44 protein-coding genes, 1 tRNA gene and 1 other RNA gene (2 of these 46 running past the window's edge) are annotated in these 57,671 nt (G+C 40.6%); 24 read left to right on the top strand and 22 right to left on the bottom strand.

The genetic code is table 11. From position 1 onward, the window contains the following. Nucleotides 1-21, top strand: partial view of a type I restriction enzyme HsdR N-terminal domain-containing protein gene (locus T7867_RS19305; RefSeq protein ID WP_068220355.1) — the 3' end only. The gene continues 435 nt to the left of window position 1, outside the view; only the last 21 of its 456 coding nucleotides appear in the window; the start codon falls outside the window, past its left edge; it ends in the stop codon at nucleotides 19-21. A 48-nt stretch (nucleotides 22-69) separates the two neighbouring features. Here the strand turns inward: T7867_RS19305 and T7867_RS19300 are convergent, their stop codons facing one another. From T7867_RS19300 to ald, 14 genes are all read right to left on the bottom strand, one after another. Then, on the bottom strand, nucleotides 70-675 hold the full coding sequence (locus tag T7867_RS19300) for a dioxygenase family protein (RefSeq protein WP_068220358.1): 606 nt from the start codon (nucleotides 673-675) through the stop codon (nucleotides 70-72). Nucleotides 676-880: 205 nt separating this feature from the next. After that, the gene (locus T7867_RS19295; protein WP_273272422.1) at nucleotides 881-1,417 is read right to left on the bottom strand and encodes an AAA family ATPase; all 537 of its coding nucleotides are present in this window, start codon (nucleotides 1,415-1,417) and stop codon (nucleotides 881-883) included. A 380-nt stretch (nucleotides 1,418-1,797) separates the two neighbouring features. Continuing rightward, nucleotides 1,798-2,550, bottom strand: a complete 753-nt coding sequence (locus T7867_RS19290) for a sulfite exporter TauE/SafE family protein (protein WP_322299678.1) — start codon at nucleotides 2,548-2,550, stop codon at nucleotides 1,798-1,800. An 8-nt stretch (nucleotides 2,551-2,558) separates the two neighbouring features. Next, the gene (locus T7867_RS19285; RefSeq protein WP_322299677.1) at nucleotides 2,559-4,076 is read right to left on the bottom strand and encodes a sulfatase family protein; all 1,518 of its coding nucleotides are present in this window, start codon (nucleotides 4,074-4,076) and stop codon (nucleotides 2,559-2,561) included. Between the two features lie 218 nt (nucleotides 4,077-4,294). Beyond that, on the bottom strand, nucleotides 4,295-6,565 hold the full coding sequence (locus tag T7867_RS19280; protein ID WP_322299676.1) for a glycoside hydrolase family 3 N-terminal domain-containing protein: 2,271 nt from the start codon (nucleotides 6,563-6,565) through the stop codon (nucleotides 4,295-4,297). Between the two features lie 9 nt (nucleotides 6,566-6,574). Beyond that, the gene (locus tag T7867_RS19275) at nucleotides 6,575-7,369 is read right to left on the bottom strand and encodes a carboxylesterase family protein (RefSeq protein WP_322299675.1); all 795 of its coding nucleotides are present in this window, start codon (nucleotides 7,367-7,369) and stop codon (nucleotides 6,575-6,577) included. After that, on the bottom strand, nucleotides 7,362-8,714 hold the full coding sequence (locus tag T7867_RS19270) for a glucoamylase family protein (RefSeq protein ID WP_288341818.1): 1,353 nt from the start codon (nucleotides 8,712-8,714) through the stop codon (nucleotides 7,362-7,364). Before T7867_RS19270 ends, T7867_RS19275 begins: the two co-directional genes overlap by 8 nt. 31 nt (nucleotides 8,715-8,745) lie before the next feature. After that, on the bottom strand, nucleotides 8,746-10,701 hold the full coding sequence (locus T7867_RS19265) for a glucoamylase family protein (RefSeq protein WP_322299674.1): 1,956 nt from the start codon (nucleotides 10,699-10,701) through the stop codon (nucleotides 8,746-8,748). A gap of 83 nt (nucleotides 10,702-10,784) precedes the next feature. After that, nucleotides 10,785-12,581: a LamG-like jellyroll fold domain-containing protein gene (locus T7867_RS19260; RefSeq protein WP_273272430.1), complete on the bottom strand. Its 1,797-nt coding sequence runs from the start codon at nucleotides 12,579-12,581 to the stop codon at nucleotides 10,785-10,787. 11 nt (nucleotides 12,582-12,592) lie between these two features. Continuing rightward, nucleotides 12,593-14,134, bottom strand: a complete 1,542-nt coding sequence (locus T7867_RS19255) for a RagB/SusD family nutrient uptake outer membrane protein (RefSeq protein ID WP_322299673.1) — start codon at nucleotides 14,132-14,134, stop codon at nucleotides 12,593-12,595. A 17-nt stretch (nucleotides 14,135-14,151) separates the two neighbouring features. After that, the gene (locus tag T7867_RS19250; protein WP_068220384.1) at nucleotides 14,152-17,205 is read right to left on the bottom strand and encodes a SusC/RagA family TonB-linked outer membrane protein; all 3,054 of its coding nucleotides are present in this window, start codon (nucleotides 17,203-17,205) and stop codon (nucleotides 14,152-14,154) included. A 250-nt stretch (nucleotides 17,206-17,455) separates the two neighbouring features. Beyond that, the gene (locus tag T7867_RS19245) at nucleotides 17,456-19,312 is read right to left on the bottom strand and encodes a 7TM diverse intracellular signaling domain-containing protein (RefSeq protein ID WP_084375651.1); all 1,857 of its coding nucleotides are present in this window, start codon (nucleotides 19,310-19,312) and stop codon (nucleotides 17,456-17,458) included. An 87-nt stretch (nucleotides 19,313-19,399) separates the two neighbouring features. Next, a complete protein-coding gene (locus T7867_RS19240) occupies nucleotides 19,400-20,230 on the bottom strand; it encodes an SDR family NAD(P)-dependent oxidoreductase (protein ID WP_273272433.1) in 831 nt (276 codons plus the stop codon). A 68-nt stretch (nucleotides 20,231-20,298) separates the two neighbouring features. Beyond that, on the bottom strand, nucleotides 20,299-21,414 hold the full coding sequence (gene ald, locus T7867_RS19235; protein ID WP_068220391.1) for an alanine dehydrogenase: 1,116 nt from the start codon (nucleotides 21,412-21,414) through the stop codon (nucleotides 20,299-20,301). A gap of 328 nt (nucleotides 21,415-21,742) precedes the next feature. Here ald and T7867_RS19230 point away from each other — a divergent pair, with 328 nt between their 5' ends. Further along, entirely contained in the window at nucleotides 21,743-24,154 is a 2,412-nt protein-coding gene (locus T7867_RS19230) for an alpha-ketoacid dehydrogenase subunit alpha/beta (RefSeq protein WP_322299672.1), read from the top strand. Nucleotides 24,155-24,166: 12 nt separating this feature from the next. Here the strand turns inward: T7867_RS19230 and T7867_RS19225 are convergent, their stop codons facing one another. Continuing rightward, nucleotides 24,167-24,928: a hypothetical protein gene (locus tag T7867_RS19225; RefSeq protein WP_322299671.1), complete on the bottom strand. Its 762-nt coding sequence runs from the start codon at nucleotides 24,926-24,928 to the stop codon at nucleotides 24,167-24,169. 73 nt (nucleotides 24,929-25,001) lie between these two features. Between T7867_RS19225 and T7867_RS19220 the strand changes: the two genes are divergently transcribed. Further along, nucleotides 25,002-25,991, top strand: coding sequence for a LuxE/PaaK family acyltransferase (locus T7867_RS19220; RefSeq protein WP_322299670.1), 990 nt, complete (start codon nucleotides 25,002-25,004; stop codon nucleotides 25,989-25,991). Between the two features lie 97 nt (nucleotides 25,992-26,088). Then, entirely contained in the window at nucleotides 26,089-26,229 is a 141-nt protein-coding gene (locus tag T7867_RS19215; protein ID WP_157717607.1) for a hypothetical protein, read from the top strand. Here T7867_RS19215 and T7867_RS19210 read toward each other — a convergent pair whose 3' ends face one another. The 6 genes from T7867_RS19210 to T7867_RS19185 all read right to left on the bottom strand — a co-directional run bounded on the left by T7867_RS19210 (nucleotide 26,230) and on the right by T7867_RS19185 (nucleotide 35,533). Beyond that, a complete protein-coding gene (locus T7867_RS19210; RefSeq protein ID WP_322299669.1) occupies nucleotides 26,230-27,384 on the bottom strand; it encodes a sigma-54-dependent transcriptional regulator in 1,155 nt (384 codons plus the stop codon). It lies immediately after the preceding gene. A 149-nt stretch (nucleotides 27,385-27,533) separates the two neighbouring features. After that, nucleotides 27,534-27,853, bottom strand: an RNA gene (gene rnpB / locus T7867_RS19205) — RNase P RNA component class A. Nucleotides 27,854-27,880: 27 nt separating this feature from the next. Next, the gene (locus T7867_RS19200) at nucleotides 27,881-28,759 is read right to left on the bottom strand and encodes a hypothetical protein (protein WP_322299668.1); all 879 of its coding nucleotides are present in this window, start codon (nucleotides 28,757-28,759) and stop codon (nucleotides 27,881-27,883) included. Between the two features lie 52 nt (nucleotides 28,760-28,811). Then, the gene (locus tag T7867_RS19195) at nucleotides 28,812-29,705 is read right to left on the bottom strand and encodes a DUF2279 domain-containing protein (protein WP_322299667.1); all 894 of its coding nucleotides are present in this window, start codon (nucleotides 29,703-29,705) and stop codon (nucleotides 28,812-28,814) included. 17 nt (nucleotides 29,706-29,722) lie between these two features. Then, nucleotides 29,723-31,024 (bottom strand): cryptochrome/photolyase family protein, encoded by a 1,302-nt coding sequence (locus tag T7867_RS19190; RefSeq protein ID WP_322299666.1) that lies wholly within the window; start codon nucleotides 31,022-31,024, stop codon nucleotides 29,723-29,725. Between the two features lie 39 nt (nucleotides 31,025-31,063). Further along, on the bottom strand, nucleotides 31,064-35,533 hold the full coding sequence (locus tag T7867_RS19185) for a translocation/assembly module TamB domain-containing protein (RefSeq protein ID WP_322299665.1): 4,470 nt from the start codon (nucleotides 35,531-35,533) through the stop codon (nucleotides 31,064-31,066). A gap of 86 nt (nucleotides 35,534-35,619) precedes the next feature. Between T7867_RS19185 and tsaD the strand changes: the two genes are divergently transcribed. From tsaD to T7867_RS19145, 8 genes are all read left to right on the top strand, one after another. Continuing rightward, on the top strand, nucleotides 35,620-36,633 hold the full coding sequence (gene tsaD / locus T7867_RS19180) for a tRNA (adenosine(37)-N6)-threonylcarbamoyltransferase complex transferase subunit TsaD (protein ID WP_273272441.1): 1,014 nt from the start codon (nucleotides 35,620-35,622) through the stop codon (nucleotides 36,631-36,633). Nucleotides 36,634-36,667: 34 nt separating this feature from the next. Then, on the top strand, nucleotides 36,668-37,072 hold the full coding sequence (locus T7867_RS19175; protein WP_273272442.1) for a thioesterase family protein: 405 nt from the start codon (nucleotides 36,668-36,670) through the stop codon (nucleotides 37,070-37,072). Next, entirely contained in the window at nucleotides 37,062-37,532 is a 471-nt protein-coding gene (smpB, locus tag T7867_RS19170) for an SsrA-binding protein SmpB (protein ID WP_068220424.1), read from the top strand. The genes T7867_RS19175 and smpB overlap by 11 nt, the downstream gene beginning before the upstream one ends. After that, nucleotides 37,532-38,317 (top strand): C40 family peptidase, encoded by a 786-nt coding sequence (locus T7867_RS19165; RefSeq protein WP_273272443.1) that lies wholly within the window; start codon nucleotides 37,532-37,534, stop codon nucleotides 38,315-38,317. Before smpB ends, T7867_RS19165 begins: the two co-directional genes overlap by 1 nt. A gap of 3 nt (nucleotides 38,318-38,320) precedes the next feature. Then, the gene (locus tag T7867_RS19160) at nucleotides 38,321-38,818 is read left to right on the top strand and encodes an HNH endonuclease (protein WP_273272444.1); all 498 of its coding nucleotides are present in this window, start codon (nucleotides 38,321-38,323) and stop codon (nucleotides 38,816-38,818) included. A gap of 29 nt (nucleotides 38,819-38,847) precedes the next feature. Then, on the top strand, nucleotides 38,848-39,297 hold the full coding sequence (locus T7867_RS19155) for a hypothetical protein (protein ID WP_273272445.1): 450 nt from the start codon (nucleotides 38,848-38,850) through the stop codon (nucleotides 39,295-39,297). Between the two features lie 398 nt (nucleotides 39,298-39,695). Further along, a complete protein-coding gene (locus tag T7867_RS19150) occupies nucleotides 39,696-40,346 on the top strand; it encodes a hypothetical protein (protein WP_273512602.1) in 651 nt (216 codons plus the stop codon). A 119-nt stretch (nucleotides 40,347-40,465) separates the two neighbouring features. Beyond that, complete coding sequence (locus T7867_RS19145; protein ID WP_273272447.1) at nucleotides 40,466-40,951, top strand: hypothetical protein; 486 nt, start codon at nucleotides 40,466-40,468, stop codon at nucleotides 40,949-40,951. 110 nt (nucleotides 40,952-41,061) lie between these two features. Here T7867_RS19145 and T7867_RS19140 read toward each other — a convergent pair whose 3' ends face one another. Further along, nucleotides 41,062-41,397 (bottom strand): zinc ribbon domain-containing protein YjdM, encoded by a 336-nt coding sequence (locus tag T7867_RS19140; protein WP_273272448.1) that lies wholly within the window; start codon nucleotides 41,395-41,397, stop codon nucleotides 41,062-41,064. 652 nt (nucleotides 41,398-42,049) lie between these two features. Here T7867_RS19140 and rpsA point away from each other — a divergent pair. The 12 genes from rpsA to cyoE form a co-directional block, all read left to right on the top strand. Further along, nucleotides 42,050-43,999, top strand: a complete 1,950-nt coding sequence (gene rpsA / locus T7867_RS19135) for a 30S ribosomal protein S1 (RefSeq protein ID WP_068220438.1) — start codon at nucleotides 42,050-42,052, stop codon at nucleotides 43,997-43,999. A 114-nt stretch (nucleotides 44,000-44,113) separates the two neighbouring features. After that, nucleotides 44,114-44,184 (top strand) — tRNA-Cys (locus T7867_RS19130). 994 nt (nucleotides 44,185-45,178) lie between these two features. Next, a complete protein-coding gene (locus T7867_RS19125) occupies nucleotides 45,179-46,423 on the top strand; it encodes a cytochrome c3 family protein (protein WP_068220830.1) in 1,245 nt (414 codons plus the stop codon). Nucleotides 46,424-46,456: 33 nt separating this feature from the next. Then, entirely contained in the window at nucleotides 46,457-49,579 is a 3,123-nt protein-coding gene (locus T7867_RS19120; RefSeq protein ID WP_322299664.1) for a TAT-variant-translocated molybdopterin oxidoreductase, read from the top strand. Between the two features lie 16 nt (nucleotides 49,580-49,595). Further along, complete coding sequence (gene nrfD / locus T7867_RS19115) at nucleotides 49,596-50,960, top strand: NrfD/PsrC family molybdoenzyme membrane anchor subunit (protein ID WP_068220444.1); 1,365 nt, start codon at nucleotides 49,596-49,598, stop codon at nucleotides 50,958-50,960. A gap of 2 nt (nucleotides 50,961-50,962) precedes the next feature. Further along, nucleotides 50,963-51,496 (top strand): DUF3341 domain-containing protein, encoded by a 534-nt coding sequence (locus T7867_RS19110; protein ID WP_068220447.1) that lies wholly within the window; start codon nucleotides 50,963-50,965, stop codon nucleotides 51,494-51,496. Further along, a complete protein-coding gene (locus tag T7867_RS19105) occupies nucleotides 51,489-52,127 on the top strand; it encodes a c-type cytochrome (RefSeq protein WP_245660227.1) in 639 nt (212 codons plus the stop codon). Before T7867_RS19110 ends, T7867_RS19105 begins: the two co-directional genes overlap by 8 nt. Before the next feature lie 18 nt (nucleotides 52,128-52,145). Then, entirely contained in the window at nucleotides 52,146-53,531 is a 1,386-nt protein-coding gene (locus T7867_RS19100) for a quinol:cytochrome C oxidoreductase (protein ID WP_068220451.1), read from the top strand. Nucleotides 53,532-53,550: 19 nt separating this feature from the next. After that, a complete protein-coding gene (locus tag T7867_RS19095; RefSeq protein ID WP_068220454.1) occupies nucleotides 53,551-54,585 on the top strand; it encodes a cytochrome c oxidase subunit II in 1,035 nt (344 codons plus the stop codon). A 19-nt stretch (nucleotides 54,586-54,604) separates the two neighbouring features. Next, nucleotides 54,605-56,485, top strand: coding sequence for a cytochrome c oxidase subunit I (locus T7867_RS19090; RefSeq protein ID WP_068220457.1), 1,881 nt, complete (start codon nucleotides 54,605-54,607; stop codon nucleotides 56,483-56,485). Then, entirely contained in the window at nucleotides 56,469-57,515 is a 1,047-nt protein-coding gene (locus T7867_RS19085) for a COX15/CtaA family protein (RefSeq protein ID WP_068220839.1), read from the top strand. The genes T7867_RS19090 and T7867_RS19085 overlap by 17 nt, the downstream gene beginning before the upstream one ends. Before the next feature lie 35 nt (nucleotides 57,516-57,550). Further along, nucleotides 57,551-57,671: the start of a heme o synthase gene (gene cyoE, locus T7867_RS19080; RefSeq protein ID WP_068220836.1), read on the top strand. 746 nt of this gene lie beyond the right edge of the window; only the first 121 of its 867 coding nucleotides appear in the window; its start codon is at nucleotides 57,551-57,553; its stop codon lies beyond the right edge, outside the window.

Genomic DNA, 57,671 nt, shown 5'->3' with positions numbered 1-57,671 from the left:
CAACAGTTAAAGGAGATGTAGGGAAGCTAATTCTTTGAATATGTTTTATCGCCCTTTAGACTTATTGCCTCAGTGGTAGTTTTGTATATTCATTCCCAAAATAATATCCCTTTCAGCTAGTAGAAAGGATCCCTTCTCTTTTAGTTTGACGATTCCAGAACCACCTCTGTTCCCCATTTTTTCTCTAACCTTCTTCGTCAGTAATTCGTCTTCTTCAAACTGAATAGAGTCTATCCAGTACTCTTGCTTACCAGGTTCTTTGACTGTTAAGTGAACGTGTGCTGGCTCGGTTCTGCTGGGGTAGGTGGCTGGCTGAAAGGTGTAGAAGGTATACTGCCCATTTTCATCTGTCTTTGTCCAACCCCGAATATACCCGTGTCTTCTGGCCCAGCCTTTCTCATCACCTTTAGTTGGGTAAATACCTGAACGGTCAGTGTGATAGGCGTAGATAATTACTCCACTGGCAGGCGTTTTTCCATCCAGTTTATAGACCGTACCAGTAACTATCATTTTGGGTTCGTTTATAGAGTAATCTGGTAAGGTGTCTATAGAGCTGAGTTGCCTGTTACCATACTCTAGAAGAGCTTCGCAACCTTCGCAAGGTCCACCAAGAGTTTGGGAAAAGACTGGAACTGATGAAATACTGAGTACAGAGATTAAGAAGAGCTTTTTCATATCTCAGCTAACGCAAAGAATGGGTATTAAATAAGCTACATCGACCAAAGTGTAGGTTAAATAGATGAAAACCTGAGTGCATAGAACAAATGGAGTCTAAGAATTATTACTAAACCATTGCACTATAGCTGGCATATCTCTTTCGATTCCATCAAGGTTGATAAAGTGGATGTGGTCAGTTTTCTAACCTAGCCATATACGGAGTTCATTTAGGGTCAATTACGGATATGACTATATCAATGCGTTGCTCATTGGTTAGATCGCCAATTTCAACACATTTACAGGCTAATGATTCTGCCCATTTTTTATGTTTCGCTATATTTCTGCCAGAAAATAAGGGATTATCATACTCTCTCGCCCAATCTAGAAAAGCCTTAGATTGAGCTTTTAAATCTGGATCGGAGAAAAGTCGATCTCCATACCTTTCCAATTCACGATGTTTAAGCCTTTCCATTCTTGTTTCTCTGGGAAGAGTCAAAAATATGGCGAGGTCGAAGGCATCGCAAAAGTAATCACCCCAACTTATCAAAGAACCACTTACCACTGCATTGTCGCAAGCCTCCATGGCATTTCGAAGGTTAGCAACCCGTTGGCTTCTGGCAATTTTTATCTGGAAGGGTACGGCTGTTTGCACCCAATAGAAATCATCTACATCTAAATGGCGAAAGCTCAACCGCTCGGCTAATGATTTAGCTAGGGTTGTAGTACCTGAACCGGAAGCACCAAAGACAATAATCTTCAAATCACTAATGGGTTTATTTGTAAGCCCAAGTTGAACTCAACATGAGAATTGACTTAAACAGTCTGTATTGCAGTATCCATCTAACTTGTAGGCTCTACACTTGAGCTGACTCTTGTGCTTGAAAAAATAGAGCCTACGTCTTAAAATTAGGTATTTAGATACTAGAATTTAGGTGTTAGGTATATTCTACGAATTTTTGCAGACGATCGTTTTAATAATTGATGTAACAAAAATAATCTAAGGGGTAAAAGCCTAATTATGAGTAATCTTATGAAGCTTGTAATATTTACTTTGTGTACAGTACTTCACTCCTTTTAGAAATTCCATTTTCATCGAATTTCCGCTTTTTTGATTATTACTTTTAGTATTTAACACTAGAATCAATAAAACCACACCTTTATTAGTGTGGCTATAATCATTAAAATTGATATTGTTTTAGCCCATAAATGAGCCTTGTTATTCTTACTTATAAATCGAGCTGCGCCAAAGGCACCAATAACTTGCCCTACAGTTAAAAGTATGGCTGGCCGCCATAGAATATTATCTGTGAAGCTGAAGTATAGCGTTGTGGGCACCGTATAGATTAAAATGATAATGAGTTTGTAGGTGTTAGATTCGTTGTACGGCATTTTGTAAGCGCTTGAAAGAATGGCCAGAATTAAAATGCCTACTCCAATTTGAATGAAGCCACCATAGAAGCCACCAAGGAATAAGCAGGGCGCTAAAAGCACTCCAGACTTAGGGAATGATATTTTCAGTTTGCTAAATAGGCGTGCGGGAAAAATGTAGGTAGACAAAAGGCCAAGCATAACCACAGAGGCCACTAGGTTGAACGAGGCATTAGAAACTACAGTAGCACACCAAGCACCTGCCATAGCGCCTAAAACAGTTGCTATAACTGGAGCCAATTGGATGGTTTTAGTGTTGAAGTTGTTAAACCTTCTTAGTACTAGAATTCCTGTAAGATTCTGGAAAAATACACCTGGTCGTGTGGTGGTGTTGGCCATTACCAGCGGAATACCGGTAAGTGTCATCACTCCCATGCTAAAGAGTGTTCCGCTTCCCGAAATAGTGTTTACTATGCCGGCCAAAAGGCCTCCTATAATCAGCAATATATCATTAGACCATTCCACGGTACAATTTAGTAGGAGCCTCTGTACTTATGGTCGAACCTAGACCCTGACCCATCGGTTTTTAGTGGAATCTGCATACCGTTGGTTTCATCGAGCCATTGAAAGAGGTCTTCACGGAGTTGTTTTGAAATATCAGCATACTCTGGGTTTCGAATTAGGTTATTCATTTCCCAAGGATCGTTTTCAATGTCGTAAAGCTCATTAATGTCCCAAATACCATAGTAACGAATGAATTTGTACTTGTCGGTTCTTACTGCATGAACTGTCGGGGTTTGAGGAAATGGCCTTTCCCAGAAGTATTCATAATAGATGCGCTCCCTCCAATCAGCTGGATTTTCCCCTTTCAGAATAGGTAAAAAGCTTTCGCCATCCATATTCTCGGGAGTCTCCAGACCTGCCATTGCCAGAATGGTTGGGCCAATATCTATATTTTGAATCATCTGCTTTACCGTGTTCTGCTTGATTACATCTTTGCCGCCATAAACTAGAAGTGGTACTCTTATAGATTCTTCATAAGCTTGTCGCTTATCAATAAGGCCATGCTCACCAAATGAAAAACCATTATCGCCCATGTAGAAAACAATAGTGTTTTCTATTTGACCGCTTTCTTCCAAAAAGTCCAATACCTTTCCAATGCTCTCATCTACTGAAAGTAATGTTTCATTATAAAGCTGATAGAACTCATCGAAGTTAATTTGGCCGTGGTACATATAGTCTACACCATGCCAGCTGTAGCGCTGTTTTTTCACCCAATCCGGAACATCTTCATAGTTGTAATCAGGGTTTTTTTCAGGGAACATGGTAGGAGGGTAGCTAGGTTGCCCATTAGCATATACCCCCTGATGACGTTTGGCTGGCTTAAAATCGGCATGAACTCCTTTATGAGACAGGTATAAGAAATAAGGTTTTTCGCCCTTTCTTTCACCTAACCAACGCAGCGCTTCTTCTGTCAGAAGGTCGGTTATATAGGTGCTGTCTCCAAATACTTTTTCTTCACCATTAACATTAATCAATGGGTTGTAATAGTTGCCTTGCCCTTTTAGGCTGAACCAATGATCGAAACCTTTCCGAGGGTCTGCATGATGTTCTCCCATGTGCCATTTTCCCATAAAGGCTGTTTCATAACCTGCTGCCTGAAGGTATTGAGGGAAGAAGCGCACGCTGTCTGCTATGAGAGACTGATTGTCTACCACTTGGTGGTGATGAGAAAACTGACCTGTTAGAATGGAGGCCCTGCTTGGAGAACAAAGTGAAGTAGTAACAAACGCATTCTCAATGTGCGAGCCTTCTTTGGCCATTTTGTCCATAGCTGGAGTTTCCAAGAAGGGAACCTTACCAGTGAAACCCATAAAGTCATACCTATGATCATCGCTCAAAATGTAAATAACATTCAACGGTTCGGTACCTTCAATTTGATCGAGCTTTAATACGTCTGCTTCTGAGTTGGTATCTGGAGTTGTACAAGAAGCTGCAGTAAAAAAGAGGCCAATAAGAAAGAAGAAAAAAATGCTTTTTTGACTGGTCATGAGGTTGATGGTTTAGAAATTCAAATAATCATAATGGGAATGTCAATGGCTTCCTGCGCGTTGGAATTGCCATCGACTATTCCCAAAAGATGTCCCTAGTGTATTTCGCCTATTATTCTTTGATATATCTTTCTTGTCATGCCCATCGACAAAAAAGAGCACAAGTAAACTTAACAAGGGTCAAATGATTGCACGACCTGAAATACGGGACATTCTCTTTATTTAAGTACAAAGTCTGCCTCTAGCGTTTCCACAGAGTTGGTTCCTACAAAAACCTTGAAATCACCTGGTTCTGACTTAAAAGTCATATCACGCGTATAGAATTCTAGGTCCTTGTTAGTAATAGTAAAACTCACTTGCTTAGACTCACCTGGAGCTAAGCTTATTTTTTCAAAACCCTTCAATTCCTTCACAGGTCTTGTAACACTACCCACTAGGTCTCGGATGTAAAGCTGTACCACTTCTTTACCTTGATACTTGCCAGTGTTTTTCACCGTAACATTGACAGTAATTGAGCCTTCGGCTGAAAGTTCATTACTGCTTAAGTTGAGGTTAGAATATTCGAATGTGGTGTAGCTTAAACCATAACCAAATGGATAAAGTGGCTCGTTCGATACATCTAAGTATTTACTTGTGTACTTGTTATTAGCATCGAAAGGACGGCCCGTATTCTTCATGTTGTAGTAAACAGGAATTTGACCTACGTTTTTCGGAAAAGTGATGGTCAGCTTTCCTCCTGGGTTATGGTCACCAAAGAGTGTTTCTGCTATGGCTCTACCAGACATGGTACCTAAATGCCAAGCATTCATTACTGCAGGAATGTTCTCATCAATCCAGTTAATTGTTAACGGACGGCCAGCCATAACAACAGCAACTACTGGCTTGCCAAGCGCATGTATTGCCTCAATTAATTCTTGCTGAGGCCCAGGCAAGCCAATTTCAGTTCTACTGGCTGCTTCGCCACTTTGGGTGTAGTCTTCACCAATGGCCATAACTACAACATCAGATCTTCTGGCTGCTGCAATGGCTTCAGCAAAACCTGATTTGTCGTTTCCATTGAAACCTGCTCCTCTGGCATAATTGATTCTTACATTAGGAGCAGTTTGCTTAATTCCCTCCAATAGAGTCACTACTTTGCTTTCGTCTCCAGCAACATGCCATGTGCCTAACATATCTTTCTGATTGTCGGCCAATGGTCCGATAAGAGCTACCGACCTTGTGTTCTTTGAAAGTGGAAGAAGGTTCTCTGAATTTTTACCAGCAGGCTCATTTTTGAGCAATACTATTGACTCTTTTCCAGCCAAAAGTGAATGATCCATTAGCTCCTGAGCGTAAAGCGTAGATTGCTCTCTCTCTTTATTCAGGTATCTGTAAGGGTCTTCGAAGAGGCCTAGCTTATACTTCATTTCCAACACTTGGCGCACATAGTCATTTAGGTCTGACTCTTTGATTTTTCCTTCCTCAATTAATTCAGGAATATACTGGCTATAAACCCCACCCTGCATGTCCATTTGAACACCAGCATTAAAGGCTAACTCTGCAGCTTCTTTCAAATTAGCCACTGCACCATGCGGCACCATTTCATTGATAGAAGTATAGTCGGTGACAACAAAGCCATCAAACCCCCACTCATTGCGAAGAATTTCAGTCATTAAGTACTTGTTTCCCGATGCTGGTACACCATCTACTTCATTGAATGAAGTCATAACAGTAGTGGCTCCAGCATCTAAGGCCGCCTTGTAAGGAGGAAGGTAGTTCTGTCTCAATTCTCTGTCAGACATATCTACCGTATGGTAGTCTCTGCCCGCTTGAGAAGCTCCATAGGCTGCAAAGTGTTTTACACAGGCAAGAATAGTAGTAGGGTCGCTTAAGTCGGTACCCTGAATGCCTCGCACTTTGGCTGCTCCTATAAGTCCGCCTAAGTAAGGATCTTCACCGCTGCCTTCGGCAATTCGTCCCCAGCGAGGGTCTCTGGCAATATCTACCATAGGGTTGTATGTCCAGTTAACTCCAGCAGATGCGGCTTCTTTTGCTGCCAAATGCGCAGATTTTTCAATGATATCCATGTCCCAACTAGCGGCTTCGGCCAGAGGAATTGGGAAAGTGGTTTTGTAACCATGGATTACATCTAGTCCAAAGAGTAGGGGAATACCCAACCTGGTCTCTTCTACGGCAATTCGTTGAAGATTTGAAGCGTAATCTACAGTGTGGGCATTGAATAAATTACCAGCTCTGCCAGCCCTTAATTCATCCATGTAATCATCGCGCAACACAGGGCCTGTAACATCCCAGCCACTGGTGTATAGGGTGAGTTGCCCTGCTTTTTCTTCTACAGTCATTTCGTTCATCAAAGAATCTATGAATGCATCCATTTCGGAATTGCCACTGCTGCTAGAAGAAGAGTTGCAGGCAGTGAATGAAACTGCTGCTAGTGCAAGAATTAGCGCTAGGTTAGTAATTGATTTTATCTGAATTCTAAGTCTTTTCATTATAGCTTTCTATTGCTTTGTTTTAGAGAATAGCCATGGTAGAAGCTCTGGTTCTGCAAATGCAGGGTCCCAACTGTTGTGGTTAGCATTTGGATATAAAGTAAGCTTTACTTTACCACCCTTGGCCTCTATGGCTTTGGCCATGTCTTGAGAAAAATGTGGAGGAACCACATCGTCTTTTAGTCCGTGGAAAATCCAGAACGGAACCTTTTTTGCGTATTTTTTGGCACTCTTAGGGTTGTCTCCACCACAAATAGGTGCTGCCGCAGCAAAGGTTTTAGGCATTCTGCTTACTAGCTCAAATGTGCCCATACCACCCATTGAAAGTCCCATTACATACATTCTTTCAGTATCTATGTGCGATACGCTACTCAAAGAATCTACCATAGACATTAATCCTTTCATAGATTGATGAGGCTTTTTACTTGTTTTGAAAAAGGTGAAATGTCTTTTACCATTTTCATCTAAAGGTCTATGAACATTGGCCCAATAGTCATCTGGTGGGCATTGAGGAAAAATGACTACCGCAGGAAAGTCCTTTCTGTTCTGAGCATCCAGAAAAAGTTTGCTTCCATGAATCAGTTGTTTTTCATTGTTCTCGCCTCTTTCTCCAGCCCCATGAAGAAATAGCACTAAAGGATACTCCTTAGAAGGATCGAACCCTTCAGGATACAGCACACGATAGTTCAGGCTGCCTTCTTTAAATTCATGTTGCCCATGTTCAAAAGCGTCTTTTGGATTTTGCCCATGGGTGGTGTTGATAGCACAGATTAGTGCTATCAATACTAGAGATACCTTATTCATAAGTAAAGCCTAATTTGTCTAGTCCAACTTTGATTTCTGGAGCAGACATAAATAGCTCCCAGATTAAGCCAGACCTGTAGTTTTCAATCATTACAGGAATTGGACCTTGGTCAATAGCCAAGTATCTAGGTAAGTGCCAGTCTTCTTGTAAGCTGAACGCATCGTAAGGACCGAACTCTCCAACCAAAGTATCTAAGTCGGTATATAAGTGCTTAAGCATAGCCATGCTTTCTTCAGGTGTATATGGGAAAGAAGAAAGCGCAGCGGTAGGAGAGATTACTCCTAAGTCTCTGTCTGGTCTGTGGCCTGCGTAGCCTCTCATAGAGTAGCTAGAGGTAAAACCCCAAAGGTTTGGTCCATAACCTTCGAACTCGTTAGGATTGTCTACAGCATATTTGTAATGGATCATTGCATGGTTCTGGTTAAGCTTCCAGTAATCAGCATATTGATCTTTAAGTCCTTTAGGGTTTAGGCCTAGGTATGAATAGTGAGCCCAGAAAAGAGGGCCAACAGGCGAATCGTTGGTCTCGTAGTGGTTTAACTCGGTTTCAAGGCCATAAAAAACGGTATCGTTGGCAATTTCTCCATTCATTGCCCAACCTTCATGATAAACCGCAGGGTCAATGCTGTGATCTGGAGAGGCTGCAGCCAATACATACATAATCAAACATTCGTTATAACCGCGAACGTCAAAGTTCATCTCCCAGCCGTAATTAGGAGACCAGTGCCAGTAAAGTACGTTTTCGCCTCTGGTGTGCCAATCGAACTCAATGTTCTTCCAAATAGCATCCATGCGGTCTGCTAGTTTAGCTTCTCTATCAACGTTTTTATCTAAGTATTGTCTAACAGTCAATAAGCCAGCGGCTAAGAATGAGCTTTCTACAAGGTCGCCTCCATCATCTTTTTGGCTGAAAGCTTTTGCTTTACCTGTTTTACCATCCCACCAGTGAGGGAAAACCCCATGAAAGGTGTCTGCATTTTCTAGGAAATCTGTGATTCTCTCAAATCTTTCAACTCCTTGCTCTCTGGTGATAAAGCCTCTTTCTATTCCAACAATAATTGCCATAAGGCCAAAGCCAGAACCACCAGAGGTAATAATGTCTTTGTCATGGCTAGGGTAAATATCGTCCATATGGTATCTCTCTCTGGCCATACCACTGTTAGGTTCGGCACCTTCCCAGAAATACTGAAAGGTTTGGTATTGCACCAAGTTGAGTAGAGAATCTTCTTTCGATTCGCTTTTGCTAACATCTGCATTACTTGAAGCACTAGACTGGCCACAAGAAATGATGACCGCACAGAGGGTCAATGCCAGAATGCTTTGTAAAACTGTTTTTTTGTTCATCGTATTAGTAAGGTTATGTCTTTTATTTCAATCAATAACTTGTAAATCCTAGTTTGTCTAGCCCGTCTGAAATCTCTTCGTTTTTCATAAAAAGATTCCACAATAAGGCCGATCTGTAGTTTTCTATCATTAGAATAATTGGCCCTTGGTCTATGGCCAAAGTAGAGCTCGCATACCAGTTTTCCGTGAGGTTAAATGCATCGTAAAAACCGTATTCGCCCCAAAGTTTATCTCCCATTATGTAGTAGAAATGTTTAAGGGCAGTCATAGATTCTTCTGGTGTATATGGGAAAGAAGAGAGGGCTGCGGTTGGTGTTATTACACCCAAATCATTCGTAGGTGAATGAGCAGAATAGCCATTGTGGTTATCGCTGGCCGTTAGCCCCCAAGCGCCTTCTCCATAGCCAACAAAGTTTTTAGGATTAGCCACCGAATAAGCGTGGTTAATTTTAGCATGAGCTACATTCTGATTCCAATAGTTGGCGTACTGATCTTGTAGGTTTCTCGGGTCTAAGCCAAGGAATGAATAGTGAGAGAAGAATAGCGGACCTCCAAACGAACTACCCAGCGGTAACTGAATATTATAGTATTCATTATTATTGGCCATATCGCCATTTCTAGCCCAACCCTCATTATATACGCTAGCCGAAATTGGATGGGTAGGAGAGGAAGCGGCCAAGACATATACAATTAATGATTCGTTCCAGCCACGGATCTTAAGGTTCTTTTCCCAACCATAGTTTGGCGACCAATGCCAGTAGAGCACGTCTTGCCCGCCTTGAGTGTACCAATCCCACTCAACTTCTTCCCAAAGTTGGGTAATGGTGTTTCTAATGCTTTGTTCTTGAGTATTGCCCGGGTTAAGGTATTCTCTAACAGTTAGGAGTCCTTGAATCATAAAGGCCGTTTCAACCAAGTCGCCCCCATTATCATTAGCGCTGAAAGGTACAGTTTCACCAGTGTTTCCATTCATCCAGTGGGGCCAAACCCCATGGAATCGGTCTGCTCCTTTAAGAAAGTCTACAATTTTTTTGAGTTGGAGAACACCTTGTTCTCTGGTAATGAAGCCTCGCTCTATTCCTACAATGATGCTCATTACGCCAAAGCCAGAGCCGCCAATGGTTACGGTGTTGCCCGAAGAGTTTCTTTCTCTGGCCAAACCAGAATTTGGGTGGGCAAAATCCCAGAAGTATTTGAAAGTTTGTTCCTGTACTTTAGTCAGGAGGTCTTCTTCAGATATCTGAGGAAACTTAAATGAAGGGTCTAATTTGGTATAGAATTCTAAAGAATAGCCATCGAATCCGCGCCCCTCAGCACTTTCTAAATCGTCAGAAATGCTGAAGTTGTATTTTTTGATGTAGTCTAATGAGGTGGTTGGAGTAACAGTAATTGTTTTGTCTTCATTAGAACTGACAATGTTTACCGACTTGCCTTGTAATCTAAAGGCCGTTTCAAAGGTTGAAACATTAATGGGTGTACTAAACTCAAAGGTGAGTGTAAGTTGAGGGTCTACATTTTGAACCCTTGGATTATTGCTAATGGCTTCTCCATTCATCAATACGGAAACTAGCTCTAGCTCTCCGGCTTGAGTTCTGAACTGAAACGAAGTAGGAGTGATGGCGGCACCATCGGCACTTCTTAATTCATCGGTTAAGCTAACAGTGTATACCGTATTGTTTTCTAAAATTCCGTTTACCGAAAGCAAGGCAGATTTACCTTGAGCAGACAGTGATACGGTTTTAGTAATTTCTTGTGTTCCTGCTAACAATTTAATGCCTGTAGCAGTAGTGGCAGGGTCTAAAGCTGTGGAGAATAAAAGGGAAATGCTACGGTCTACAGGAATAGACGCTGTAATATCTCCTGTGAGGTTAAGTTGAAGGGAACCAGCGAAAGCTGACTCCAATTGGAGTGCCTCGGCTGAAGGTTCATCAGATTTACAGCCTAAGAGGCTAGTAATTAATAAGATGTATAATAGCCTAATTCTCATTAATTGATTGGGGTTTTAGAAACGATTGGGGACTCTAGCTGAAGCCAAATTCCCCAATCGACTCTTAATTGATAGTCAGCTGCTTAACGCGCTGCTTTAATTGCATCTACTTCTGCTTGAGTAAGGGCTTTGTCGAAGATTCTAAGCTCATCCATTAAGCTTAGGTCAGACTTATGGCCCCATTCGTTAAATCTAGGCGCACCAGAACCAATAGACATAATGTCACAGTTGGCCCAGCTGAAGCCTTCAGGTAAATCAGATTCTGAAACCATCACGCCATCTATGTATACTCTTGCTACAGAGCCAGAGATAGTAAAGGCCATATGAATCCAGTCGGTTTGCGTAGTAGGGTCTACATCTGCGGCTGCGGCACCGTCTACCCAAACTTCTCCAGCACCAGTTCCTACATTTAGTTTGAACCTCTGCTTGCCACCAGCATTTTCTCTAAAGAACCTAAAGCCACTAGTTCGCAAGTTTTGAGTGTTAGGGTAGTCAGCGTTTTCAGTATGCGGAGGGCCAACCACTAGAATTCCAGCTCTGTCTGGAGTAGCATTTACTTTATACCAGAAAGAAGCACTGAATTCATCGAATTCAATTCCGTTAGACGGGAAGGTTGCGTAAGCATCGGTAGCAGCTTGGAAAGCTCCACTGCCTCTTAGGCCTTCACCAGCAAGGTTGATTGAACCTACTTGAGTAGCAGCCAATCCTGAAGCAGCATCTACATAGTTGCTTTCAAAGTCCATGTAGAACTTTTCGCCAAACTCACCATTATAAACGGTTCCACCTTCATCGTTAATGATGGTAAGAATTTCTGTCTGAGAAAGGCTTTTGTTGAAGAGTCTTAGCTCATCCATTAAGCTTCTGTCAGATAGGTGGCCCCATTCGTTAAATCTTGGAGAACCAGACATAATAGAAAGGATGTCGCAGTTGGTCCAATCTACACCAGAAATAGCAGTGTTTTTAACTGGCTGACCGTTGATGTAGACAATCGCTTCGCTGTTCGATATAGTGAAGGCAAAATGTACCCACTCCCCTGAGTTAGGTGCTACATCTGCAGCAGCTCCACCGTCTATCCAAGCATCGCTAGTTCCATTTCCAACATTCAGCTTAAAGCGTTGTTTACCAGCTACATTTTCTCTGAAGAATCGGAAACCACTTGTTCTGTCGTTCTGAACATCAGGGTAATTTGCATGGTCTGTGTCTGGCGGGCCTACAACTAATATACCTGCTCTGTCAGGGTCATCGTTCACCTTCATCCAGAATACAGCACTAAACTCGTCATCTAAAATATCGCTAACTGGTATGGTCAGGTAAGAATCTGTAGCTCCAGCCAAAGCATTGCCACCTACTTTACCTTCTCCTGCAAAGCCCATGTTTCCTACCTCAGTAGGGAACCTTACATTTACAAGTTCAACATTGTCATTGTCGAACGGCATGTAGAAGATCTCTCCATCATACTTAGTTACATAAGGAGGAATCTTAGAGAAGTTAATGGTTTCAGTAGTAGACTTTCCATTAATATCAGTTGCAGTTACCACTAAAGTATGGTCACCGTCTGCTAACTCTGAATAGGTATATTCACCAACGAATTTCCTATAATCTACAAAGTCTGAGAAGCTAGCTATTTCAGCACCATCTAAGTTTAGGGTAATGGTAGCTAGTTCTATATCGTCAGTAGCTTCAAATTCAATATTAACTGAAGTTACACTTTCGTAAACCTGTATTTCAGTACCATTTGCAGGGTAGTTTACAGTTACTTCAGGAGCAGCAGTATCTTCTCCTGGTTCAACCGTTTTTATTTCGTCTAGAAAGGCATCCTTACACCCAGCAATTAAGAAGATGAGTAAGGTGCTTAGAAATAATGATTTTATAATTCTCATATCGTTTATTCTTAATTGTCAGATAATTGAGTTAACAAGTCTAGTTGAGCCAATGGGTAAGGCAAATACTGATCGTCAGTACCGAAGGTTCTTCCATCTCTGTTCAATTCAGTAGTACGGCCGTTTCTTACTACATCGTAAAAACGAATTCCCCACTCAAGACCAAATTCAGCAAACTTCTCGTTCAGTACATCGTCTAGCGTTACTGTGGCAAGGTCTGTAAGACCAGCTCTTCCTCTTACTTCGTTTACTGCGTCTACAGCGCTCATTGCAGAACTGGTTGCACCACTTACTAGTGCTTCTGCATGCATTAGTAGAATTTCAGAGTATCTGATCACCAATACGTTTTTGTTTTCACCGTATCGAACTCTGCCTGTAGTTAACTGATTAGATGGAAGGTAGTGCTTACCACTAGAGAATTTAGCTCTTGGGTTTGGCTGAGCGTCTGTTCTACCTATTACATCACCATCGCGAGTTGTGTTAGACACAAAAGCAGGAAGGTTGATGTAGTTAGGATCAGACTGAATCATTTCAATTCCTTCTCTGGTAAAGAGTACACTTGTTTCTAGTCTGACAGTCTCATTTCTATCTAGCATGAACTTGATGTACTTCATAGAAGGCTCCCAGAAACCCCAGCCTGCGCCAGAACCAGCTACTGCTGGAGTCCAGTTATTAGGACCGAAGAATTGGTGTAGATAGTACTCTGCGTTACCTGAACTCTGACCAAAGTCTGAGTACTGGAACTCTAAAAGGCTTTCATTGCTAAGCTTACCAGGAATCTTGAATAGTTCGTAGTAGTCATTGTAAAGCTCAAAAGCACCTGAGCTAATGATTTCGCCAGTAGCATCTGCCACACCCTGGTAGTCTTTCATCTCAAGGTTAGCCATAGCTTTTACTGCTAAAGCTGTGTACTTGGTTATTCCACCTTTGATGTCAGTTCTCTGGTTAGGACGAATGCTTGCTAATAATGGAGCAGCTTCATCCATTAAGTCTGAGATGTGTTGCATCACTTCTTGCTGAGAAGAAACAGGAGTGGTGTAAAGATCATCAGTTTGAGAACTTGTAGGAATCAATATATCTCCCCATAGTCTTGAAAGTTGGAGTAGCTCCCAACCAATCATTACCTTGATTTCAGCAATGTATTGATCTCCTTCTGCTGGGTTAGCAGCATTGGCCTGATACTTGGCAATTTCTTCCATAGCGCCATGCCATTTTATGATGTCATCATAGAAGTTCAACCAAGTAGAGTTGTACATCCAGAATGAACGATCGTATCTGAACTGGTCAGTTTCAGTTAAAGGAAACTGATCTCCCGCAGGGTTAACATCATCACCTCTTACAGAGATAATAGGGAAGGTTTCCCACTGAAGGTCGTAAAGCAAATCGTATGCTCCAATGCGCAATAAAGGCATGTTCTCGGTTAAGGTGTAATCTGTACCTTCAACAAGCACTTGACCTTCCAACGGATCGTCCAATGAATCATCGCAAGCCGTTGCAAACACTAATGTGAGCGAAAGGGCGAATAGACTTTTGAAATATTGTAACTTATTCATTTTCAATCTCTTTTATCTTAAAATTTGATATTTAAACCTAGGGTGTAAACAGCAGGGATTGGATATGTCTGTCTATCGATTCCGTTAGCTACTTCTGGGTTGAAACCATTGTAGTTAAACAGGGTCAACGGCTTTTCTGCCGTGAACGTGATGCGGGTTTCAGGTATTTCTGTACCTAAAACAGTCTGGTTGATTAGGTTATAAGAGAGTCGAATGTTCTGGATTCTGAAGTATGAGCCATCTTCTACAAAGTAGTCGCTCATGCTCTGGTTCCAACCTTTTCTTAGACCAGCAGCAGAAGGGTATTTGTTAGAAGTTCCTTCACCTGTCCAAAGGTTTTCGGCAAGCTCAGCATCAATGTTAGTATCTGTAGTAAAGATGATTTCACCTCTTTTTCTATTCAGAATGCTATGTCCAGACATTCCTTGGAAGTCTGCAGAAAGGTCGAAGTTCATGTAGCTTACTGCAAAGTTGAACCCGTACGTTAAAGTTGGTAAGTAAGAACCTAGAACAACTCTGTCTTGGTCGTCAATTACACCATCTTGGTTCTGATCTTTGAATTTGTAGTCTCCTGGCTCAATGCCTGAGTCTGTTACAAATTCTGAAGTGTAACCATAGTTGTCAATGTCTGACTGATTTTGGAAAATACCGTCTGTCTCATAACCAAAGAATGCCTGTAATGGCTGACCAATAATTGATCTTTGACGGAACTCAGCAGAACCAGCATCTAAGTATTGTGGGCCACCAAGGCTCAATACCTCATTGTTCAACGTAGCTAGGTTACCACCAACGCTATATCTTACATCACCAATTTCGTCAGACCAGTTAAGAGCCAATTCGAAACCTTCGTTTCTGAAGCTACCTGCACTACGTCTTACATTAGATCTAATAAGAGGAAGAATAATAGTTACTGAAGCGTCTTTAGTATCTCTCTGGAAGTAGTCAGCCTCTACAGAAAGTCTTTCGTTAAACATTCTAGCACTCACACCAATGTTCAACTCTTCTGTAGTTTCCCATCTATCTACATAGTCAAAGGTTGGGATTACTACGTTTCCAGATACTCTTTCGCCATCAATAGCAACAAATCTCTGATCGATAGTTGGCTCACCAACTGATGCAGCAACACCATCGTTACCAAGCTGACCCCAACCACCTCTTACTTTAAGGAAGTCTACAGCAGATACATCGAAGAAGTCTTCTTCGGTAAGTACCCAACCAGCACCAACTGTGAAGAAGTCACCCCATTTTTGCTGGAATTTGTTGTTACCATCTCTTCGGTAAGTTCCATAAAGTAGGTATCTGTCGTCAAAGTTATAGGCTAGTCTAGAGAAGTAAGAAGAACCGTAAAGCTTGCTTCCGTAGTCACCATAAGCAGTTTCATCTCTAGTTTGAGTTAATGAGATATACCATAACTCTTCATTTAATCTGCTAGGAGAAGGGAAAAGCTCGGTACCACCGGCAAACACACCTTCGCTTGTTTCAGATCTGTAAGAATAACCAGCTACTGCAGTTACGTTATGTTTTCCTGCAAACTGCTTATTGAATGTTAAGTAGTTGTCGGAGATTTGGTTAAAGCTGGTTGCGTGGCTTCTATTGATTGAAGAAACGCGCTCAGTTACACCATCATTGAAGTCGAAATTTAAGTTTCTTGAGTTTACCTGAGAGAAGCTGTAGTTATAAGCTGTTCTGAACTTTAAAGTCTCTGGTATAATGTCCAATTCTGCATAGAAGTTGGCCAAGAACTTGTTGATTTTGTTTCTATTGTCATTGTAGTAAAGGTCGAACAAAGGGTTTTGAGAACCTCTGTAGCCTAATACCTGAGCGTTACCAAACCTGTTAGGAGAGGCTGCCGTGTTTAAGTCGTCATAAACTGGTAGAATAGGAACAGCAAAGAAACTCTTGAACCAAACCGAGTTTTCGCCAACATATTGAGTTCCGTTACTAATGTTGATGTTACCACCAACTCTGAAGTTTTCACTTACATCATAGTCGATTTTAGAACGTAAGTTTACACGCTCATACTCGTTTCTAGTAAACTTCATTAAACCGTCTTGCTTAAAGTAGCTCACTCCAAGAGAGTATCTGGTGTTGTCGCTACCTCCGTTTACAGAAAGCGTATGGTTTTGCTGAGGAGCGTAAGACTCCATTACTTCTCCATACCAGTCGGTATTAACGTTTGGAATGTTCGGATCGATTCTGCTTCTACCGAACCTCTGTAAGGCATTGTCGATAAATGCAGCATCGGCACTGGAGCCAGTAGCTAAAGCATAGTTAGTGAATTGCTGAGCGTTAGCCACTTTCAATACGTTTTGGGCAGTTTGAATACCGTAGTATCCGTTGTAGACGATTTCAGCGGGCTTATTGTAACTTCCTGATTTAGTTTCGATCAGGATTACACCGTTTGATGCTCTTACACCATAAATAGCAGAAGCAGAAGCATCTTTCAATACCGAGATTGAAGCGATGTCGGAAGTGTTTAGAAAGTCGATGCTGTTAAAAAACATACCGTCAACCACATATAGAGGGGCTGCATTACCTTCTAAAGAACCAACTCCACGAACTCTAACTGTAGGAGCTGCACCAGGAGCACCGCTACTTACAATCTGCAGTCCTGGAACTTTACCTTGAAGCGCCTGCATGGCTTGCGCAGTTGGTACTTTAGCGATTTCTTCGCTTTTCACAGTAGAGATTGAGGAGGTAATGTCTTTCTGTTCTTGGCTACCATAACCAACTACTACAATTTCTCCCAATTCACTCACATTTGGAGAAAGCGTAACATTGATTGTGGTCTGATTGCCCACAAGAACTTCTTGCGTAACAAAACCAACGAAACTAAATACGAGAACCGCTTGATTGTTAGATACCTGAAGTCGGTATTTACCATCAAGGTCAGTAGTCATACCATTGTTAGTGCCCTTTTCGCGGACAGTAACACTTGGTAGAGGTTGTCCATCTTCTGCAGACAACACAGTTCCTGATACCTGTACAGTCTGCGCACTGAGTGGTTGGCTCAGGGCAAACAGTAGAAGTAAAGGAAGTACTTTAAAGTACGAGCTTAGAGTTTTCTTCATGCCTTATTCATTTGTTTTGGTAATAGGTAAAGTCGTGCGAGTAAATCGTTTGAATTACACTATGTAATTGTAATCGTTGTGTTAAAAACTGTCAAGAAGTGGAAAATAAAATCGCTTTTTTATGCGCTTAAAACGGTCTTTTTGGAAGACGTTTTTTGCGCCTTAATCTCATTAAAAAACGGCCTTTAATTTGGTTTAAACGGTGAAAACGTTTGCATGTCCCTCTTTGGTAACAAGATTGAATTAGGGGCTAATTTATGTGTGAGCTGAATAGGTTGTGAACCAAAACTGTTGTTGAGTTTTTGGCATCGCCATCGTAAACGTTTTCAATCTTCTTTTTAAAATTCCAGATGGTGTTACGCCTTAAATCTAACATTTCTGAAAGCTGATCTAAGGTGTATTCCTTTTGTCTATTATTCGTAACGTACAGAATGAAGAAGGCTTTGTCTATTGGAAACCTAATGCCGTGGAAAATGGAGTTACTGGTAACCGATTCATTATAGCCGCACTTAGTGCACCTTCTCATAAATTTAGTCTTTCCTTCATTGTATTTTGTGTTGCTACATTTGGCACAATGGTAGCCATCGCCCCACTTAAGTTTTTCTAGAAACCTGTAGCAAGTAGGCTGATCTGGAAATATTTTCTGAAACTGCTCGTAGCTCAGATTCTTATTAATAAGTCTGTCTTGCAGAATTTCTTTTATGTTGTTCTTTAGCTTCCAGTTGTCTAAATCGAGCTTTGAATTGATTGCGTTGATGTCTTTAGTTTGCTCAATTAGCTTTTGATTGGTAGAGGCTAGTAGAAGGTTTTTCTCTTCAAGCTGGCGAGTCCTTTCCTTGATCTTCTCTTCCAATTCTCTGTTTACCTTGTCTTTGAGCTCTGCATTCTCCTTTTGTTGGTTGATTATTCTCTGTAATGCTCTATCTCTGTTCGACTTAAGAATTCTAACCCTGTCGCTTAGTGCAAACGTTAGGAATATCATTTCTAGCAAAAAGCAAATATGAAGGCTATAATAGCTTATGGTTACTAATGGTATTACGGATAGGTAGATGAGGGCCTTAGTTAAGAAACCTAAAAAGAGAATGCCATAGGCCACTACAAAGAATCTTGCTGGTTTAAAACCTTTTAACCATACCCGAATGCCAGAATAGAAGATTAAAGAAAGGGGAATGATTTCTATGTTGCGGTATTCAAAAATTGAATGGTCGAAAACCAAAGCATATAAGAATATGAGGCTTCTTACTGCGAGCGTACCCAGTAGTAATTTATCTAACTGAGGTGCTTTGGTACTGGTGGTTAAAAACCTTCTAGAAAACAATAAGGACCAAAAGATAAGTGAGAATAAGGCCGTACCGTAAGCAATTTGGTTCCACTGAGGCCAATTAGGCCATAGATATTGATAGGCTATGCCATCTACGCACATGGCATAGACGCCCACACTCAGAATATAGAAAGTATAGAGGAGGTATTTCTGTTCTCTTATTGCGAAGAAAATCAACATGTTATAGATGGAAATGATGAAAATCATTCCATAAAAGATGCCGTATAAGAAGTATTCATTTAGAGCATATCCGACAAACTGGTTAACTGTTCTAATAGAAACCCTTAGGTCGGCATACAGATGAGATTGCACCCTAAAGTAGACTTCCTGCTGACCTTCTAGTTCTGAATCTATTATCCATTGAAAGTTTTTATGGTTGAAAGATTTGTCTTTAAAAGGGATGGCATCTCCCACGTGGTATTGTTTGTAGGTTCCGTCTTCTTGAGGAAAGTAAGCCCAGATGTGGTCTATGGTTTGGTCATAGAATTCTATCATCCATTCCTTTTCAAGGTCTCTTGCTACAAGTAATGGTACCTTTATCCAATAGGTGCAGGTGGTGCAGTAATCTTTTGGCTTGTAGCCAGGAGTTATTAGAAACTGCTTCTGAGAGTTTCTGACTAACTCAAAAGACATAGAGCCAGTACTGTCTATGAGAATGGGTAAATCATTAAATGCGAGCAGAAACCTATCGCTAGAATCGTCTATAAATATTCTTTCCCTTGAGTTTTGGTAGGGGCTAAAGAAGTTTAGCAACAAGGAAATAATGAAAGCTTTTACAAATAGCATGGGTCCAACAGTAGACTCTCTTTTATCTAATGTACAAAATTAGCAACCAAACAATTGGTTAAGGTGTGTCTACTGTCTTTTAAGAACTTAAGAAGCTTTTTCTAAAGAAATTGGTTCGGCAGCTTTACCGTCTATGCGTTTAGCATGGTTTTTTCGCTGAATGTTGCCGACCATATTGGCCACTCTGTTTCTGCTTAGTAAGCGTGGTAAAAAAGCACTCAGCTTATTCCAGAAGCCTGGTACTAAGACAACTTTTCCACTCATTAACCCTTCATAGCCAAATTCAGCAACGCTCTTTGCATCGGCAATATTGAATTTTATGTTCGGGTTTTCATTTCCATTGGACTTTGCAAAGTTAGTCCTTGTCATTCCGGGACATAAAACAGCCACATGAACGCCATTAGCCCTAACCTCGTTGGCTAATGCTTGTGAGAAGTTCAATAAATAGGCTTTAGAGGCATGATAGGTAGACATAAGTGGCCCTGGAACAAAAGCAGCAACCGATGCATTATTCAGAATGTAGCCTACTTTTCTTTCTACCATTCCTGGCAATATCCTTTTCATTAACTCTGTGGCTGTAACCATATGAACCTGGAGCATGGCTTTATCTTTTGCCCAGCTACTTTGAGCGAAATAACCGAAATTTCCGAAGCCGGCATTGTTGAAAAGGAGCTCTACTTCAATATGCTCTCTATCTATAAAGCTACAAATACTATTAGTTGCCTCAGGGTCTGATAAGTCTTGAGAAAAGATTTTGATGTCTACTGAATACAATGATTCAAGACTACTTTTAGCAATTTCTAGAGACTGAAAGTTGATGTCTATAAGGAGTAGGTTGTAGCCATTGAGGGCACAAACATTGCAGAACTCTAAACCTATGCCACCAGCAGCTCCTGTTACAAGTGCTGTTTTCTTCATCTCGGAAATTTAACAAATAAAAAAAGGAACCCAACTGAGTTCCTTTTCAATCTCTACAAGTTGAACCCTTAGGCCAAGTATTTTTCTACTGGAACGTAATCTAAATCGAAAGCCTCAGCAACCGCTTCATAAACTACATCACCGTTCACTACGTTCAAGCCTTTTTCGAGCTCTTTGTTTTCCTGACAAGCCTTCTTCCAGCCTTTGTTGGCTAGCTGAATAGCGTAAGGAAGTGTAGCGTTGGTAAGAGCAATGGTAGAAGTATAAGGTACAGCTCCTGGCATGTTTGCAACACAGTAGTGCACAATATCATCGATAATGAAAGTTGGATTCTCGTGCGTTGTTGGAGTACAAGTCTCGAAACAGCCACCTTGATCTACAGCAACATCTACCAATACAGTACCTGGTTGCATTTCTTTCAACATGTCTCTGGTGATTAGCTTAGGCGCTTTAGCACCAGGAAGAAGTACAGAGCCAATGATTAAATCCATGTGAGGGATAAGCTCACGAATGTTTACCTCATTAGAGTATCTTGTAACCACATTAGGAGGCATAACGTCATTAAGGTATCTCATTCTGTCTAGGTTCACATCCATAATGGTTACTTGAGCACCTAAACCAGCAGCCATTTTTGCGGCTTGAGTTCCTACAATACCACCACCTAGAACTAATACTTTACCAGGAGAAACGCCAGGTACTCCTCCAAGAAGAACACCTTTACCCATAATTGGCTTCTCTAAGTATTTTGCACCTTGCTGAGTGGCCATTCTACCTGCTACTTCAGACATAGGAATCAAAAGAGGAAGGCTTCTATCAGCTTTTTCAACTGTTTCGTATGCTAAGCAAACAGCACCACTTTCAATCATGGCGTGTGTTAATGGCTCGTAAGATGCGAAGTGGAAATAAGTGAATACCAATTGATCTTTCTTGATGAGTTTGTACTCAGGCTCAATAGGTTCTTTCACCTTCATGATCATTTCGGCTTTGTCATATACAGCCTCAATGCTTGGTAGTATATTGGCACCAACTTCCTCATAAGCTTCATCAGGGAAACCGCTGTTTAAGCCGGCATTAGTTTGTATATAAACTTCGTGACCACGTTTGATCAACTCTAGTGCTCCACCAGGGGTTAGAGACACTCTATTCTCGTTGTTTTTAATTTCTATTGGAACGCCAATGATCATGTCTAATGAGTTTAAAATTTTGAGTGGCAAATATAGTAAGCGGATATTACAAACGTTTGCCGTTTGGCCTAAAAACGCCCATTTTACTGAGAATCAGAATGATGTATTTCGAAAGTTGAAAACCGTGAAATTTTCTTTTACAGCCTAATATTTAAAAGGAATAAAATTTGCCATAGATTTGTTTTGACCAATAAAAATGATGAAAAATTACGCTTTGCGGTATTTTATTCTAAAAATGTCTCGAAAAATAAGGGTTTACCAAATTTGATTTGTCTCTTATTCTGGTTACATTTGTTAGACGTAATAGTACGTAGAAATTTAAAATTTCATGCTTGTGGGAGAATCAAAGACTGTTAGTAAGAAGAAAATAAACGCGCAGGAAGTATTAGAAGATTATAAACTAGCGGTTGAAAGTAGGGAAGCCAGTATAATTGGTAGAAAAGAGGTCTTTATGGGTAAAGCCAAATTCGGAATTTTTGGCGATGGTAAAGAGCTCCCTCAGATTGCAATGGCTAAGGTTTTCAGAAACGGAGATTTCCGTTCTGGTTACTACCGAGATCAAACGTTTATGTTCGCTATTGGTGAGCTTACAGTTCAGCAATATTTCGCGCAGCTTTATGCACATACTTCTGTAGAGGCAGATCCTGCTTCTGGTGGTCGTTTAATGAATGGTCACTTTGCTAACAGATTACTAGATGAGCAGGGCAATTGGAAGTCTCAGACTTCTATGAAAAACTCAAGCTCAGATATTTCTCCAACAGCAGCGCAAATGCCAAGATTAGTTGGTTTAGCGTACGCCAGCAAGCTCTACAAGCAAAACCAAGACCTACACCAGTTTACCGATTTCTCTTTAAAGGGTAATGAAGTTGCCTTCGGTACTATCGGAAACGCTTCAACTTCAGAAGGGCACTTCTTTGAATCTATTAATGCGGCAGGTGTGCTACAAGTGCCAATGGTTATGGCCGTTTGGGACGATGAATACGGTATTTCGGTTCCACAGGAATATCATACCACCAAAGGCAGCATTTCTGAGTTTTTAGCCGGAATTCAGAGAGATAAAGACAATAAGGGTTACGAAATAATCAAGGCTAAAGGCTGGGATTATGAAGGACTCAAAGCTGCTTTCCAAAAGGCAGAAAAGGTGGCTCGCGAAGAGCATGTTCCAGTATTGGTGCACGTTCAAGAGGTTACTCAACCACAAGGACACTCTACTTCTGGTTCACACGAGAGGTATAAGACTAAGGAGAGATTAGAGTGGGAAAAAGCCCACGACTGTCTAGTGAAGTTCAAGGAGTGGATCTTAGAAAATAATGTAGCGTCTGAGGAAGAGCTAAAGCAATTAGAGAAAGAAGCAAAAGATGCGGCCAAGTCGGCAAGAGTAGCTGCATGGAATGCTTTCCTTCAAGATATTAAGAAAGACCAAGAAAAGGCGGTTGAAATTGTTGAAGCGCTGGCTCAAGAAAGTGAGCATGGTGGCCAAATAATTCAGATTGTTTCTGAGCTTAAGAAAACTCTAAACCCAATTCGTTTAGATACTTATAAGGCAGTTAAGAAGATTTTACGCCTTACCAGAAATGAAAATACTTCTTCTAGAGCTTCTCTTGTTGCTTGGTTAAAGAAAAGTGATGAGGAGAATTATAGAAGATTTAGCTCTCATGTAATGAGTGAGTCTGAAGAGGCTTCTCTTAAAGTTGAAGAGGTAAAGGCATCTTTTTCTGAATCTTCTCCTTTGGTAGATGGTAGAGAAGTTCTACAAGCCTGCTTTGATGCTGCGTTAAGCAGAGACCCAAGAGTAATTGCTTTTGGTGAAGATGTTGGTAAGATTGGCGATGTTAACCAGGCTTTTGCTGGTCTTCAGGCTAAGTATGGTGAACTAAGGGTTACGGATACTGGTATCCGTGAGGCCACCATTATTGGTCAAGGTATTGGTGCGGCCTTAAGAGGCTTGAGGCCAATAGCTGAAATTCAGTATTTGGATTATTTGCTTTATGCCATTCAAACCCTAAGTGACGATTTGGCTACTCTGCAGTACAGAACTGTAGGAGGTCAAAAGGCTCCTTTAATTATTAGAACTAGAGGCCACAGGTTAGAAGGTGTTTGGCACTCAGGTTCTCCAATTGGAATGATTTTGAATAGCCTTAGAGGTATCAATGTATTGGTGCCAAGAAATATGACTCAGGCTGCTGGTTTCTACAATACAATGCTCAAGTCGGACGACCCAGCATTGATTATCGAATGTCTGAACGGTTATAGACTTAAGGAGAGAATTCCGGATAACATTGGTGAGTTTACCGTGCCTGTTGGTGTACCAGAGGTGATCAAAGAAGGTTCAGATGTTACCGTAATTACTTACGGTTCTATGTGCAGAGTTGTTGAGCAAGCTGCTGAAGAACTGCAAGAAGTAGGAATCTCAGTTGAAATTATTGATGTACAATCTCTTCTTCCTTTCGATGTACATCACTCCATTGTTGAGTCGTTGAAGAAGACTAATAGAGTAGTATTTGCAGATGAAGACGTACCAGGTGGTGCTTCTGCTTACATGATGCAGAAGGTACTTGAGGAGCAAAATGGATACTTCCACTTAGATTCTCAGCCTGTTACTATTACTGCAGCAGAACATAGACCAGCTTATGCATCTGATGGCGACTATTGGTCTAAACCTAGCGTAGAGACGGTCTTTGAAAAGGTGTACGATTTAATGGGCGAAGTAGAGCCAGATAGGTTTCCTAAGCTTTACTAAGGTTTAGGGGGCTTAGTTTACCTCTCGTCTAATACTTTGAAGAGTAAATTCAGGGCTCTCACCTACATTGCTAGTGTTCAGAGCCCTATCTCTTATCTTAAATTCCAGTTTAATGGTATCTGTTCTAAACAGAGGTAGAAATATGCCAGAAACCATATCATAGGTGATAACTCCCTCAATAGGTCGATTTGAGTTTCTAACTATAGAACAAGGGTTGTCTTCAGAAGATAGACAAGGGAATCTACCATCGAAAGATATACCGCAGAAGGTGTTCTCGTTGGCACTTCCTGCAGGTTGGGCTCTTAAATCTACTTCTTCAAAAGTTCCATTCCGCTTTACAAAAAAGTCTACTTCAATATTGAATTGATTTTCATTGAAGTTTATCAACAAGGTGTCGGCAAAATCACCATCGCCATTTACATCTAAGTTCTCTTTATCTTCAACTATGTAATCTAGACAGGTGAATGGTGGGTCTTCTGGGCGTTGACCAAATTGGACAAGTTCGCCATTTTCTTCAACCAGGTTATATGGAGCATAAGGCCCAGAAGCTTCTTCTCCCGAAAGGCCCAAGTCGCCATCTCCATCTTGAATGTTGATAGAAAGTTTTAGGGTGTTTTCCTCAAATAGTGGGTCTCCAGCATTTTTTACTTCAAAAACCACATCGGCAAAACTAACCTCAGGTGTTACTGGCAAATCGGGTGGTCTGTTACAAGCCAAAATGGCCATGCTAAGAAGAAATGCAAAAACTAACGATTTCGAGAAGCTTAATCCCATAGATTACCTTTATATGAATACAATTATAATAATATTTGCCCTAAGTGAATCATCACCCCAGGCTGTATAACGAATGCTCCAATTCAATAGTTTAATAGACAGAATAAAAACAGTCGGCCCAAATACCTTTGAGGCGCTGGCCATAGATATCTTTAAACTTCAGTATACCCATAATCAGGTTTATAAAGAGTGGTGCGATTCTTTAAAGAAGACACCTAACTTGGTTGAGCGGTTGGAGCAAGTTCCTTTTCTTCCTATAGAGTTTTTTAAATCTCATGATATCCGAACAGGAAGTTGGAATGAACAATTGGTATTTGAGAGCAGTGGTACTACTGGTTCAGAAACTAGTAAGCATTTCGTACACAGTGAGTATTTGTATCTAGAAAATTGCGTTACTGCTTTTGAAAAGGAGTACGGTGATTTATCTGATTATGTGATTCTGGCCTTGCTTCCCTCATATTTAGAGAGAGGTAATTCTGGCCTAATTTCAATGGTCAATCATTTTATTCAGAAGACGGAATCGGAAGAGTCAGGGTTTTACTTAAATGAGTTTCAGCAGTTGTATGATCATCTCTTAAGCTTAAAAGAGACTGGTAAGAAAGTAATTTTGTGGGGTGTGACTTTCGCCTTGTTGGATTTTGCAGAAGAGTACTCCATAAATTTTCCAGATCTAATTATCATGGAAACCGGTGGAATGAAGGGTAGGAGAGAAGAGCTAGTGCGTTCGGAAGTTCACAATAGGTTGCAAGATGCTTTTGGAGTGGTAGGTATTCATTCAGAATATGGTATGACGGAACTGTTTTCTCAGGGATACTCTAAAGGACAGGGTGTGTTTCAGTGCAGTAATACTATGGCTGTAATGGGAAGAGATGTGAATGATCCACTTAACTACCCTTCTAAGAACAAAACGGTGGCCTTGAATGTGATTGATTTGGCTAATATTTATACCTGCTCATTCATTGAAACCAAAGACCTAGGCTCTGTCTATAGTGATGGTAGTTTTGAGGTAAAGGGAAGGTTAGATAACTCCGATATTAGAGGGTGTAACCTTTTAGTAGTTTAAAATAATTGGAAGTTCAGCCCGTTAAATCAAAGATTATATTCATCAACAAGGCTGAAAAATAATTTGAATTTTTATCTTTAAGCCACAATTCTAGATCATGAAGAAAAAACAACTGATCATTTTGCTAGTATCTCTGGCCTTCTTAGGAATCACTTCTTGCGCTCAAGAACTATGTCCTGCTTACGTAAAAGTAGATAAGCAGGAGAAAAAAGAAGAAAAGAAAGAAGGTCAGTTCTGATTAAATCAGGTACTTCTTTACATCTTCTTCACCGATTTCCTCTCCGCACATTATCACAAGCCTTTCCGTTACGTTGCGTAACTCTCTGATATTTCCAGACCAATCGTAGTCTTGTAAGGCTTTAATGGCTTTTTCGTTCAACGACTTCTTTTTGGTGCCATATTCTTGGGCAATATCTTCTAAGAATTTATCGACCAATAAAGGAATGTCTTCTTTTCTGTCTTTCAAAGGTGGAACCTGAATGACGATTACGCTTAGTCTATGGTATAAGTCTTCTCTGAACCTGTTCTCTGCAATTTCCTTTCTTAGGTCTTTATTGGTTGCTGCAAATACACGCACATTCACGTTGATGTCTTTATCTCCACCAACACGGTTGATTTTATGCTCTTGTAATGCTCTAAGTACCTTAGCTTGAGCAGAAAGGCTCATGTCTCCGATTTCGTCCAAGAAAAGCGTTCCCTCCGTGGCTTGTTCAAATTTTCCGATTCTTTGTTTGTGAGCAGAGGTAAACGCTCCTTTCTCGTGACCGAAAAGCTCACTTTCAATGAGTTCGGCAGGAATGGCCGCACAGTTCACTTCTATGAATGGGGCAGAGGCTCTGTTACTTCTTTCATGAAGACCTCTAGCCACCAACTCCTTACCACTTCCGTTGGGGCCTGTGATTAATACTCTGGCGTCAGTAGGGCCTACCTTGTCCATCATTTCTTTCACTTCAGACAAAGCAGCAGTCTCGCCAATCATTTCATACTTCTTAGAAAGCTTCTTTTTAAGCGTTTTAGTCTCAGTGACTAAAGATGACTTATCCAAAGCATTCTTGACCGTAAGCAGGAGTCTGTTCAAATCTGGTGGCTTCGGCACAAAGTCGAAAGCTCCCATTTTGGTGGCATCCACAGCTGTTTCAATAGTGCCATGCGCAGAGATCATGATGAACTGAGTATCTATGCCGGCCATCTGAACACGCTCTAGCAATTCAATACCATCCATCTTTGGCATTTTTACATCGCAAAGTGCAATGTCGAACTTATCTGAAATCAGTTTTTCAAGCCCTTCCTGGCCATCTTTGGCTTCATCGATGGTGTACTTCTCGTACTCCAGAATTTCTCTGAGTGTACTTCTTATGCTTTGCTCGTCATCAATGATCAGGATTTTTGCCATATCTCTGGTGAATTAGGGGATTAGTAAATTGGGTAATTAGTTTTGCTTTACTCTTCTAGCGAAAATAGTGCTAAAATTGAAAACAGGTGAGTGTTTATGCTGTGAATTACCAATAAACTGGTTTTACTTCACCAAACACAATAAAAAGAAAAAGATATAGACCTGTAAGCCGGGTTCTGTCTACTCCCTTTTGGGATGATCTTATCATTTATCTAGTCCTGACATTACTATCAGGATCAATCTGCCTACCCTCTTGTATCGGGCGGGTACCCTCAAGCACAAGTATACGTGGCATTTCACCGCATAGAGTTTACCTGATTTCACTACAGCATTACCTGTACATTCTTTCTGTTGCACTTGTCCTCTCCGTCAGTTGACGAATGACGGCCGTTAGCCGCTATGCTTCCCTGTGGTGCCCGGACTTTCCTCCCTTCCGATTACTCAGAACAGCGATAAGACGGTCTATATCGCTGCAAATATAGTTGAATGGTTGGGTTTACAGTATGGCAGAGAGATCAAAGCTTTTCTGATTGTTGTCAATATCTGTAATGAGAAGACTGTAATCACAAGCGCCCGATCCAAAATCAATGGAGGTGGTTTCTTTTTGAGCTACTTCTTGAATAGAAAAAGCTCCACTTTTCGGGAAGTACGTTTCATTCAGCCAGCAGTTAAATGTGTTCAACAAAGTGGAAGGTGTACTTAAGTTGAATGCTTTCTGACCAGAGATTTCGAACCTGTAATTATTTGAAGCGAAGTAATCGAGCTCAGTAGTTTCGAATTGGCTGCCATTATTCTTAGCGTAGTTAACTTCACGGTTACCTGTGAAAATGGAGCTTTCTGAATTTATAGTTAGCTCTAGGTTCGAAAAAGAGAGACTGTATCTTTTGGCATCAGTTGAATTGGTTTGAGATATATTTTCAATCCTTATTTGACCATGCAATCCTAAACCATTAAGATGATAGTTTCTTAAAACGACAGTTACAACGTTACCAATCTTGTCATTAGGATCTGAATAGTTCAGCTCAATCTGCCCACGTCTAATCTTTTGAGAATCATCAGTACATCCGTTACCATAGTTTAATAGTAGAATGTTTAAGTCGGTATCAAGTTGTTGGTTGGCACATTCACCTCTCCCTGCGAAAACATTATAGTCTTCATGGGTAGAAACCACACCTTGATCACGCTCATGAAGAGAGTGGAGAAGGTTAAAGACAATTCCTTCAACATCGTGAATCATAAACTCAAAGGCTAATGGCTCTTTCACTCCTTCAGGAATATCGAACTGTTCTTCTACGGTAGGGATAGGGTTTACCTTAGAGCAGCCAAAAAAAAGTATTGAAACAATGATGAACTTTACCGTAGACTTAGCTTGCATGTGTATTTAGATTGAATTCAGATAGAATAACGTAAGCAAGAAGAGCTTAGTGTTAGAAATAAAGAATGTGGCCAGTTACTTTACTTTGACTCAATTGCAAAGTTGGGGCCGGTAGTCTGATGAAATCGGTCAAGAAGAGAACAGTTTTCAAAAATCTACTGCTGGTTTGAATGTGGCTTAAGTCGAAATCTAAACCCAAATAATATTGTCTGTAATTGTTGAATCCAGCTGCTTCATTTTCATGGTTTCGGGCAAAAATCATTTGATGTGCACCATATCCCAAGGTAAGATTTATCCATTTGGGCCAATTAGACTCTTTGGCGAATGCATGGATATCGAAAGAAAGCCAATAGCTCTGTCCATTATAATCTTTGAGTAACCTTTCTGGAAAATTACTCCCTAATGTTTCTGGTCTTAACTCCGCTAGACTACTTGGCTGAAAGCTAAACTTGAATTTTATACGCTGTTCATTCCATGCCTTCTGTTGAAAGTAGAACATGCCAGATCCGGCAGTATTGGCAATTATGTCTCCGTATGAAAAGCCGTAATCAGGAGAGAAACCGTCAAGTATTTCAATAGGGAGAAATAGGGCTGAGCTTAACAATGAGCTCCAAAGTAGTGCTTTGTTATCGCTTAATTCAGTTCTTCTTAAAAGCTCAAAATTGATTCTAGACAAATGATAAGTGCCGTAAGTATGCCCAAGCTTGTCTACTTGGAGCCACTCGGCATTGTCATTAAAGAATTTAAAGTGCTCTAAGCCATTTTCTGCATACCAAGCTTGGCTGAGCACTAGCATTCCAGTAGCGTAGCCAATTCCTCCGTAAAATTTTACCTTTTTAAGGTTGATTGGATAATCAACTTCCACCGGGTGAGCAATCCCACTTTGTCCTAAGAGTTGAGCATAAGTACATATTAGTAAGCAGATGAAAATGGCAAATCTCCGCATGCCGAAATATACTTATTCTATTTGTCCAAAGCTTTTTTGTAAGTGTCAATTGCTCGTTGCCTGGCCGATTTATGTTCAACTATCGGGTCTGGGTATTTATCTGTGCCGTATTCTGGAACCCATTTTTTGATGTATTTCAGGTCTGGATCAAATTTTTCGGTTTGGGATTGTGGGTTGAATACTCGGAAGTATGGCTGTGCATCGGTGCCAGTTCCTGCAGCCCACTGCCAGCCACCGTTATTAGAGGCTAGATCGAAGTCTAGCAGTTTTTTGGCGAAGTAAGCTTCACCCCATCGCCAATCTATCAGTAAGTGTTTGGTCAGGAAGCTGGCGACAACCATCCTTACTCGGTTGTGCATGTAACCGGTTTTATTTAGCTGGCGCATTCCGGCATCTACAATTGGGTAGCCAGTTTTGCCTTTACACCATTTCTCAAAGCCTTCTTCATCTTGTCTCCATGGTATTTGATCATACTCTTTCTTAAAGGCGTTGTCTACTACCTTTGGATTATTGGCCAGAATCATGGCGTAGAAGTCTCTCCAGATCAGTTCGTTTAGGAAAGTCTCATTCAAGGAGATGGCTTTCTCGGCCAATTGCCTTATGCTAATAGTTCCAAACCTTAAATGTATGCCTAGTCTAGAGGTAGCATCTTGTGCAGGGTAGTCTCTTTTTTTATCGTAATGTTTGAGTACTTCCTCTTCTACATTCGATGATGGTATCTTGACCTCGGTAGGCTCAAACCCCATATCTTCTAACGAGTGGACTTGGTTGTTTTTAAGTTTCGCCCAATTTTCGAAGCGCAATGCACTAGACTTAATTTCAGGTCTGTTGGCCTTGTATTTCTCTTTCCAACTTTTACTGTAAGGGGTGAATACCTTATAAAAGCTTCCTGAACCAGAAACAATTTCTTCGTATTCGTAGATCACCTGATCTTTAAAAGTGAAGAAGTCTATGTTGTTTTCTTTCAATAGAGATTCAATCTGCTTGTCTCTGTCTTTAGCGTAAGGCTCATAGTCACGATTGGTGTAAACAGCCTCGATTTCATATTCATCAATGAGCTGTTTATATGCCTCGAGTGGGGTAGAGTAGAAGGTTTTAATTCCACTGCCTTTCGAAGCTAAATCATTGTTCATGGCTTCAAGTGTAGATTGAATAAACTCTACTCTTGCATCGGCTTTGTCTTCTAATTTATCCAGAATGTTTTTATCGAAGATGAAAACAGGAAGCACATCTTTCGTCTCTTTTAATGCATAATAAAGCCCTGTATTATCTATAAAGCGAAGGTCTCTCCGGAACCAAAAAATTGAAATTTTAGACATTGGATTGTAATTCTCTAAACCAAACTATCGCCATCTGATTTAGTTCGATCCTCCCGAATTATTCTCTTTAGAATTATCACTTTGTCTTTCTTGACGTTTTCTATTCACTCCCTGAAAAAATTCCTTTAGCGTGTTGAAGCTGGTGGTTTGCGAAATGCTGGCTCCTGTGGTTTGGTTGGTGGCGTTTCTGTTAACCGCCAAATTGGCCAAATCGTAATTGGTTTGTGAATAAACTCGCACCTTGTACTTTCCATCAGGTGTGAGGAGGTATTCGGCTGTCCAATCACCAGCAATACTGTTAATATCTTGCAGGCCGCTAATACCACCTTCTCGCGTAACTCTTAGTCGACCATTGAGGAATGTGTAACTTAGCCTTAAGCGGAAGGTGTTGAAGCTATTTTCGTCTAAATCTGCGAGGTCAAAATTCACCTCCAGATTCTCATCTAATTGCGCGACTAGCTGGCTCAACTGATTAGAAAGTAACTGGCTTACGTTTTGGGTAGAAGATCTTCCGCCCACTGTCAAACCTCCTTGTGCTTGAAAGTTATTGAGTACAATTAAACTTAAAACCTGACGGTTCAACTCCTGTTCATCTCCGTTTATTCTTGCTTCAAATGCATTTAAGGCGGTAGTTACATTATAGTCGTTAATGTTGGCTTCGCTAAAGTCTATATCAAAGCTGATCTCAGGGGAAAGCATTGGGCCAGTGAGGAACAATAAGACTTTGGTTGGAATTCTTCTGGATGAGGCCGATGAGCTACCATCTTCATTGGTTTCTACAAAACCAGCATCAACTAAAAGTGGAGCAATTGAGGTACTTTGATTGTACGAACCCTTAATGTCTACAATAGCCTCATACGGGTCTCCATACCAAGTGATGGTGCTCGGTTGTTCTATATCAAATTCTTTGGTTATGAGGTTGTAAAGTGAAAAGTTGTAGGCTCCTTCAGTAATGTCTAAGTCACCAGTCATCTGGAATTCTCCCTGTGTATCGATCAAAAGTCTTAACTGCCCTTCTCCACGCCCTCTAATAATATCACCAGTCTTTGGGTCTATAATTATTTCAACATAAGCGTCTGGTGTTACCTCAATATCAAGGTCTAGTTTTAGCCCTTCTATCTTAATCTTGTTTACCTCATCTAAATCTATGATGTTTTCGGTAGAAGTGGTGTCTTGAACAGTTCGGTCTACGAACGTTATATATTCGGGGACATCGTTGTCTTCAATTTCTTCAGTAATTGGAATGTAGATTTTAGTGTCGGCTTCCGTTCTTACATTAGCAGATATGGTGAGGTTAGAAGCTTCTCCTGTTAAAGAGACTTGGCCTGTTGCGTAGGCGCCTCCATAATATACATCTCCAACATCTTGATTGGTGTTTAGTACTTGGAACTGATTCAGTTGACCAATCAAGTCAAGCCTGAAGTCTCTGAAATAGTTGTGACTGACTCTTCCACTAAATTGGGCTTGTCTACTTCTTGCGTCTAAGAATTGAAGGTTTTCAAGTGAAATGTATCTTTCTTGAAAATCAACATCTCCATTAAAGCTGTATTTTGTATTGAGGTAATTGATCTTCATTTGGCCATTTTTGATGGCTCCCTGCCCCTTCATTACTGGTGCATTGGTGTTACCTGTAATTTTATATCTGCCATCTATAAAACCTCCTAATTCGGAGAAGTAATCATCTATATAAGGCTCGGCAATATTGATGTTGGCCTCATTTAACAGTAAATCTATGTTTAGTTGCTCTTCATCTCTAGAGGGGTAGAAGGCGCCCGTCATGGAAATAGTATTTCTGCCCAGTCGATCTACATCAAAATCTATGTCAAAACGTTCTCGATAATCGTTCCAGCTCATACTTCCTTCTAAATCACCCACCAAGAAATTGTTGATTCTAAACTCTTCAATTGATAGGTCTCCAAAGATTAACGGGTTGTAGTAAAGGTTTTGTGCCTGAATAGAGCCATTCACCCTTCCAGTATAAGACTCATTAGCCAGCGGGTTAATATTGGCTACCTCTACCTCTTGAAACTCTATTGATAAGCTTTGAGCGGTATCTTGGGCAATAGCAATATTTCCGTCAAAACTGATGGATTGGTCTGTGTTGAAAACACTGAGGTTTTCTATGGTTATTTTTTCATCTCCGAATACTACCACGTTGTTGTCAGTGATTTGCCAGGTCTCTTCCAGAATGGTAATGTTGGAATTACCAAAACGCAGTTCGGTTCGGTCTGGGAAAAAGTTTAAGTCGGCACCTATTTCAGCATAATTACCACTGCTTAGCTGTGTTACGTTTTGGCGTAAGTCCATGTGTGTTCCGTCCCAAACAGCTTCAAAAACCATTTTATCTGTTTCTGTAGAATTGGCGTAAACCTGTTTTTCACTAGAAATGTAACCTAAGGCAAGCACTTTCTCTTGGTCTCGAATATTAGTGGCGTTAATGTTTATCTCATTGTCATAGAAGTTGATTTTGCCGAATTGTACGGTGTCGATCTTAGTATTAAGTACTATCGATTCATTGTTCTCATTGGTGAAACGCCCATCAATGTTGGTGTTTTTAGATACATATATTGTGCTATCAAATATGTGAATGAGTGGGGTAATGTCGTACAACTCAAACTGATAGTTCATGTTGAAGTTATTACTCGTTCTAGGGTTTCTACGAATGAATTGAGCTACCTCATCACTTCTAGAGGAGAACTGAAGTCTGTACTGTTCGCTAATGTTGGAGAGCTCACGCGAAATTTCTGAAAACTCGAAATCGCCATTGAAATCTGCATAAAATAAATCGGAGGAGACGGTTAATTTTCTACCTGTGGCTCCTCTAGATGCACCAAAGTAAACTGAGTCTAAGTCAATACTTTGGCTTTCATATCTGTAGAAAGTTTCGGTGAGGTCTATTTTCCCTTGAATACTATCGAGTTTTAGGCCACTGATGTCTAGGTCGAAGCTAGTAGAAAGCTCCATGTCTTCTTCTGTCAGTTTCACTTCTTTTAGCAAGGCTGTGTCGAGTCGACCGCGAAGTTTGAAGATTTTATTGTTGTCTCTTAAATCTACAGACCCTGTGGCAAAGAGTTTAAACATGGGGTCATTAACATCTACCTGTCCATTGAAAAACGATTCAGCAAAAGTACCATCAGTTTCAATGTTGGTATAGTTGTAGCCATTAATGCCAACCTTTGGAATAAGCGCATCTAGTTGAAAGTTGGCAGTTTCAAGTGTAAAGCCCTTGCCTGCTAAGCTTCCATCTAAATCTACCCTTTGAAAGTTAGAGACTTCCGTGAATCGGCCTAATTCAAAGTTTTTGAGGAAAAGTTCACCAGAATATTGCGGCAATTCATTGTCCTCAATTTCAATCTTAATGTTCGATTCGATATGCCCCATTCGGGTGTCGAAAATTCCATCGGCCACAAAGTTGTTAAGTAGCCCATCAAAGTTGCCAGACATTTTAATCAGGCCAAATTTGTTGGAAATTCGGAATGTCTGCTGACCCATGTATTGCCGCAGGTCTGTGGCTTTAAGTGTAGACTCTCGCAGGTTTAAACTGAATATAGTTTGGTTGATATTCGGTAAGCCTTCAATATCAATGGAGCCTTTAAACCGAGAATCGTTGCCAAAGGCAATGGCGAAATTATCGGAGTAAAAACGATTAACTGTTCCTTGAAATAGCCCTGAAATGTCTACTGCCTGATCGTATTTTTTTAGTTCTGGTACAAAATAGCTCAACTCATTGGTGTGAATAATGGTGTTGTCAAAGTCGGCCCTTATAGCAACGCTATCTATAAAAGAAGCCATTTGACTCGGTTTATCGCGTTTTAACTCTACAAAGTCTTTGATGTGGGTTTTACCCATTTGAAGGTCTAAATCGAAGAAGGTTAAACCATGCCTAGAGTTTCTGAAGAAGGTTTCTAGGTTGTCGATGCTGAGGCCAGAAACTGAATCTCTCGTCCTGAGTTGTTTTACGTCAATCTGAAATGTGTCTCTGACTGTTTTAAGGTTGAGTAGGTCCGCATTAAGGTCTAGTAGTTGAAAGTGATTGTAGTCGAAACCATCTTTTATACTATCCTTTCTACTGTCAGAAATACTGAATTTCGAATTGATCAGTGTTATTTGATCGATAGAAAACATACTTGGTTCCCCAGGTTGGGTGTTTTCAGATGCTAAAAGTGCTGAAATTCTATCGGCCCATTCGTCAATATTCAGTCCGCCACTGGCATGATTTCTCAGGTTTACATCTGCTCCATTGAGCCAAGCCTCTTTAGTTTTAATATTTTTTTTACCCAGAATATCGCTGATGGAAAAGGAAAGAGCCAACTCATCAATGCCAATCATGGTCACTCCATTTTCATCGTAAATTCTGGTGTCATCTAAAGCTATCGAGTTGAACCACTTGATGTTAGCGTAGCCGATTTCAGTTCTATAGCCCGTTCCCTCCGTGAGGTAAGTAGTGGCTTTGTCTATTACATAATTCTGAATTGGCGGTAGGTTAATGAGTAGCGCAACTAATGCCAATAAGATAAATGGGGAGGCTATGATCCAAAGGATTGATTTGACAATCCGTTTTTTAATAACTTGCGATCTTTTAATATTCTCCTTCAATGCCTTCCTCTGATATCAAAATCCTGGCCATCGAATCATCTTGTGACGAGACATCTGCGGCTTTGGCAGTCAATGGCAAAGTACTCAATAATATAGTCGCAACGCAATCGGTGCATGAAAATTATGGAGGTGTGGTGCCAGAATTGGCAAGCCGCGCTCACCAGCAAAATATAGTGCCAGTAGTAGATCAAGCGCTCAAAAATGCTGCCATTTCTCCAGAAGAAATTAGTGCTGTAGCTTTTACTCGTGGCCCAGGTCTTATGGGGGCACTTTTAGTAGGGGCTTCCTTTGCGAAAGGACTGGCTTTGGCTTTAGATGTTCCACTGATTGAAGTCAACCATATGCAAGCGCACATTTTGGCTCATTTCATTGACGATCCTAAACCGAAGTTTCCATTTCTATGCCTTACGGTAAGTGGAGGCCATACTCAAATAGTATTGGTCAAAAGCTTTATGGATATGGAAGTTGTTGGAGAAACACAAGATGATGCTGTGGGCGAAGCCTTCGATAAAGTGGCTAAAATGATGGGTTTGGGATATCCCGGAGGGCCAATGGTAGATAAGCTGGCTCAGCAAGGCAATGCCGATGCTTTCTCATTCCCAGAGTCTGAAATGGCTGGTCTTAATTATTCTTTCAGTGGAATTAAAACTGCTGTGCTTTATTTTTTGCGAGACAAACTCAAAGAAAATGAGAACTTTATAGAAGAAAATAAAGCCGATTTAGCAGCAAGCATACAGAAGACTCTTATTAATATGCTTTTGCAAAAGCTAAGGAAAGCTGCTCGTAGATATAGAGTGAATCAGGTAGCTATTGCGGGAGGAGTTTCAGCCAATAGTGGTTTGAGAAATAGACTCACCGAAATGGCTGTTGAAGAAGGTTGGAAGGTATTTATTCCCGCCTTTGAGTATTGTACAGACAATGCAGGTATGATTGCCATGGCAGGCCATTATAAATTCTTAGAAGGTGAATTTGTAGACCAAAGTGTAAGCGCATTACCAAGAATGAAGTTCTAGCCCACGATTTCAATCGTGGGTGTTTATGATAAACATGAAAAACATTTTTAAGCCAGGAGATATTAAAACCCATCATTTCACCGTAAAGAGTGAAGATGTAGCCAAGTTTGAGGCAGGTGAGGTTCATCCAGTATGTTCAACATTTACCTTGGCTCGCGAAATGGAATGGTCTAGCCGTTTATTCGTACTAGAAATGACCGAAGATCATGAAGAAGGTATTGGTACTTTTGTAAATGTTTCGCACAGGTCTCCAGCTTTGGTAGGGCAGAAGATTTCGGTCATAGCAAAGGTTAGTTCTTTCGAAAGAAATGAACTCATTTGCGAGATTGAGGTTAAATGTGGAGATCGGCTGGTAGCGATCGGTTCAACAGGACAAAAGATTCTGCCAAAAAATAAGATAAAAGAGATATTCAGTAGTTTAGAGAAGGATGGCGAATAAAGATAAAAGTAGGTTTTCTAACAGCATCAATATTAAAAACAGGCGTGCAAGCTATGAATACGAGCTTATTGACAAGTACGTAGCGGGTATGCAGTTGATGGGAACTGAAATAAAATCGATCCGTGAAGGTAAGGCCACTTTGGCCGATGCTTATTGCTATTTCAGAAATGAGGAGCTTTGGGTAAAACAAATGCACATTACGCCTTATGCCCAAGGAACCCACTATAATCATGATCAGACTCGAGAAAGAAAGCTACTGCTCAATAAGAAAGAGTTAAGTAAACTGCTGGCAAAGACTGAAGAGAAAGGAATGTCTATAGTGCCGACTAGGCTGTTTATAAATGAAAGAGGTTTTGCTAAATTAGAAATCGCTTTGGCAAGAGGTAAAAAAATACACGATAAACGCGATTCTATCAAAGAGAAAGATGTGAAACGCGATTTACAAAGAATGAAGTTCTAATGGATACAATAGATTACGGTGTTCAGCGCTTGAGTTTGGTGCCAATGAGGGCAAAGCCTTCCGATGCATCCGAAATGATTTCTCAATTACTTTTTGGCGAACATTACGTGGTTTTAGAAGAGTCTGAAGATAGGAAGTGGCTCAAGATTAGTAACGCCTATGACAATTATCAGGGCTGGATTGATAAGAAGCAACACCATCATATTTCTAAAGAATACTTCGACCAGATTAGCGAAACAGAATACAAGGTTTGTATAGACTTGATTTCCAAAATTCTGTTCAAACAGCAGATCAATCATATAGTAGCTGGTTCTGTTTTGCCACTACTGAATAACCCTATTTTTAAAGACGAAGAAAACGTGGCCTTCAATGGGATGTCTAAAACCCTTTATCAAAAATGGGGAGTGACAACTTTGCTCAATCAGGCTACTAAATATTTGAATACGCCATATCTATGGGGAGGCAAGTCACCCTTTGGAATTGATTGTTCCGGCTTCACTCAAGTGGTTTTTAAAACTGGAGGTCATAAGCTGCCAAGAGATTCATCTCAACAAATTTTGAAGGGTAAAGAAATAAGCTTTGAAGATAGGAGAGGAGGCGATCTGGCTTTCTTTACCAATGCTGAAGGCAAAATGAACCATGTAGGAATTCTGATGGATGAAGGCCGGATTATCCATGCTTCCGGTAAAGTTCGTATTGATGAGTTCGATGAGAAGGGAATCAGAAATGTGGAGAAAAATGCGTATACTCATCATTTCTATAAACTCAAACGGATAATCACATAGAGTATGAGACGGGTATTGGTATTGAATCAGGACTATTCACCAATATCTGTTTGTTCAGCAGAAAGAGCCTTCTTGCTACTATATCTGCAAAAAGCTGAACTGGTTCATGACGACCCTGAAACTAAACTGCGCTCTATAGATGCAGAGCACCCAATGCCCTCAGTTATTCGTCTTCAGAAGTATATTTTTATTCCCTTTAAGAGTGTAATTCTTACACGCCAAAATGTTTTCAAACGCGACAGACAAAAGTGCCAATACTGCGGAAAGAGCAAAGACCTCACCATTGACCATGTGCTACCTAAGTCGCGTGGAGGCAAATCTACCTGGACTAATCTGGTGGCTGCCTGCAAAAAGTGTAATTCACTAAAGGGCGACAAAACTCCTGAAGAAGCACAGATGCCTTTGGCCGCTAAACCTTTTAAGCCATCCTATATCATGTTTGTCAGAAACTTCAGTGGCTTCACCTCCGAAGAATGGTTAAAGTATCTGGGGGTTAATTGAGATATGGAATGGCTATGGGAGAGCAAGCGATGAAGTATTCACTAAAAATCTGGTTAATTATAATCTCTTTCTGCCTTGTGACATCTGGTTGTAAAGATGAAAGGTTGGAGTTAGGAGGGAATTGGAGCCTTTTTGTGCTTGAATATGAAGGAATTGATATTAGTGGTACGGATAAAACCAAGTCTGCCTGGTTTGCGCAAACAATGGTGATTGACCCTTCAAAAGAAATAATTATTATTCCCTCTGATTTTGGCATAAATGAATGTAAATACTCAATTGATATGAATGAAGGGCAGTTTTTTATAAATACCAACTCTTGTGGCGATGTTAGGCTGAATGGCCGGTTTGAGTTATTTTACGATACAATGAAAGTGTTCAATAAAGGTATGTCTATGACTATTGGGTTGACTGTTAAGAATAAGGACTTCGGTTTATATGCAGAAACTAATATTCTTGGAGAGGCTTTTAACTTTGATTGAAAGGTTTTCTTATTTCTATTAGCTCTCACTTGTCTTCAGCAGCAACTGGTGGCTGCTTTTGGCGAGTAACTACCTTCCAAAGTACATGTTTGCTCTGTTATTTTTAGTCATTAATATGAGTCTATACTGCAATTGAGAACTAGTAGAGTTTGCAATAAGTTGTTAGTTGAGTCTATCTAGAGTGAGCCACATCTTTGAAAATTTTTCCACAATACTGTTCAATTCATGATTCTATGGTGAAACTCATTTTCCTGCATGTATAGTTGGATATTGACTGGTGTTTAAGTGGGAGGCATGGTTTTGTTAAAACAGATTGTTTGAAAAATAATTGGTTTTTTTTCATCGGGTTGAAAACAAAACTAGAGAATCTGAGCTTTCAGAATTTATAACACTTCAAAATGAAACGTGTAAAGCTTCTCTTAGTCGCTACGTTGTTTGCGTGGACGATTGCACATTGCTCAGCAATAAACGCTCAAAGTTTTGAGGGGAAAATAGTCTATAAAGTCTCTTATGAGAGCAAGATTAAGGATGTAAGTAATGATCAGATGACTGCCTTTATGGGAGAAGATCATGTTTACTATCTAAAAGGTGGTGATTACAAATTGTTGAGTAATGGTGAGTTCTTTGAGTCTCAGCTTTACATACATTCAGAAAACAGGCTTTATAACAAAACAGCTCAATCAGATACTCTATACTGGATAGATGGTGCTTTTGAAGATACTGAGGTGATGTCTTTTAGGTTCTTAGATGAAACAGCTGAGGTACTGGGTTACAAGTGCAAGATGTTCGAGGTTGTCGAATCGACTGGGAAGACAACCTATTTTGTCAATGAACAGTTTGAGATGGACCCCAGTCTATTTACCAATCATAATTTTGGGAATTGGGGATTTGTAATAGAAAAGACCAGGGCTCTGAGCATGAAGTATATCTCAGAAAGAGAAGAGTATAATGTTGTAACTATCGCTGTTTTAGTGGAACCCATGACTTTACCCCAATCTTTGTTTAGGTTAGAAGGTAATCCTCCTGTCATGGCCATGCCTGGTTTTTAATCTTGCTTTGGTTTATCAGCTGGTTTTAACTACTACTACTAGTACTTACTTGTATGACACTGTAAATGGTGCCACCTTTGGCGAGTACCTAAGACCAGAGAGGAAAGTAAATGTTAATATTGGGGGCAACTGTTTCGGTAGGAGCTTCTGCTTTGGAGTTCTTACCTGTTACATTAGGGGCTAATAGAGGTTTTTCACAGACACAAAAAATGGGTATTCAAAAAATAAGATTTTTTTATCTACTCATCGTTTTTGGACTATGTTCCTGTGGGCTTTCTAATGAAAATAATGAAGTAGAGTTTTTATCATGTAAGGCAAAGGTTGATACCACTTCTATTTCTAATGATGCAAATAGAGGAGGTTGGTTATTGAATGAAAAACTATTTTTATCAGCAGGTTTAGAGCCTCTTGATAAGAGTCTGTGTGATAGTATTGAATTGAGGTCTCAAACAGTTTGGACTCCATCAGGAAAAGAACGACCATGCCATCTATATGATCTTTTCCCTCCTTTTAGAGTATTCAAAAATGCTCATTCTGATACTTTATTCGTAGAATATGATAATAGGACGATATTATTTGAAATCCCTAGCCATCATTGCCAATAGGATAAAGTTAGCTTAACTACCATCTAGTGCTCACTTGTCTGCCGCAGTGCCTGGTGCTTGCCTTTGGCGAGTACCTATCTTCTAGCTTCCCGCTCCCTGCTTTCCGCTCTTTACGCCTTCCTCACAAACTCCGACTTCAAAGCCATTGAGCCGAAGCCGTCTATTTTGCAGTCAATGTTATGATCGCCATCCACTAACCTAATGTTCTTTACTTTGGTGCCGGCTTTTACAGGTTTGGGAGCTCCTTTTACGGGTAAGTCTTTGATTACTACCACAGCGTCACCATCTACAAGAATGTTGCCATTGGAGTCTTTTACTACATTCTCATCTTCCGTAGACTCTTCACTCGGTTTCCATTCATGACCACATTCTGGACACATAAGTGATTGTCCTGTTGGGTAGGTATAGGAAGATTTACATTCTGGACAAGGAGGGAATTCGGACATGGCTATAGATTTGAATGCGCGAAATTAGAGAAATTTAGTGAATGAGATTGAAGGATTAAGAATTGAGAGTATAGTATTAGATCCTTCGACTATTCTCAGGATAGGTAAGAGAAACTGCTCTGGGCTTCAGACTTCTTATTTTTTCACCCCCTGACCTGCGTCTTCGGACTTCTTACTTTTTGACCCCTGACCCCCTAAAGGGGCAGCACTTTATTAGGTTCTTTGTAGTATTTGTGCTTATTCCATTCGTCTTCCGTCTTCCGACTTCAAGCTTCGGACTTCTGACTTCGACTTCCTGCGTCAAGCTTCCTGCTTCTCGCTTCCATCTTCGGTCTTCAGACTTCTGACTTTTCCACCCCTGCCCCCTAAAGGGGCAGCACTTTATTAGTTTGTTTGTAGTATTTGTGCTTATTGCTTTTGTCTTCCTGCTTCTGACTTCCGACTTCCGACTTCTGACTTTCCGCTTCCCGCTTCTGGCTTCTCGCTTTCCGCTTTCACGATCAAGTCAACAAATTACCTCATTATCAAATTAATCCTTACCTTTGCAGTCCGTTTCAGAAGAGGCGGTTCCGAGCAATTGGAAATGTAGAACAAAAATCCTTCGCTGAGCGCTCTGGGCAGCGAAATGGAGTAATCACAGAGCGATAATATCATGTCAGAAGAAAAAAAAGCACCTGAGGCAGTAGAAGAACAAGCTACTCCTCAAGCCGCAGCTGAAGCGCCTGCTTCTAAAGAAACTGCGAAAGAGTCAAAACCAAAGGCTGCTAAACAACCAGAAGAATTCAACTGGGAAGATTTTGAAACTAGAGGTTTTGGTGAGGGCTACTCTAAAAAGAAAAAAGAAGAGTTGGCTTCAATGTATGAAGACACTTTGAACTCTATCGAAGAAAAGCAGACCATTAAGGCTACTGTTGTTTCTATTGGTGACAGAGACGTTGTGTTGAACATTGGTTACAAATCTGATGGTTTGGTAAGTGCCTCTGAATTCAGAGATACTCCAGATTTGAAAGTTGGTGACCAAATTGAAGTATATATCGAAGAGCAAGAAAATGCTCTTGGACAGCTTGTACTTTCAAGAAGAAAAGCCAAAATCGTTAGAGCATGGGAGCTTATCCAAGATGGTCTAGATAACGATAAAGTAATTGAAGGTTTCGTGAAGAGAAGAACCAAAGGTGGTTTGATCGTGGACATCTACGGTGTAGAATCATTCCTTCCAGGTTCACAGATCGATGTGAAGCCAATTAGAGACTTCGATGTTTTCGTAGGTAAGAAAATGGAGGTTAAAGTTGTGAAAATCAACTACTCTAACGACAACGTTGTAGTATCTCACAAAGTATTGATCGAGAAAGATCTTGAGCAACAAAAAGCTGAAATCCTTGAGAACCTTGAGAAAGGTCAGGTACTAGAAGGTGTGATCAAGAACATGACTAACTTCGGTGTATTCATCGATCTTGGTGGTGTTGATGGTCTACTTCACATTACTGATATCTCATGGGGTAGAATCAACGATCCGTCTGAGGTGTTGAGCCTTGACGAGAAAGTGAACGTTGTTGTTCTTGACTTTGATGATGATAAGAAGAGAATCTCATTGGGTATGAAGCAATTGACTGAGCACCCTTGGGATAAATTAGAGTCTACTATCGAAGTAGGTTCTAAAGTGAAAGGTTCTATCGTAAACGTTGCAGATTACGGTGCGTTCCTAGAGCTTCTTCCTGGTGTTGAAGGTCTAATCCACGTTTCTGAAATGTCTTGGTCTCAGCACTTGAGAAATCCACAAGACTTCATCAGCATTGGTGACGAACTAGAGGCAGTAGTATTGACTCTTGATAGAGAGGAAAGAAAAATGTCTCTTGGTATCAAGCAATTGACTGAAGATCCTTGGACTAAGTCTGATGTATTGACTAAGTACGGTGTTGGAACTAACCATACAGGTATAGTAAGAAACCTTACTAACTTCGGTTTATTCATTGAGCTAGAAGAAGGTATCGATGGTTTGGTACACGTTTCTGACCTTTCTTGGACTAAGAAAATCAAGCACCCTTCTGAATTCGTGAAAGTAGGTGATGAGCTTGAAGTTCAGGTTCTTGAGTTAGATATTGAAAACAGAAGATTGGCTCTTGGTCACAAGCAGCTTGAAGAGAATCCTTGGGATACTTTCGAAACAGTATTCACTCCAGGTTCTGTTCACAAGTCTACTGTTATCTCTAAGAACGATAAAGGTGCTACTCTTGAGTTGCCTTACGGTCTTGAAGGTGTTGCAACTAACAGAAACCTTAAGAAAGAAGACGGTTCTATGGTAGAAGTAGGAGAAACTCTAGACTTCTCTGTAGTAGAATTCTCTAAAGACGATAAGAGAATTGTAATGTCTCACACTAACATTCATAATCCTGAGGCTGCTGAGAAACCAGCTCCTAAGAAGAAGAGTGGTGGTGGAGCACCTAAAGCTAAGATGGCTCCTGTAGAGCAGGCTACTCTTGGTGATTTAGATGCACTTTCTGCACTTAAAGCTGAAATGGAAGATAACACCAAGAAAGCTAATGAGAAGAAGGCTGCAGAGGCTAAAAAGAAAGCTTCTGAGTCAGAAGACTCTGCTGAAGGTTAATCTTTTTGAATATATAGAAGCATCCCGCTTGGTCGGGATGCTTTTTTATTTGACATAGTTCAACTTTTATTGGCGCAATTGATGAATATCCCTAAATTTGCGCTTCCAAAATATGGCGCTGTGGCCGAGTGGCTAGGCAGAGGTCTGCAAAACCTTGTACAGCGGTTCGAATCCGCTCAGCGCCTCAATTCCAAAAGCAACCCCCAAAGGGTTGCTTTTTTGCTTACAGTCTCATTGAGTGGATGAGAACCGCGCGGTTCGAAAGCTATCCCGATTGTTCGAGATAGCTTCGCGAGCACCTTTGAAACACTAAAAGCATAGCGAGCAATCCGCTCAGCGCCTCAATTCCAAAAGCAACCCTAAAAAGGTTGCTTTTTTGTTTTCAGACTTCTTGAGTGGAAAAGGACCGCGCGGTTCGAAAGCGATCCCGATTGTTCTGGAGAGCTTCGCGAGCACGAAAAGAAAATTATTGAAACAGCGAGTAATCCGCTTATGGCCTCGCCTTCAAAGGAGCATACTCCAAGCTGTTAAGGGTCTTCATTCTTTGCTATTGAAAACGTTTGCTATCTGCTCTGTTGTTAACCTTTCCATCTAAGTTTTAATTTGATTTTGGATTATGTCCTTCCACCAAAGAATTGCCGTTTAATTGCGTTGCTCTTTCTGAAAATTATTTAAGGTTAGTTGATCTGTCTCTATTCAGAAAGTACTGTACGGGTTGTTTATGTGATCTAAGAAAGCAGTAATGATAAAATGGAAAGTAAATTCCGCCCAGCAATAAGTAGGTCTAGGTTTTTTTGGCTAATGAACCTACATGATTTCTGATTTTAATTGGGTTGAGTTTCTCTTAAGTCAAGTCATTCATGCACAGTATACTTAGCTTAATTAGAAATATTTTCTATAAAAACTTTGAATATCTGCCCCTCTTAACAGTTGAAATAGGCGGATTTGGAAAGGTTTCACTCTATTGCATTGAGTGAGTTATTTAAATTGATTCTAAATAAATTGATCTTCTGAAACATGTATAGTAAATTACTGTTATCCAGATGGTTAAAGGGGTGTTAAGAGACTCTTAAATCAAGTTTCCATCAGTAAAAATTTATTTGAAATAAGGGCTTCCAATACTACCTTTGCCACGTGTTTCTACAACTGAGACAATCTGTGATTAAAAAAAGACTTTACATGGTAGCCAAAACAACCATTGTCCGTTATGCGACAGCATTCTTTCTTGTATGCTGTTTTGTTTTTTCTGGGAAGCAGGTTTTCGCCCAAAGAGATGCTGTTCCGACAGATCCTGAGATAATCTCTCAGGGAGAGCAGCTGTTTAATGAGTATCAATGTAATACCTGTCACAAGGTAGACTCTAAACTTGTTGGTCCGGCCCTGGCTGGAGTATACGATAGAAGAGACCTTGAATGGATTTACTCATGGGTGAAAAACTCACAAGCTTTAATTGCTTCTGGAGACCCTCAAGCCACTGCACTCTACAATGAGTTTAATCAGTTGGTAATGGCTCCTTACGATCTGGAAGATGAGCAAATTCTTTCAATTCTAGCCTATGTTAGAGATGTTGAGGAGAACCCTCCAATGCCAGAAGTTGCTGCCACAGGTGATGGTGCTGCTGCTGGAGGAGATGGTTCAGGGATTCCTTCCAGCTATTTGAACATCATTGTTGCAGCCTTGGTGGTTGTACTCATTCTTATTTTGGTAGTACTAGTGATTATCATTGGTGTGCTCAAAAAATACCTTCAGGATAAAGAAGGATTGGATGAGGCCGATAAGGATGTAGTAAATGAGAAATTCAGCTTCTCAGCTTTTGTTAAGAGCCCTACAGTAATTGGTATCATTACATTCTTGGTTATTGCCTTGGCAGCGAAGAATGTTATTGATGGTCTTTATACTATTGGTGTTCAGCAAGGTTATCAGCCAGAACAGCCAATCGCTTTTTCTCATAAGATTCACGCAGGTGAGTATGAGATTGCTTGTCAGTATTGTCACACCGGTGTAGAAATTGGGAAGTCAGCAAACATTCCTTCAGTGAATATTTGTATGAATTGCCATAGCCAAATCAAAACGGACTCTCCGGAGATTCAAAAATTATATGCTGCTCAAGAGAGTGGAAAACCAATAGAGTGGGTAAGGATTCACAACCTACCTGACTTGGCTTACTTTAACCACTCACAACACGTGAAGGTAGGTGGCATTGAGTGTCAGACATGTCATGGTGAAATTCAGGAAATGGAAGTTGTTAAGCAACACGCTCCTCTTACTATGGGATGGTGTATTGATTGTCATAGAAATACAAGCCTAAATACTCAGGGCAATGGTTACTACGACAAATTGGTAGAACTACATAACAAGACTTCTGGTACTCCAATGAATGTTGAAGATATCGGTGGTTTGGAATGTGCTAAGTGCCACTATTAATTAATTGAATTCGCGATTTCTGATTGATATACAATGAAAGAAAATCAAAAAACATACTGGAAAGGGATCGAGCAGCTATCTAATGATGCTGACTTCGTGAAGAAAAACGAATCTGAATTTCCAGAGTACCTTCCAATCAGCGAGACCGGTGGAGAGTCTAGCAATAGAAGGGACTTCCTTAAACTTATGGGCTTTGGTATCGCAGCAGCTAGTTTAGCAGCTTGTGAAGCTCCTGTAAGAAAGGCTATTCCTTACTTGAATAAACCTGTAGATGTAGATCCTTCTGTACCTAACTACTATGCTTCTACCTATGTAAATGGTGGTGATGCAGTTAGTGTTGTTGTGAAAACCAGAGAAGGTAGACCAATTAAGGTTGAAGGCAACAAGTATAGCTCTATTACTAAAGGTGGTTCTTCTGCCCAAGTTGAGGCTTCTGTTCTTTCTTTATATGATAAAGAAAGACTAGTAGGGCCAATGAAAGATGGTGCAGAAACAGACTGGGCTACCCTTGATAAAGAAGTTACTTCTCAACTGAACAAAATTGCTGCTCAAGCTCAAGGTTCAGGAATCAGAATAGTTAGTAACACGGTATTAAGCCCTACTACTAAAAAGGCGGTTGGTGAGTTTATTGCAAAGTACCCAACTGCGGAACACATAACTTACGATCCTATTTCTTCTTACGGTATTACGGAAGGAAACAGAAGATCTTTTGGCGCTGCCATGATCCCTTCTTATGACTTCAGTAAGGTTAAAACTGTAGTGAGTGTAGGTGCAGACTTCTTAGGTACATGGATTTCTCCAATTGAATTCTCTAAGCAGTTTGCTCAAACAAGAAAAATTAATGAGCATCACAGAGAGATGTCTAGACACTATCAATTTGAGTCTAACCTTTCTTTGACTGGCTCTAATGCCGATTATAGAACTCCAATTCTTCCGTCTCAGGTTGGTCCTTTAGTTGCTGCAATGTACAATGCAATAGCGGCTAAGGCAGGTCAATCAAAAGTTAGTGGAGGAAATGCAGGTGATGTTGCTCACCTAACAGCAGCAGCTAATGAGCTTTGGGCTAACAGAGGAAAATCTCTAGTAGTTTGTGGTTCTAACGACCCTGCGGTTCAAGTATTGATTAATGGTATTAATACAATGCTTGGCAATTATGGTACTACAATAGATACTACCGCACCAGTTAACTATCGTCAAGGAGACGATATGGCAATGTCTAACTTTGTGAAGGACTTGAATGGTGGTAGAGTAGCTGCAGTTATATTCCTTAACTGTAATCCATTATACAATTCTGCTGAAGCTTCTGCATTAACTGCAGCGCTAGCCAAGGCTTCATTAACTGTTTCTACTTCTGATAGAATGGATGAGACGGCTGCTGCTGTTAAGTATGTAGCTCCAGATCACCACTACTTAGAGCAGTGGAATGATGCTGAGTTGAGAGAAGGTCACTTGAGTTTATCTCAACCATCTATTGCTCCATTGTTCAGCACTAGGCAGACTCCAGAGTCTTTCTTGAAATGGGCAGGGCAAACAGTTGAGTACTATACTTACCTTCAGAACAACTGGAAAGAATCTTACTTCACTCAACAATCTGAAATTTCTAGCTTCCAGACTTTCTGGGATAAAGCTTTATATGATGGTATTGTTGAACTTGGTGGAAGCGAGAAAGCACTTACCTATGATTTTGCAGCTGCATCAGTAGCCGCAACAAGCATAGGTCAGAATTATAAAACTCAAGGATCGGGACTACAACTAGCACTTTACCAAAAGTCTGGTATGGGAGATGGCTCTCAGGCCAACAACCCATGGTTGCAAGAAATGTCAGATCCTATCTCTAAGGCTACTTGGGATAACTACTTAACCATTTCATTGGCTATGGCTAATGAATTAGGTATCAAAATGACTGAGGGCGAAACTCAATTGGTGAACCTAACGGTAGGTGATCAATCAATTGAAGTGCCTGTCTTGGTTCAGCCTGGTCAAGCTCCTGGTACTGTAGGTCTAGCAGTAGGTTATGGAAGAACTAAAGCTGGTAAGGTTGGTAATGGAGTAGGTGTAAACGCTTATCCTTTCATTACAAAACTGAACGGTGCCAACACTATGGATGTGTTAGCGGGTGTTTCGGTAACAACTACTGGTAAAGCATACAGAATTGCCCAAACTCAAACTCACCAAACCTATATGGGTCGTGAGAATGTTATTCAAGAGGCAACTCTAGATGAGTATAAGAAAGATGCAGGTGCAGGTAGATGGCATCCGCATATCTATAAAGAAGGTGAATTTGTTAAGCCTTCAAAAATTACCCTTTGGTCTGGTCACGAGTACAACAACCACCATTGGGCAATGACCATCGACATGAACTCTTGTACTGGTTGTTCGGCCTGTACAGTGGCTTGCCAAGCGGAAAACAACATTCCTGTAGTTGGTAAGGAAGAAGTTCTGAATAGAAGAGAAATGGCTTGGATTAGAATCGACAGATATTATTCTGCTGCTAATCCTGCTGGAAATAAAAAGGAGTTGGAAGAAGCTGCGGCTAACCCTGAGGTTACTTTCCAACCAATGATGTGTCAGCACTGTAATAATGCACCATGTGAGACAGTTTGTCCTGTGGCTGCAACAACGCACAGTACTGAAGGTCTTAACCAGATGACTTACAACAGATGTATTGGTACAAGATATTGTGCTAACAACTGTCCTTACAAAGTGAGAAGATTCAACTGGTTCAAGTACCACGATAACACTCAGTTCGACAAAAACTTATCTATGAACAACGATTTGGGTAAAATGGTATTGAACCCAGACGTAACTGTTCGTGCGAGAGGGGTGATGGAGAAGTGTTCTATGTGTGTGCAGAGAATTCAGTCAGGTAAATTGGCTGCTAAGCGCGAAGGTAGAAGACCAGTTGATGGTGAAATCAACATGGCTTGTGAGTCAGCTTGTCCATCAGATGCAATCACTTTTGGCGACTTGAACGATCCTAAGTCTAAGATTTCTCAACTACTTCAGATCGAAGAGAAGAAAGAAGGCGAGAAGGCTACCGAAAGAGTTGTTAATGAGGAAAGGGCATACCACGTATTGGAAGAACTAAATGTGAATCCGAATATTTGGTACATGACCAAAATCAGAAACAAGGTTAAAGAATCAACAGAAGCATAATATAAACCGAAAGAACATGCAGGTTACTTCATCCGTAAGAAAACCTTTAATCACTGGCGGTAAGACCGTTCATGATGTTACCGAAGACATCTGTAAGCAGGTAGAAGGCAAGCCTTCTAAGCTTTGGTTGATGGCTTTTGGTATATCAGTTGTAACACTTCTAATTGGTCTCGTGGCAGTTGTTGCTACAGTATGGGAAGGAATTGGAATGTGGGGACTGAACAAAACTGTAGGTTGGGCATGGGACATTACTAACTTCGTTTGGTGGGTTGGTATTGGTCACGCAGGAACCCTAATTTCTGCCGTACTTCTTCTCTTCCGTCAGAAGTGGAGAATGGCTATTAACAGAGCGTCAGAGGCGATGACTATCTTCGCTGTAATCTGTGCGGCTCAGTTCCCAATCCTTCACATGGGGAGACCTTGGTTGGGTGCTTATTGGGCACTTCCACTACCTAACACTTTCGGTTCGTTGTGGGTAAACTTTAACTCTCCGCTTCTGTGGGACGTTTTCGCTATCTCAACTTACTTCTCTGTTTCATTGGTGTTCTGGTACTTGGGTCTTGTACCTGACTTTGCTACCATCAGAGATAGAGCAGATGGTATTAGAAAGAAAATTTATGGTGCATTGTCATTAGGTTGGGATGGTGCAGCTAAAACTTGGTCTAGATACGAATCAGTATCATTGATCCTTGCTGGTTTAGCTACTCCACTTGTACTTTCTGTACACACCATTGTATCGTTTGACTTTGCTACTTCAGTAATTCCTGGGTGGCACACCACTATCTTCCCTCCATACTTCGTTGCTGGTGCAATCTTCTCAGGTTTCGCCATGGTACTAACGTTGATGTTGGTAACAAGAGCAGTGTTCAAACTTCAAGACTATATTACTATTGAGCACATTGAGTTGATGAACATTGTAATTATTGTTACAGGTTCAATTGTAGGTATTGCCTACATCACTGAGTTCTTTATTGCATGGTACTCTGGTGTGCCAGCTGAACAATATGCCTTCTATAATAGAATGCAAGGGCCTTACTGGTGGGCTTACTGGTCTATGATGACTTGTAACGTAATTTCACCTCAGCTCTTCTGGTTCAAGAAAATTAGAACAAGCATTGCTGCTACATTTATCCTTTCAATCATTGTAAATATTGGTATGTGGTTCGAGCGTTTCGTTATTATCGTAACCTCACTACACAGAGACTTCTTGCCTTCTTCATGGGCAATGTTCTACCCAACCATTTACGATGCAGGGGTATATTTATTCACCTTCGGATTGTTCTTTACTTGTTTCTTCCTCTTCGCGAAGTTCTTCCCAGTAATTAACATGGCTGAAGTTAAAAGTATTGTGAAATCATCATCTGAAAAAACTGCTGCGTAATCATGAGTGACTCTAAAAAATTCGTACTAGGCATCTTTGATGACGAAGATGTATTGTTGAAAGCAGTAGGAAAGATTCGTGGAGCTGGTGTAAAGATTCATGAGGTTTACAGCCCATTTCCGGTGCACGGTCTTGACGAAGAGTTAGGCTATAAGCGCTCTAGATTGCCAATTGCTGCCTTTATGTTCGGTGCTTTAGGTACCACATTGGCCTTGGTAATGCAAATCTGGATGCTTGGTGTAGACTGGCCAATGATTATTGGTGGTAAGAACCATGTTGCACTTCCAGACTTTGTTCCTGTAACATTTGAGCTTACTGTATTACTTGCTGCTTTTGGTATGGTGGGTACCTTCTTGGTGTCTAGCGATCTTAAGCCTTGGAAAGACCCTAAGCTTTTGGACATCAGAATTACTGATGATAAGCACGTAATGGCTATCGATCTTGGCACCAACAGAGCTGTAGAGGTAGCCTCAATCAATGCACTATTGAAAGATTCAGGTGCTGTTGAAGTAAATAATAAAGACGTTGATGAATAAGCCTTCTAGAGATATGATTCAGAAATTGAAAGTTATTATTCCGGCCATTGCAGTGGTGGTTCTTTCTGGCTGTACTGCCAATGGAGACAACCCTGGTTTGGAATATGCCCCTCAAATGTATCATTCAGTACCTTACGAGCCTTTGACACAAATCAAGGACGAAAGTGCTGGGTCTTGGTTGAGTAATAGAGAGGATGAAAGAGGAGAATTTTTTAATTCCAACATAAACAATCCTCACTCACAAAATGTCAGACAACCAGTAGAAGGTACAGTGAGAAGAAATAATCATGACATAATGCCTTACAGACTTGGTAAGGACGATGTTGCTGAGGCAGCTTTAATTGAAAACCCTTTTGAAGCTACTCCAGAGATCATCACTGAAGGACAAAGACTTTACAGTCAATTCTGTCAGCATTGTCATGGTGCAGGTGGTAAAGGAGATGGTAAAGCCGGTATTGCATATGCTGGTGTACCTTCATACACTGCCCCAGCACAAGCTAATCTTTCTCAAGGTCACATTTTCCATGTTATCACTCATGGTATTAGAAGAATGGGAGCTCACGGTTCTCAGATGAGTGCCGATAAGAGATGGAAAATTGCTCGTTACGTTCAAACATTACAACAACAATAACCGGTAAACTTTTAAGAAATGGCAAACGAAAAATTTGATTTTAGCGCTGGTCTTAAAAAGAAAGTATTCATTGCTTTCGCAATAGGAGCGGTTATGTTGTTAGTAGGAGGGTTGTTCCCTCAGACTAATGAGCACCACGGTGATGATCATGGTTCTGACCATGCCACTGAGGAGCACCACGATGCAGGTAGCGATAGCCATGGCGATGATACCCATAGCTTTAATGGTGCTGAAGACTTTGAGGCTGTTACTGTGGCCGATTCAGCTGAGGCTGGTGAAGAGCACGGTGCAGGTTGGTTTAAAAGATTCAAAGTAGATCTTTGGATCAACAATGTTTACTTTACAGGACTTGCCTTAATTGGTATTTTCTTCTTTGCATTGCAGTATGCAGCGCAAGCAGGTTGGTCTGCTTACATCGTTAGAATTCCTTTGGCTATGGGGCAATGGATTGTTCCTGCTGGTATTTTAATGTTATTGACTTGGTTCTTTGTAAACCATGATGTGTTCCACTGGACTCATTCTAACCTTTACGACCCAACTGATAGTCATTATGATGAGCTAATTGCAGGAAAGAGTGGTTTCTTCTTCTTCGGTGAAGGAGGTGGATTCCCTACTTTCTTTATTGCTAGAATGGTAATCTTCTTTGTGCTATGGGCTTGGTTGTTTACTAAGTTGAAGAACTTGTCTTTGGCAGAAGATGAATTAGGTGGTGACGGCTACTGGTTCAAGATGAGAAAGTGGTCTGCAATATTCTTAGTGATCTTTGCGGTATCTTCTTCAGTATCAGCTTGGGATTGGGTTATGTCGGTAGACACGCACTGGTTCTCAACTATGTTCGGTTGGTATGTATTTGCTAGCTGGTGGGTAACAGGTTTGGCATTCATTACTTTAGTAACTGTATTGTTGAAAGAAGCAGGTTATTTGCCACAGGTTACATCTAACCACTTACACGACTTGGGTAAATTCGTGTTTGCATTCAGTATTTTCTGGACTTACGTATGGTTCTCACAGTTCCTACTTATCTACTACGCTAACATTCCTGAAGAGTCAGTATACTTTGTAGAGAGATTCTTGAGCGATAAATACTCACCATTCTTCTTTATCAATATTATTCTAAACTTCATTTTCCCATTCCTTGTGTTGATGACAAGAGATGCAAAGAGGTTGAATGTATTCTTGAAGATGGTATGTATTGTGGTAATGTTTGGTCACTTTATTGACTTCTACCTAATGATGACTCCTGGTACTATGGGTCAGAACGGTTTCTTCGGATTCACTGAAATTGGTATGTTCTTAATGTTCGGATCAGCATTCGTATTTGTAGTACTCAGAGCGTTGTCTTCTTATGCCCTTGTGCCTAAGAATCACCCAATGCTTGGAGAGGCAAAGCATCATCATATTTAAAAAAAATTAGAGACTAGATATGTTCGGTTTTTACATTGCACTTGCAGTATTCTTAGTAGTCGCTATTCTGTTGTTAATCTTCAGAATATCTAGACTTGTTAATGTTGTTAAGGGAACGGGAGAGGAAACAACGAAGAGTGACAACAACTTTAACGCTATCATGATGGTGGTGTTTATGGTCTTGTTCTTCGGACTTGCTGGATGGTATTCATTCGCAAACTTCGATGCTTACGACCCTCCTGTAGCCTCAGAACATGGTGAATTGACAGACAAATTGTTCTGGAGAACCATGTGGATCACTGGTATCGTTTTCATGATCACTAACATCTTGCTATTTGTATTCTCTTATAAATACAGATACGACAAGAATAGAAAGGCACTTTTCTATCCTCACAATAACAAACTTGAGTACTTATGGACTGGTGTTCCAGCCATTGTTTTGACTTGGTTAGTTATTTCTGGTTGGATGGCTTGGGATGGCATTATGAGCGAAGCTCCAGAAGATGCTGAGCAAATTGAAATCATGGGTTATCAGTTCCAGTGGTCTATCCGCTATGGTGGAATGGATAACAAGGTTGGAGACTATGACTACAGACTTATTGATGCTGTGAACGATCATGGTATGGATATGTCTGACAGAGCCAACTACGATGATTTCAAGAATATCTCACTAGTTATCCCTAAAGGAAAGCCGGTCTTGTTGAAGATTAGAGCAAGAGATGTACTTCACTCAGTGTTTATTCCTCACATGAGGTTGAAGATGGATGCTGTGCCAGGTATGCCAACTCAGTTCTGGTTTGTAGCAAATAAAACTACTGCTGAAATGAGAGTTGAAGAGGGTAACCCTGACTTCAACTATGAATTAGCTTGTACTGAAATCTGTGGTGAAGGTCACTTCTCAATGAAGAAGATTGTGACGGTGCTAGAGCCAGAAGAGTATGAGGAGTGGAAGGCAGAGCAGAAATCTTGGTTGTCTAAGAATCCTGACTTTATGGCTCAGGTGCCAGAAGACATGAAAGAGTTAGCATTAGTAACAGCAGGTATTAACGAATAAGAAATTAACATCAAAAAGTATGGCAACAGCAGAAGCACATATTGATGTACATGCCCATGATGATCATCATGATGATCACCACGAGCAGTCATTTATTTCAAAATATATTTTCTCAATGGATCATAAAATGATCGCTAAGCAGTACCTGATTACAGGTATTATTTGGGCGATCATTGGAGCGGCTCTTTCTGCAATCTTCAGATTACAGTTGGGTTTTCCAGAAGCTGACTTGGGTTGGTTAAGACCAATCTTAGGAAAGTGGATTTCGGCTGAAGGTGCTTTAGATCCAGAATTCTATTTAGCCTTAGTTACAATGCATGGTACTATCATGGTATTCTTTGTATTGACAGCGGGTTTAAGTGGTACTTTCTCTAACTTCTTAATTCCTCTACAGATTGGAGCTAGAGATATGGCCTCAGGCTTTATGAACATGCTTTCTTACTGGTTCTTCTTTATTGCCAGTGTCATCATGTTGATTTCGCTTTTCATTGAAACAGGGCCTGCATCAGGTGGTTGGGTTGTTTATCCTCCACTTTCAGCATTGCCTCAAGCAATGTCTGGTTCAGGTTTAGGTATGACTATGTGGTTAGTAGCTATGGTGTTCTTCATTGCATCTTCTTTGCTTGGGGGGATCAACTACGTTTCTACAGTAATCAACTTGAGAACAAAAGGTATGACCTTCTCAAGATTACCTCTTACTATTTGGGCGTTCTTCCTAACTGCAGTAATTGGTATTTTGTCATTCCCTGTTCTATTCGCAGCGGCTTTATTATTGGTATTTGACAGAAGCTTTGGTACTTCTTTCTACTTATCAGAAATCTATATTCAAGGTGAGGCATTACCAAACGTAGGTGGTAGCCCAATTCTTTACCAGCATTTATTCTGGTTCTTGGGTCACCCAGAGGTATATATTGTACTTCTTCCAGCTTTAGGTATCACTTCTGAGATTATTGCTACTAATTCGAGAAAACCAATCTTCGGTTATAAGGCAATGATTATCTCAATGATGGGTATTACATTCCTTTCGTTCATTGTATGGGCACACCACATGTTCGTGTCTGGTTTGAATCCTTTCTTAGGTTCAATCTTCATGTTCCTTACTTTGATTATTGCCGTACCATCGGCCGTAAAAGTATTTAACTACCTTACTACCCTATGGAAAGGTAATATCATATTTACACCGGCTATGTTGTTCTCAATAGGTCTGGTGTCGGTATTCATTTCTGGTGGTATTACAGGTATTTTCTTAGGTAATTCGGCTATCGATATTCAGTTGCACGATACTTACTTTGTAGTGGCTCACTTCCACTTAGTAATGGGTGCTGCTTCATCGTTCGGTTTATTGGCTGGTGTATATCACTGGTTCCCTAAGATGTTTGGTAGAATGATGGATACTAAGTTGGGTTACATCCACTTCTGGTTAACCTTCATTGGTATTTACTCAGTGTTCTTCCCAATGCACTACATTGGTATTGCAGGTTTCCCAAGAAGATATTATTCATTCACCAACTTTGATGCATTCAGTGGATTCACCGATTTGAACATGTTCATTTCAATAGCGGCTATTGCAACATTCATTGGTCAATTCATCTTCTTGTTTAACTTCTTCTACAGTATTTTCAGAGGTAGAAAAGCTCCTGCTAACCCGTGGAATTCTACTACTTTGGAGTGGACAACCCCAAGAGTTCCTGGTCATGGAAACTGGCCTGGTGAAATTCCTAAGGTATATAGATGGCCTTATGATTATTCGAAGCCTGGTGCCGAGGAAGACTTTATACCACAAACTGTACCTTTCTCTCAAACTATGGAGTCAAATCTACCTCATGAGAATGATGAGATTGCTTTAGAGAAGGAGATGGAAGCAGAGGAGATAGTTGTGGTTGATGCAAACAAACACTAAAGACAGATTATTTAGACGGTTTTCAGCCGTTACAATCATAGCCGTCTACTTGCTGATAGCAGTAGGCGGTATTGTAAGAAGTACTGGCTCAGGAATGGGATGTCCCGACTGGCCAAAATGTTTTGGGAGTTGGGTTCCACCTACGGATGTAACTCAGCTCCCAAATGATTATAAAGACATCTACGTTCAGCAGAGGGTTGAAAAGAATGTAAGGTTCGCTAATTACCTTACTAGTTTTGGATTCGATGAGTTGGCTCATGAAATATTGAATGATCCTCAGATTTTAGTTGAAGAGGACTTCAATGCGGCCAAAACCTGGACAGAATATGTCAACCGCTTAATTGGTGCGGTTATAGGTATTCTAATTTTTGGCACAGCTGTGTTGTCTATTAGGTACTGGAAAGAAGATAAACTAATTACCGTTCTTTCATTTGTTGCATTTGTATTGGTAGGTTTTCAGGGATGGATAGGTTCCATTGTTGTGAGTACGAACCTACTAGAGTGGATGATTACGATTCATATGTTACTAGCCCTTGTTATAGTGTGCTTGCTCATATACGTTTACCATAGGTCTAAGAATAGAAACACCGAGTATAGCTCGGCTCGACTAGGTAAATTAAAATGGATTGTAATGTTATGCTTAGTGTTTACTGTTATTCAAATAGTATTAGGAACACAAGTAAGAGAAGCTATTGACACACTATCTAACGCTTTGGCCAGATCCGAATGGATCGACAACCTTGGTTCTAGCTTCTTGATTCATAGGTCTTATTCGCTGCTTTTATTGGCGCTTCACGTTTATTTATTGTGGAAGCTTATGAAGGAAGGAATTAGAAGGAACGAATTAGTGAATCCGACCAAATGGCTTTTAGCCGTTGTAGTGGTGGAGATAGTAAGTGGTGCATTAATGGCATACTTTGGAGTGCCAGCATTCATTCAACCAATACACTTGTTATTAGGATCTGTAATAATAGGAGTCCAGTTTTATTTGTGGCTCTTACTAAGAAATAAAGAATTGAAGTTAGCCTGAAAATGGTTGAGAATTCGGTAAATATTAACGTTGGAATGTCAGTTTCTCAAAAGATTAGGTCTTTTGTAGAACTGATGAAGATGAGACTATCTCTGCTGGTAGCTTTTTCTTCTGCTTTCGGCTATACTTTAGCTATGGGAGGAAGGGTTGACTGGT

The organism is Roseivirga spongicola (genome assembly GCF_034376045.1).
Lineage (GTDB): Bacteria > Bacteroidota > Bacteroidia > Cytophagales > Cyclobacteriaceae > Roseivirga > Roseivirga spongicola.
The sequence above is the reverse complement of the archived record's forward strand: the minus strand, read 5'-3'. Positions and strand labels throughout refer to the sequence as shown.

Coding starts and splice junctions, on each gene's coding strand:
- T7867_RS19215 (WP_157717607.1), top strand. CDS start 26,089: ATGAAGAAAAAACAACTGATCATTTTGCTAGTATCTCTGGCCTTCTTA.
- T7867_RS19280 (WP_322299676.1), bottom strand. CDS start 6,565: ATGAAAAGACTTAGAATTCAGATAAAATCAATTACTAACCTAGCGCTA.
- T7867_RS19140 (WP_273272448.1), bottom strand. CDS start 41,397: ATGTCCGAATTCCCTCCTTGTCCAGAATGTAAATCTTCCTATACCTAC.
- T7867_RS19155 (WP_273272445.1), top strand. CDS start 38,848: ATGAAGTATTCACTAAAAATCTGGTTAATTATAATCTCTTTCTGCCTT.
- T7867_RS19125 (WP_068220830.1), top strand. CDS start 45,179: ATGGTAGCCAAAACAACCATTGTCCGTTATGCGACAGCATTCTTTCTT.
- T7867_RS19240 (WP_273272433.1), bottom strand. CDS start 20,230: ATGAAGAAAACAGCACTTGTAACAGGAGCTGCTGGTGGCATAGGTTTA.
- T7867_RS19195 (WP_322299667.1), bottom strand. CDS start 29,705: ATGCGGAGATTTGCCATTTTCATCTGCTTACTAATATGTACTTATGCT.
- T7867_RS19160 (WP_273272444.1), top strand. CDS start 38,321: ATGAGACGGGTATTGGTATTGAATCAGGACTATTCACCAATATCTGTT.
- T7867_RS19285 (WP_322299677.1), bottom strand. CDS start 4,076: ATGACCAGTCAAAAAAGCATTTTTTTCTTCTTTCTTATTGGCCTCTTT.
- T7867_RS19085 (WP_068220839.1), top strand. CDS start 56,469: ATGCAAACAAACACTAAAGACAGATTATTTAGACGGTTTTCAGCCGTT.
- T7867_RS19260 (WP_273272430.1), bottom strand. CDS start 12,581: ATGAGAATTATAAAATCATTATTTCTAAGCACCTTACTCATCTTCTTA.
- smpB (WP_068220424.1), top strand. CDS start 37,062: ATGGCGAATAAAGATAAAAGTAGGTTTTCTAACAGCATCAATATTAAA.
- T7867_RS19230 (WP_322299672.1), top strand. CDS start 21,743: ATGCTTGTGGGAGAATCAAAGACTGTTAGTAAGAAGAAAATAAACGCG.
- T7867_RS19095 (WP_068220454.1), top strand. CDS start 53,551: ATGTTCGGTTTTTACATTGCACTTGCAGTATTCTTAGTAGTCGCTATT.
- T7867_RS19270 (WP_288341818.1), bottom strand. CDS start 8,714: ATGAACAAAAAAACAGTTTTACAAAGCATTCTGGCATTGACCCTCTGT.
- ald (WP_068220391.1), bottom strand. CDS start 21,414: ATGATCATTGGCGTTCCAATAGAAATTAAAAACAACGAGAATAGAGTG.
- T7867_RS19250 (WP_068220384.1), bottom strand. CDS start 17,205: ATGAAGAAAACTCTAAGCTCGTACTTTAAAGTACTTCCTTTACTTCTA.
- T7867_RS19220 (WP_322299670.1), top strand. CDS start 25,002: ATGCTCCAATTCAATAGTTTAATAGACAGAATAAAAACAGTCGGCCCA.
- T7867_RS19245 (WP_084375651.1), bottom strand. CDS start 19,312: ATGCTATTTGTAAAAGCTTTCATTATTTCCTTGTTGCTAAACTTCTTT.
- T7867_RS19120 (WP_322299664.1), top strand. CDS start 46,457: ATGAAAGAAAATCAAAAAACATACTGGAAAGGGATCGAGCAGCTATCT.
- T7867_RS19265 (WP_322299674.1), bottom strand. CDS start 10,701: ATGAGAATTAGGCTATTATACATCTTATTAATTACTAGCCTCTTAGGC.
- T7867_RS19150 (WP_273512602.1), top strand. CDS start 39,696: ATGAAACGTGTAAAGCTTCTCTTAGTCGCTACGTTGTTTGCGTGGACG.
- T7867_RS19105 (WP_245660227.1), top strand. CDS start 51,489: ATGAATAAGCCTTCTAGAGATATGATTCAGAAATTGAAAGTTATTATT.
- T7867_RS19090 (WP_068220457.1), top strand. CDS start 54,605: ATGGCAACAGCAGAAGCACATATTGATGTACATGCCCATGATGATCAT.
- T7867_RS19110 (WP_068220447.1), top strand. CDS start 50,963: ATGAGTGACTCTAAAAAATTCGTACTAGGCATCTTTGATGACGAAGAT.
- T7867_RS19225 (WP_322299671.1), bottom strand. CDS start 24,928: ATGGGATTAAGCTTCTCGAAATCGTTAGTTTTTGCATTTCTTCTTAGC.
- T7867_RS19300 (WP_068220358.1), bottom strand. CDS start 675: ATGAAAAAGCTCTTCTTAATCTCTGTACTCAGTATTTCATCAGTTCCA.
- T7867_RS19200 (WP_322299668.1), bottom strand. CDS start 28,759: ATGCAAGCTAAGTCTACGGTAAAGTTCATCATTGTTTCAATACTTTTT.
- T7867_RS19210 (WP_322299669.1), bottom strand. CDS start 27,384: ATGGCAAAAATCCTGATCATTGATGACGAGCAAAGCATAAGAAGTACA.
- T7867_RS19275 (WP_322299675.1), bottom strand. CDS start 7,369: ATGAATAAGGTATCTCTAGTATTGATAGCACTAATCTGTGCTATCAAC.
- T7867_RS19165 (WP_273272443.1), top strand. CDS start 37,532: ATGGATACAATAGATTACGGTGTTCAGCGCTTGAGTTTGGTGCCAATG.
- T7867_RS19100 (WP_068220451.1), top strand. CDS start 52,146: ATGGCAAACGAAAAATTTGATTTTAGCGCTGGTCTTAAAAAGAAAGTA.
- T7867_RS19190 (WP_322299666.1), bottom strand. CDS start 31,024: ATGTCTAAAATTTCAATTTTTTGGTTCCGGAGAGACCTTCGCTTTATA.
- rpsA (WP_068220438.1), top strand. CDS start 42,050: ATGTCAGAAGAAAAAAAAGCACCTGAGGCAGTAGAAGAACAAGCTACT.
- nrfD (WP_068220444.1), top strand. CDS start 49,596: ATGCAGGTTACTTCATCCGTAAGAAAACCTTTAATCACTGGCGGTAAG.
- T7867_RS19175 (WP_273272442.1), top strand. CDS start 36,668: ATGAAAAACATTTTTAAGCCAGGAGATATTAAAACCCATCATTTCACC.
- T7867_RS19255 (WP_322299673.1), bottom strand. CDS start 14,134: ATGAATAAGTTACAATATTTCAAAAGTCTATTCGCCCTTTCGCTCACA.
- tsaD (WP_273272441.1), top strand. CDS start 35,620: ATGCCTTCCTCTGATATCAAAATCCTGGCCATCGAATCATCTTGTGAC.